Here is a 54891-nt window from a genome sequence, read left to right as displayed (position 1 = left end):
GGAACCCGGTGGTTTTCACCAGTGATCCTGGCGGTGTGGTGGCCCGCATTCGAACCGAGAGGATCGTACCGTACCGGTGAGCCGATCCGTAAATCCGCCGGTGACCACCGGTCCCGACGCGATCTCGCGTACCCCCAACGGGATTCGAACCCGTGCTACCGCCGTGAAAGGGCGGGGTCCTAGGCCGCTAGACGATGGGGGCTCAGGAACGTCGGCCAGTGTACAGCGGCACCGCCCGGGGCTCCTCGTCGGATCCGCCGCCCGCGCGGGGGAGGATGGGCGGGTGGTGGAGATGACGCGGGCCGAGTTCGAGGACGCCGTGCGCGACGGGCTGGACCTCGTGCCCGAGGACCTGGCGGCGCAGATGGACAACGTCGTGGTGCTCGTCGAGGACGACGCGCCCGCCGACGACCCTGAGCTGCTCGGGCTCTACGAGGGGGTCCCGCTCACGGAGCGGGACCACATGTGGGCGGCGGGCGCGCTGCCCGACCGCATCACGATCTTCCGCAACCCGACGCTCGCCATCTGCGAGACGCGCGAGGACGTGGTCGAGGAGGTGGCGGTGACCGTCGTCCACGAGATCGCGCACCACTTCGGCATCGACGACGACCGGCTGCACGAGCTCGGCTGGGGCTGAGCCCGGGCGGTCCGGGGTCGCCGATCGCTAGGATCGGCGGGTGACGACGAGCGCCGCGAGCGACCCCCGGCACGACGGCGCGCACGACCACGAGGCGGTCGCGCGCCTGCTCCACGCGCTCGCCGAGCCGCGCCGCCTCGCGATCGTGCACCTGCTCACGGGCTCGGAGCGCCGGGTCGTCGACCTCACGCGTGAGCTCGGGCTGGCCCAGTCGACCGTCTCGGAGCACCTCACCACGCTGCGCGAGGTCGGGGTCGTCGCGGTGCGGCGGGAGGGCCGGTCGTCCTGGTACCGCCTCGTGCGCCCGGAGGTCGCGCACCTCCTCGCCGACGCGGAGCACGTCGCCCTCGCCCCCTGACCCCTGCTCGTGACGCGTGTCACGGCGCGCTCCGCCTAGAAAACATCGGTTTTCATCGATATCATCGGTATCTACCGATGAATGGAGGGTCGATGGGAGCGGGTCACGACCACGGCGCAGGTGGCCTCGACGCGCCCGACCACCGCAGGCGGCTCGCCGTCGCGTTCGGCATCACCGCGACGATCCTCGCGGCCCAGGCCGTCGGCGCGGTGCTCACGGGGAGCCTGGCGCTCCTGACGGACACGGCGCACATGCTCACCGACGCGGTCGGGCTGGCCGTCGCGCTGGTCGCGGCGTCGCTCGCGCTGCGCCCGGCGACCAAGCACCGCACGTGGGGCTTCCGCCGTGTCGAGGTGCTCGCGGCCCTCGCGCAGGCGGCGCTGCTCCTCGCCGTCGGCGCGTACGCCGCCGTCGAGGGCGTCCGGCGCCTGCTCGAGCCGCCGGAGGTGCCCTCCTCCGAGCTGCTCGTGTTCGGGATCGTCGGTCTCGTGGGGAACCTCGTCGCCATCGCGGTCCTCGCGTCGGGGCGACGCGCGAACCTCAACCTGCGCGCCGCGTTCCTCGAGGTGGTCAACGACGCGCTGGGCTCCGTCGGGGTCATCGTGGCCGCCGTCGTGATCGCCACGACGGGCTACCAGCGGGCTGACGCGATCGCCGGCCTGCTCATCGCCGTCCTCATCGTGCCGCGCGCGTTCCGCCTCCTGCGCGAGGCGACGGCCGTCCTCATGGAGTTCACGCCCGAGGGCCTGGACCTCGACGACGTCCGGCGGCACATCCTCTCGCTCGACCACGTCGAGGACGTCCACGACCTGCACGCCTCCACGGTCGCGACAGGGCTCCCGACGATCTCGGCGCACGTCGTCGTGGACGACGCGTGCTTCCGGGACGGTCACGCGCTGGAGATCGTCGAGCGCGTGCGCACGTGCGTCGCCCACCACTTCCCGGTCTCCGTCGAGCACTCGACCTTCCAGCTCGAGACGGCCGCCCTGCGCGACCGCGAGGCGCACGGCCATGCCTGAGGACGCCGTCGGGCCTCCCAGCGGTGCGCGAGCGGACGCCCTGGGGACGACCCGTCGCCGTGCGGGGCGCGCCCACTAGGGTGGTGCCATGACGATCCTCGTGACCGGCGGAGCCGGGTACATCGGCGCGCACGTGGTGCGCCTCCTGCAGGAGCGCGGCGAGAAGGTGGTGGTGGTCGACGACCTGAGCACGGGCCGCGCGGACCGGGTCGGTGACGCGGTGCTGGTCGAGGTCGACGTCGCGTCGCCCGAGGCCGTGGACGTGCTCACGCGCGCCATGACCGAGCACGACGTGCGCGCGGTCGTCCACTTCGCGGCGCGCAAGCAGGTGGGGGAGTCGGTCGAGAAGCCGGCCTGGTACTACCAGCAGAACGTCGGGGGCTTCACGAACCTCGTCACCGCGATGCAGGCGGCCGGCGTCGACCGTCTCGTCTTCTCGTCGTCCGCGGCGACGTACGGCATGCCGTCGGTGTCCCTGGTCGAGGAGAAGCTGCACGCCGAGCCGATCAACCCCTACGGCGAGACGAAGCTCGTGGGGGAGTGGCTGGGCCGGGCCGCGGGCCGCGCGTGGGGGCTGCGGTTCGTCGCCCTGCGCTACTTCAACGTCGCCGGTGCGGGCTGGCCGGACCTGGGCGACCCCGCCGTGCTCAACCTCGTGCCCATGGTCCTCGACCGCCTCGAGCGCGGCGAGCGGCCCAAGATCTTCGGGGACGACTACCCCACGCCGGACGGTACGTGCATCCGGGACTACATCCACGTCCTCGACCTCGCGCAGGCCCACCTCGCCGCGCTCGAGTACCTGGGTGTGGACGAGCGTCCGTTCGACGTCTTCAACGTCGGCACGGGTGAGGGCTCCTCGGTGCGCGAGGTGATCGACGAGATCGGGCGCGTCAGCGGGCTCGACGTCACGCCGGAGGTCCTGCCGCGTCGCGCGGGCGACCCGCCGCAGCTCGTCGGGAACCCCCGCCGCATCAACGAGCTCTTCGGCTGGCGCGCCACGAACGGCCTGCCGGAGATCATCGCGTCGGCGTGGGAGGCCTGGCAGGCCGGGCCCCGCCGCATCGACACGACGCGCGAGGCCGCCTCCGAGGTGTGAAATCCGGCGTCCCGTGCGACCCTACATCCCTCAGCATGCTGAGGATCGACCGGGGAGGTTCCCCGGCGACGGAAGACGGGACGACGACGTGGGTGACGAGAGCGACCCGGCACGGCTGTACGACCTGACCGCCGCACGCACGAGCCGGGTCGTGCTGGCGGCGTACTCGACCTCGTTCGGGCTGGGCGCGCGCCTGCTCGACGCCGCGACCCGCGACGGGATCGACGCGGTGTACGGGCTCGTGCGGATCGCCGACGAGGTCGTGGACACGCGCCGCGGCGACGGCGCAGCAGACCTCCTCGACGAGCTGGAGGCGGAGACCGCGAGGGCGCTCGACCGCGGCTGGTCGACGAACCTCGTCGTCCACTCGTTCGCCCGCGCCGCGCGCCGCTGCGGGTTCGGGCACGACGAGGTCGACCCGTTCTTCGCCTCGATGCGCACCGACCTCACGGTCCGCGTGCACGACCGCGAGAGCTACGAGCGGTACGTGTACGGCTCGGCCGAGGTCGTCGGCCTCATGTGCCTCGCGGTGTTCCTCAACGCGCGGCGTCGCCCCGGAGAGCCGCTGCACGTCCCGGACCCGGCGCTGGTCCGGGGCGCCCGCGCGCTCGGCGCGGCGTTCCAGAAGATCAACTTCCTGCGCGACCTGCGCACCGACCACGACGAGCTCGGGCGCGCCTACCTGCCCGGCGTCGTCCCCGGCCGACTGCGCCGCCGGGACGTCGAGGCGTTCTGCCGCGAGGTCGAGGGCGACCTCGCCGCCGCCCGCGCCGCGCTCCCCGGGCTCCCGGTGCGCCCGCGCATCGCCGTGGCCGCGACCGTCGCCGTCTACGAGCGGCTCCTGGCGCGGCTCGCCGCGACGCCCCCGGAGGACATCCTGCGTGCGCGCGTGCGCATCCCGGACACGATGAAGGTCGCGCTCGCGGCGCGCGCCGCCGGTGGCCAGCTCCTCGGCCAGGTGGCGTCCGCCCGGTCCCCGCGCCCGCGGAAGGTGCTCGCGTGAGGGCTCCGCGCGTCGTCGTCGTCGGAGGGGGGATCGCCGGGCTCGCCACCGCCGCCCTGCTCGCGCGCGGCGGCGCCCGCGTCACCCTGCTCGAGCGGCACGACGAGGTGGGCGGTCGCGCGGGCACGCTCGAGGTGGACGGCTTCCGCTTCGACACCGGCCCGTCCTGGTACTTCATGCCCGAGGTGTTCGAGCACTTCTTCGGGCTGCTCGGCGCGCGCGTCGAGGACCACCTCGACCTCGTCCCGCTCGACCCGGCGTACCGGGTGTTCTTCGAGCCGGGCGCGGACGGCGCGGCGTCGACGTTCGAGCTGTCCGGCAACGCCGGGGTCAACCGGTCGCGGCTCGACGCGATCGAGCCGGGAGCCGGGGGCCGGATCGCCGCGTACGCCGAGGACGCGAGCGAGGCGTACGGGCTGGCGCTCGACCACTTCCTCTACACGACGTTCGAGCGCCCCGACCGGGCGCTCTCGCCCTCGGTGCTGCGTCGGCTGCCGCGCCTGGCCGGTCTCCTGCGCGAGTCGCTCGCCGACCGCGCCGCGCGCGCCGTGGAGGACCCTCGGCTCCAGCAGCTCCTCGGGTACCACGCCGTGTTCCTCGGGTCGTCGCCCTACCGCGCGCCCGCGCTCTACTCGCTCATGAGCCACCTCGACCTCGTCGACGGCGTCCAGTACCCCCGCGGGGGCATGTACACGCTCATCGAGGCCGTCGAGCGGCTCGCGCGCGACGCGGGCGCCGAGGTGCGCACCGGCGCCGACGTCGCCGGGATCGAGGTCGTGCCCGGCGCCGGTCGCCGCGGGCGGGTCGCCGGCGTGCGCCTCGCGTCGGGCGAGCTCGTCGAGGCGGACGTCGTCGTCTCGGCCGCCGACCGGCACCACACGGAGACGGCGCTCCTCGAGCCGCGCTGGGCCGACCTCCCCGCCGCGGCGTGGGAGGACAAGGGTCCCGGCATCTCCGCGCTGCTCGTCCTCGCGGGCGTCCGCGGCGAGCTGCCCGAGCTCGCGCACCACTCGCTGTTCTTCACGAAGGACTGGCCCGCCAACTTCGACGCGGTGCTCGGCCCGGACCGTCGCAGCGACCCTCGCGGCCTGCGCGTGCCGGAGCCCGCCTCGCTCTACGTGTCGCGCACGAGCGCGACGGACGGGCCGACGTCGGCCGCCCCCGCGGCGCCGCCCGGCCACGAGAACCTGTTCCTCCTCGTGCCGTTCCCCGCCGACCCGACGCTCGGCGGCGACGAGCCGTCGCAGCGCACGCTCGAAGGGCTGGCCGACCGCTACCTCGCCCAGGTGGGGCGCTGGGCGGGGGTCGAGGATCTCCCGGGGCGCGTCGTCACGCGACGCGTGCTCGGGCCGGCGCACTTCGCGACCGAGCTCTCGGCGTGGCGCGGCGGCGCGCTCGGCATGGAGCACACCCTGCGGCAGTCCGCGCTGTGGCGCCCGGGGAACGCGTCCCGCCGTGTCGACGGGCTCTACCACGCCGGAGGTGGCACGATCCCGGGCGTGGGACTGCCGATGTGCCTGATCAGCGCCGAGCTCGTCGCCAAGCGGCTGCTCGGCGAGACGTCCGCGCGCCCGCTGCCCGAGCCGCTGCGCGAGGGCTTCCTCGCCGCGAGCCGCCGGCCCGAACGGCTCCGGCCGGCGGACCGGCCGGTGGCGGTCCGCCGGTGACGGGCCTCGCCTACCTCGGTGCGCTCGCGGTCTCGCTCGGCGGCCTCGCCGTGCTCGACCGCCGGTTCCGGCTCGCGTTCTGGTCCGACCCCCGGCGCGCCGCGCTCACGGTCGGTCTCGGCGTCGTCGGGTTCCTCGCCTGGGACGTCGCGGGCCTCGCGCTCGGGATCTTCGCGCGCGGGGAGAGCCCGTGGATGACCGGGCTGCTGCTCGCGCCCGACCTCCCCGTCGAGGAGGCGGTGTTCCTGACGCTCCTGTGCTACAACGCGCTGCTCGTCTGGCGGGGCGCCGAGCGCGTGCTCGCTGCCCGCCGCGCCGGGGAGGACGACGCGTGACGAACATCGTGCTCAACGTCATCGTCCTCGCGGTGCTCGTCGCGGTGTCGTGGCGCGTGCTGCGCCGGCTGCGACCCGGGCCGCTCGTGTGGACGGCCGTCGTGATGTGCGTGCTCACCCTCGTGTTCGACACGCTGATGATCGCGGCCGACCTGTACGTCTACCACCCGGACAAGATCCTCGGCGTCTACCTGTGGGGGGCGCCGCTCGAGGACTTCGCGTACGCGCTCGCCGCCGCGCTCGGGATGCCGGTGCTGTGGACGATGCTCGGCGCCCGCGGTCGCGACCGCACCGCCGGCCGCGGGTCCGGGCGCGGGCGTGCCACGGAGGACGACCGGTGAAGGACGTCCTCGCCGCGTCGCGGCCCTTCTCCTGGATCAACACCGCGTACCCCTTCGCCGCGGGGTACCTCGTGGCGACCGGCGGGCGCGTCGACCTCGCGCTCGTCGTCGGGACGCTGTACTTCCTCGTGCCGTACAACCTGCTCATGTACGGCGTGAACGACGTCTTCGACTACGCGAGCGACCTGCGGAACCCGCGCAAGGGCGGCATCGAGGGCGCGCTGGCGGACCCGGCGACCGCGCGCGTCACGCACCGGCGCATCCTGCGCGCGTGCGTCGCGACCAACGTGCCGTTCCTCGTCGCGCTCCTGCTCCTCGGCGACCCGCTCGCGGGCGCGGTCCTCGCGCTCGTGGTGTTCGGCGTCGTCGCCTACTCGGCGCCCCGGCTGCGGTTCAAGGAGCGCCCGTTCCTCGACTCGTTCACCTCGGCGATGCACTTCGCCGGGCCGCTGCTGTACGCGCTCGTGCTCGTCGACGCGGACCTGTCCGCGCGCGCCGTCTGGCCCGTGCTCGTCGGCTTCGTGCTCTGGGGCATGGCGTCGCACGCGTTCGGCGCGGTGCAAGACGTGCGCGCGGACCGCGAGGGCGGCATCGCGTCCGTCGCGACGGCGATCGGCGCGCACGCGACCGTGCTCGCCGCGGCGGCGGCGTACGTCGGGGCGGCCGTCGTGCTCGCGGTGCTCCCGTGGCCCGGCGTCCTCGCCGCTCTGCTCCCGCTGCCGTACGCCGTCAACGTGCTGCGGTTCCGCGACGTGCGCGACGACGACTGCGAGCGCGCCAACGCCGGGTGGCGGGCGTTCCTGTGGCTCAACCTCGTCACCGGGTTCCTCGTGACGATGCTGCTCCTCGCGGACGCCCTCACCTGACGCGCCCCGCGTCGCCGGGCACGGACGACGACGGCCCCGGTCCCGCGAGGTCGTCGCGGTGCCGGGGCCGTCGTCGTGGGGGAGCGGCCCGTCAGGAGATGTCGCCGTACTCCCAGTGCCAGGGCTCGTTCTTCGAGCCGCCGGCGCGGGCCCACTCGGGGTTCTCCCACCCGTAGGCCGGCGCGTTGGCGCGCATCCACTCGTACTGCGCGGTGCCGTAGCTCTGGATGCCGCCGCCGAGGTCGAGCGCGAGCGCCCAGCCGTGGTTCGACATGCCGGGCGGCGCCGCGAAGTAGCCGCGGGACGCCTTCACGGCGACCTGGGACGCGTACGAGCGGTACGAGTCCGTGACGGACAGGTTCGCGCCGAACGCCTCGCGGTACTTCTCGTTGAGGGCCTCGATCTGGTGGGCGGCGTCGCAGCGGAGCTGCTCGCCGGGCGCGAACGACAGCTCGCACAGCGCGCTCGCCGGGATCTGGCCGTTGCCGTAGCCCGCGGTGGACGTGGCCCACTGGTCGAGCTGGGCGGCGACCTCCTCGGCCGACGGCGGTCCGGGCACGACCTGGACGGTCACGCCCGAGCCGGCGGCGTCGAGCAGGGTCGTGAGCTCCGCCGTCAGCGCGGCGATCTCCTCCGTGCCGGCGGGAGCCGCCGGGTCCGCGGGTGCCTCGGCGTCTGCGGCCGGGGCACCGGCGTTCGCGTTCCCCGTACCGGTGGTGAGGTCGGGCGCGTCGGTCGCGGTGTCCGCGGCCGCCGCGTCCTCCTCGGGCGACTCGGTCGCCGCGTCGGCGCCGGCCGACGGCGCGGCGGCGTCCGTCCCGGGCGTGGCGTCGTCGGGCGCCGTGGCCAGGCCCGGCGTCGCGGTGCCGAGCTTCGGGACCGCGGCCTCGAGCTCGTCGAGCGGCGTGCGGGCCGAGGACCGGCTCGCACGGTCGTCGGCGCGGCCGTCGAGCGCGGGCACGCTCGCGCCGAGCGTCTCGGCGGCGGTGAGCGTGTCGTCGGTCGCGGGCTCCTCGGTGGCCTCGGCGGTCGCCGTGGCGCCGTCGTCCGGGCTCGCGAGCCCGGACCCCGCGGGGGAGCCGAGGAGCGTGGTGGCATCCTCGGACGGGGACGCCTCGGACACGGCCTCGCTGAGCCGCGTGCGCGCGTCCTCGATCTGGGCGACCTGCTCGGGCGTGAGCGCCGCGGCGCCCTCCCCGGTGAGGAACTGGGCCCGGACGAGCACGTCGCCCGCGGCGTCGACGGTCGCCGGGTCGGCCGTCGCCGGGGCGGCGGACGTCCCGAGGGACACGGGGGCGACCGCGGTGCCGGGGGTCGGCGCGCCGGCGGGCGCCGCCTCGGTCGCGTCGGTCGCCGCGGACGGCACCGCGCCGTTGGCGAAGGCCGCCGCGGCGGTGCTCGCGGTGAGCGCGACGGCCGCGACGGCGGCGCCGGTCCCGAGCGTGCGGCGGCGCCGGGGCGCGGCAGAGCCGGTCCCGTGCGTGCCACGGCGGGCAGCGGAGACGAGTGCGGCGGGGAACGAGGCCCGGCGCGCGGTGTGGCGGCCCATCTAGCGCGCCTCGCCGCGGACGGCGGGGTACGCGCCGGTGGTGCCGGTCGGGGTGGACGTGAGGTGCTGTGCAGTGGTCAAGCGGACGATCCGATCATCGGGTCGTGGTCGCGGGCATCGAGCGCGGCGCGCTCCGGTCCCTGGGCACCTGCGCAGGGGAGCGCGGGGTGACCACGACGGCGTGCGGTCGGGCGGGACGCGAGCGCGCCCTCTCACCACGACGCCGACAGGCACGGTCTCGGGGTGGACCGCGGAGGCCTGTCGGCTGTTCCATCTTCAACTAGACGGACGTCCAGAGGGGTGGGCTCACGAGGGGAAGCCCCGGGAATGGCGTGGGGACCGTGTGCTCAGGACGTGAAGAGGGTACGTGTCACGCGTCCTGCGTCGCGCGTGACCGCCGAGCCGACGAGCGTCCCGAGCGCGATCCCGAACACGGCGACGACCGCGTTCGCGATCTCCTGCGCGGCCTCCGGGCCCCCGTTCACGAGGTCGGAGAGACCCAGGAGGCTCAGGGCACCGGGCACGAGGAGCCAGAACGCGGGCAGCGTCGTGACGGCCGCCGGCGGCCCGTGCCGCGAGCGCTCGACGAGCGCGGCGAGCGGGGCGATGACGAGCGCCCCGAAGAACCCGGCGAGGGGCGCCGCGGCGAGCGACCCCAGGAGCTGGGCCGCGTAGGCGCCCAGCAGCACGAGCAGGACCCAGGGGAGCGACCCGCGCGGGGACGACGCGAAGAGCATCTGCCCCAGCCCGACGGCGAGGATCCCGACCCACGGCGCCCACCACCCGAGGTGGTCGCCCTGCGGTGCCGCGACGAGCGGGCCCCCGACGGCGGCGCCGGCGACGACGCCGAACACGAGGAGCAGGAGCTGCGCGACGCCGTAGACGAGCCGGCTCGCCCCCGCGACGATCTGGTTGCTCGTCAGCTCGATCGCCGCGACGGTGAGCACCGACCCGGGCAGGAACGACACGAGCGGCGGGACGAGCACGCTCAGCGGGTCGTCGCCCAGCCACGGGTGCACCACGTCCACGGCGAGGAGCGTGACGACGAACGCCGCGACGACGGGCAGGGCGGTCGCGAGCGTGGGCCACCGCGTGCCGAGCCAGCGCAGCGCCCCGACGAGCAGCCCGAGCGCGAGGTAGACGGGCAGGAGCGGGCCCGTCGGGTTGAGCACGAGGCCGAACCCGACGGTGAGCAGCCCGTGCCCGACGACGGTGAGCACGGGCCCGAACCGGGGCGGGCGGGCGACGATCGCGCGCAGCTGCGCCCGCGCGTCGGCGAGCGGGACGTCCGACGTGCGCAGGCGGCGCACGAGCGTCATGAGCGCCCCGATCTGGTCGAGGTTGAGACCGCTCGCCTCCGCGGCCGAGAAGTCCGCGACCGCGCCGCTCTCGGTGCTCACCCGGACGAAGACGCCCGTCGGCAGGACGAGGGTGCCGACGGTCGAGGCGCCCGACCGCCGGGCGACCGCCTCGAGGTCGTCCTCGACGTCGGTGACCGAGCGGCCGGAGTCGAGGAGCGCCGTCCCGAGCTCGCGCAGGAGGGGCACGAGGTCGGGCGAGACCTCGGGCGGCTCGGGCTCGGCAGCGAGCGGCGGTTCGTCGCCCAGCGCGCGCAGCACCCGGCGCACGACGCCCGGGGCACGCCGGACGTCGTCGAGCCAGGTCGCGTGCCGACGGCGGGTCAGGGCGGGCCCTCCGTGCTCACGGCGACGAGCGCGAGCAGGGCGTCCGCGTAGGCGTCGGCCGCGTCGGCGGCGCGGTGCTCGGCCGCCTCGCCGAGGACCTCGGTGCGCACGACGTACCCGTCGGCGGTCCGTTCGAGCGCGCGGAACGTGCCGCCGAGCAGCTCGCGGAGCTGGCCCTCCAGCGGGTGCCACAGCGCGTCCTCGAGCGCGACGGAGTCGAGCGCCCACTCCGTCGTGCCGTTGAAGCCGAGCACGACGCCGGTGTCGAACTCGTGCGGCTCGATGGTCATGTCGCTCACGGTGAAGACGTCGCCGTCGGCGCCGGTGGTGAGGAGGCGGAAGCGGTCGCCCGAGGCGGGGGACCACCGCACGCCCGCGTCGCGCAGGGCGAGCGCGAGCTCCCACGAGATCATGCCTGCCACGGTAGGCCCGGCCCGGCCGCCGCGCGCGTCGGCCCGCGTCCCGACCCGCGGGACGATCCGTCCCGCGCCTGCGCGCGTTCACGACCCGGAAACACCCGCCGCGTTCACTCGTCCCATGACCCACGACGTCCCCGGGGACGCGCGGCGGACCGGCGGCGACCCCGCCCGCGCCGTGCCCCCGAACCCGCCCGCCCGACCCCGCTCCGGCCCGGCCCTCGCCGGCGCCGGTCCCGTGACCGTCGCGATCGAGCGCCGCGTCCGGCCCGAGAACGTCCCCGCCGTCACGCGCTGGGTGCAGGACGGGGTCAACCTCGCCAACCGCTACCCGGGCTTCCTCGGCTCCGGCTGGGTGCGCGCGTCGGCCGGGTCGCACGACTGGCACATGCTGTACCGGTTCGCGGACGCCGCGACGCTCGACGCGTGGGAGACCTCGCCCGACCGGGTGGGCTGGCTCGCGCGGGGGCGGGACCTCGTCGAGGAGACGCGGGTCGAGCGCCGCACGGGCATCGAGGGCTGGTTCGACACCCCGACGTCTCCCGCGCCGTCGAGCGCGTCGGTCGTCGCGGCGCCGCCCCGCTGGAAGCAGTCCGTGAGCATCTGGCTCGGGTTCTTCCCGGTGAACCTCGCGTTCACCGTGCTCGTCGGGAGCCTGGTCCCGGCGTGGGACGCGGTGCCGGTCGTCCCGCGCGTGCTCGCCACGACGCTCGTCCTCACGCCCGTGATGACCTACCTCGTGCTGCCGCGCGTGACGCAGGTGCTCGCCCCGTGGCTGGCCCGCCCCCCGCGGTCCCGGGCGCCCCGCGCCCGTCGCGCGGCCCGGAGGTGACGGTCTCGCACCCTGCCTAGCCTGGGGGGATGGACACCGAGCTCGAGAACACGACCGACGTCCTGCTCACCCTCGGTGCGGTCGCGGCGGGCGTGGTCCTGGCGTTCGTGCTGGGGACGGTGATCTCCGCGGTCGTGCGGCGGGCCGGGCGGCGCAGCGAGCTGGCCCGGGACCTGTCGCGACGGCTCCGGCGGCCGGACCGCGCGGTCCTCACCGTCGTCGCCGTCTGGATCGCCGTGCGCGTCACCACCGACGCCGGGACGCCGTGGCGGCCCGCCGTCGAGCACCTGCTGCTCATCGCGCTCATCGTGGTCGGGGCGTGGTGGGTGGGCGCGATCGCGTTCGTGCTCGAGGACTCCGCGCTCCAGCGCTACCGCATGGACACCGCGGACAACCGGCACGCGCGCCGCGTCCGGACGCAGATCACGGTGCTGCGGCGGCTCACCGTCGCGGTGATCGTCGTGTGCGCGGTCGCGGGCATCCTGCTGACGTTCCCCGCAGCGCGCGCGGCGGGGGCGAGCCTCCTCGCGTCGGCCGGGCTCATCTCGATCGTCGCGGGGCTCGCGGCGCAGACGTCGCTCGCCAACGTCTTCGCGGGCATGCAGATCGCGTTCACCGACGCGATTCGCGTCGACGACGTCGTGGTGCTCGAGGGCGAGTGGGGGCGCATCGAGGAGATCACGATGACGTACGTCGTCGTGCACCTGTGGGACGACCGTCGGCTCATCATGCCGTCGACCTACTTCACGACGACGCCGTTCCAGAACTGGACGCGGCGCGCGGCCGACCTGCTGGGCACGGTCGAGCTCGACCTCGACTTCGAGGTGCCGGTCGGCCCGATGCGGGCCGAGCTGCGGCGGCTGCTGGGGCTCACGGACCTGTGGGACGAGCGCGTCGGCATCCTCCAGGTGACCGACGCCGTCGGGGGCCTCGTGCGCGTGCGCGCGCTCGTCAGCGCGTACGACGCCCCGACGCTGTTCGACCTGCGGTGCTTCGTGCGCGAGGGACTCGTCGACTGGTTGCAGCGCGCCGCGCCCCAGGGCCTGCCGCGCACGCGGCTCGAGCGCGCGGTGGACGCCCTGGACCTCGACGGGCCGGACGAGCGCGACGGGCTCGGCGCGCCGGACGGGGCCGACGCGCCCGGTGGCCCCGGCCGCGACGCCACGGACGACGGCGGTCCCGTCGCCCCGGCGCGGCCGCCCCGGCTCCCCGCCGAGCGCGGTGCGCGCCGCGCCGACGCGCCCGTCGTCCTCGGCACGATCCGGCGCGCGGGCCGGGGCGCGGGCGCCGCGCCGAGCGAGGACCCGACGCGGCTCGTCGGGGTCGTGCCGGGCCCGGACGACGGCGCAGGTCGTCCCGGCCGCACCGGGCCGACCGCGGCGGACGGGGGCGTCGACGCCGAGGCGCCGGGCAGCACCCGGCCGCTGCCCGCCGTCGGGCACGACGCCGACCTGCCCGAGGCCGCGGAGTCCGCCTTCTTCAGCGGGACGCCCGAGGGCGAGGAGCGCTCGCGGGCGTTCGCCGGGCCCGGCCAGGACGTCATCGAGGAGCGCGAGCGCACCGCCGAGCACGAGACGGTGCCGGACGAGACCCCCGACCACGACACCGGCGACGGTCGAGCACGTGGTTGACGACCGGATCGGCCGCGACGCGGTCGCGGATCCCGTGCTGGACGGCGAGGGTCGTCAGGCCAGGGGCGGGAGGGTGGGGATGTCGATGCTGGCGTCCGCGTAGGGGGCGACGAGGAGCGTCGCGGTGGCCCAGCCGCGCGTGAGCAGGCCGGTGTCGGAGTCGGGCTCGGAGTGCCGCTCGGTGCCCGAGTACTGGAGCACGAGGTGCCGGTCGCCGTCCTCGTGGATGTTCGCCTGGACGAGGCCGAACGACGCGAGGGGCGCCTGCCGCAGCCCGCGCAGGCGGTCGGGGGCGACGTCGGGCACGTTGACGTTGAGCGTGCGCCGGTCGAGCGGGACGTCGGTGGCGCTCCTGTCCATCCAGGCGAGCACGTGGTCGGTGACGAGCCGCGCGGTGTCCCAGTGCCGCGGCTCGGCGGCGTCGACCGAGACGGCGAGCGACCGGATGCCGTGCGTCATCGCGGACAGCGCCGCGCCGACGGTGCCCGAGTGCAGGATCGCGTTGCCCGTGTTCGCGCCCTTGTTGGCGCCCGAGAGCACGAGGTCGGGCCGCGGGCCGAACCCGCCGTACGCGGCGACGAACGCGATGAGCGCGGGGGCGGCGCGCACGGCGTAGGAGGTGACGTCGTCGGGCAGGCCGGGGGAACTACGCGGCTCGACGGCGAGCCGGCCGTCGCGCTCGGCGCCCAGCAGCGCGGCGCTCGCCCCGGACGACTCCCGGGCGGGTGCCGCGACGACGACCTCGTACCCGGCGTCGAGCGCCGCCCCGGCGAGCACCGCCAGGCCGGGGGAGTCGATCCCGTCGTCGTTGGTCACGAGTGCGCGCACGCGGTCCTCCTGAGGGTTCGGGTTCGGGTCCGGGTTCTGGTGCGGGGCCACGCTCCGCGGGCCCGCGTCAGGTCACGTCCTCGACCGTGACGCTGCGCGCGAAGCGCTCGATCTGGTCGCGGCGGCCCGTCCCGAGGCCCCGCCGCGTGACGTTGAGCGCCCCGGCCGCGGCGCCGAGCCGGACGGCGTCGGGCAGTCCGAGCCCGCGCCCCAGCCCGACGGCGATCCCCGCGGTCATCGAGTCGCCCGCGCCGCGGTGGTCGACGGTCGTGACGCGGGGCGTCGTGACCCGGTACGTGTGCTCGCGCGTGACGAGCAGCGAGGGGTCGTGCGCGCGGGACACGACGAGCGCGCGCGGGCCGGCGTCGACCATGGCGCGCGCGGACCGCAGGAGCGACTCCTCGGACTCGTCGTCGCTGAAGCCGCCCTCGACGAGCTCCTCGTGGCTCATCTTCAGCACGACCCCCGGCGCGTCGGCGACGGCCCGCGCCTGGTCGGCGGAGAGGTCCGCGACGACCTGGCGGTCCGAGGCGTGCAGGTCGTGGGCGAGGCGCCGGAAGAACGACGCGGGGACCCCGACGCCGGTCTCCGAGCCGGTGAGGATCGTGACGGCCGCGTCGAGCGCGCTGACCAGGACGGTGCTGTAGAGGTCGTCGACCTCGTGCCGGTTCAGGGGGTAGGGGTCCATCGTCACGAGCTCGGTGCGCTGGCCGCTGCGCCGGTCGTGGACGAACGCCCCGTTGCCGCCGGTGCCGACCGTGCGCAGCTCGAGGTTCTCGGTGCGGGCGAGGTGCGCCGCGACGCTGCCCGTCTCGCCGCCGAACGGCCCGCAGACCACGACGTGGGCCCCGAGCGAATAGGCCATGCGGGCGAGCCACAGGCCCTGCCCGCCCGGGTGGACGTGCACCTCGGGCGACGTCTCGGTCGGCCCGGCGGGCTCGATCTCGATCGCGAGCAGCGGGGTCAGGGCGAGCACGCACACCGCGGGAGACCGGGGCGCGCCGCCGGGCGCGGCAGGGCTCGTCGCGGTGCCGGGCGGGTGCGCGCCCGGGGGCGTCGGCGGGGTCGTCGCGCTCATCCGTCGAGGCTAGGGCGACGCGGCGAGGTCCACCTCTCGGGCGCCGGCGTGCGCGGCGGGGCCGAGCCGCGCGTCGAGCCAGCCGACGAGGCGGTCGGGTCGGTCGGTCATGATGCCGTCGACGCCCTGGACCAGGAGGTCGTCCCACTCGACCGGCGTGTCCGCGGTCCACACGTGCACGCGCAGGCCCGCGTCGCGCAGCGTCTCCACGAGGCCCGGCTCGTGCGCGAGGAGCGCGACCTCCGGGTGGCACCCCACGACCCCGAGGTCCGCGCACACCGCGACCAGCTCGTCCAGGCTGTCCGGGTGCAGCGCGAGCAGCAGCGCCCGGTCGAGGTGCGGCGCGGCGTCGCGCAGCGCGGCGACCGTGGGCGGCCAGAACGACTGGACGACCACCCGGTCCCCGATCCCGGCGGCGTCCACGACCCCCGTCACGAGCGCCGCGTCGTCCGCCGACCACACGCCCTTGAGCTCGACGAGCAGCTCCAGCCCGGGCCGCTCCGCGACGAACCGCGCCGCCTCCTCGAACGTGGGGACGCGCTGGCCCGCGAAAGCCCGCGCGAACGACGACCCGGCGTCCAGCGCGCGGACCTGCGCCAGCGTCAGTCCGTCCACGCGGCCGGTGCCGTCCGTCGTCTCGTCCACGACGTCGTCGTGCAGCACCACGACGTGCCGGTCGGCCGTGAGGTGCACGTCGAGCTCGATCGCGTCCGCGCCCGCGCGCCACGCCGCCTCGAACGCCGCGAGCGTGTTCTGCGGAGCGACGGACGAGTTGCCCCGGTGCCCGACGACGAGCGGCCGGCCCGCGCGGTCGGCGGCCGGTTCGAGGAGCCGGGCGCGACCCGGTGCGCCGGGCGGCTCCGCCGGCGTCCGGGGTGCGGTGCGGTCGAGCGGCATGGGGCCAGTCTCGCGCGCGGCGCGCCCGGCCGTCCTGCGCAGGACGCCGCGCGCCGGACGTTCCGCCGACGTTCACCCGGTCGTCGTGCGACGGCGGTCAGCGCGCGCGGCCGGTGAGCGCGAGGAGGCGCGTGAGGTCGTCGGCGCCGTCGGCGACGTCGAGGGGACCGCGGAAGAGCGGGCCGGGCTCGAGGAACGTCGAGCGCGCCTCGGCGTAGCGCAGCGCCCACGCGACGAGCGCCGGGTCGACCTCCTCGTCCCCGCCCGTCGCCCGGGCCAGGTCCCACGCGTGCACCACGAGGTCGAACGTCATCTGCGCGCAGTACTCCGCGCCCGACTCGTCGCCGTACGAGAGGTGCACGCGACGGTCGAGGGCGTCCGGCGCGAGGAACGCCTCGCGCGCCTGGACGGACGCGTCGACCCAGCGGTCGACGGGGTCGTCGCCCAGCACGTCCCCGTCGAACACGCCGCCGACGTCCTCGATCCAGCGGCCCGCGAGGAGCTCCGGGGCCCAGAGCTGCTCGGCCGTGACGTGGTTGACGAGGTCGCGCACGGTCCAGTCCGCGTCAGGCGTGGGGAGCGGCCAGCGGTCGTCGCGCAGCGGGCGCACGAGCGCGTCGAACGCGCCGATCGCGTCGCCGTGGGCGGCGAGGACGTCCATGCGGGCCTCCCGGGGCCGGGTGCTGCGGTGCTCCTCCACCGTGGCACGCCCCGCCGCGCACCGCAGGTCGAGCAGCGCGGCCCGCGGCCCCCGGGGACGGTGGGGGCCGCGGGCCGCCGTCTCACACCGACACGACGATCTTCACGTGGTCGTCCTTGTGGTCGATGAGCTCTCGGTACCCCTTCTCCACGACGTCCTCGACGGCGATACGGCTCGTCACGAACGGGGCGAGGTCGACCTTGCCCTCCTGCACGAGCCGGATCACGGCCGGGTGGTCGTCCGCGTACCCGATCGCGCCCTTGATGGTCAGCTCGCGGAGCAGGACCGTCATGACGTCGAGCGTCGGCGGCTCGGAGAACAGCGCCACGATCTGGAGCGTGCCGCCCGCCTTGAGCGCGCGGGTCAGCGTGTCGAGCACGGGCTGCGCGCCCGAGCACTCGATCGCGACGTCCGCGCCGCGGCCGTCCGTGAGCTCGAGGACGCGCGCGGCGACGTCGACCTCGCGCGGGTCGAGGACGTCGTCGGCCACCCCGGTCTCGAGCGCCTTGGCCTTGCGCGCCCCGCTCACCTCCGTGACGATCGCGCGCGCCCCGATCGCGTGCAGCACGGCGCACGTGAGCAGGCCGATCGGACCTGCGCCGCCGACGAGGACCGTGTCGCCCGCCTGCGCCCCGGAGAGGCGGACGCCGTGGTACGCGACGGCCAGCGGCTCGATGAGCGCCGCCTGGTCCAGCGGGACGTCGCCCACCGGGTGCACCCACCGCCGCTCGACCACGACGTGCTCCGCCAGCCCGCCGCCGCGGCCGGAGATGCCGATGAAGCCCATCTTCACGCACGCGTTGTAGAGCCCGTCACGGCACGGCGGGCACTCGCCGCACACCATGAACGGCTCGACGACGACCGCGTCCCCGACCGCGAGGCCCTCGACGCCCTCGCCGAGCTCCTCGACCACGCCGGAGAACTCGTGCCCGAACACGACGGGCAGCGTCTCGCCCGACAGGGGGTGCGGCTGCGTCTCCGACGGCGCCGGCGGGAACGGGCCCTCGAGGTAGAGGTGCAGGTCCGAGCCGCAGATCCCCGTCCACGCGGGCCGGATCTTCACGGTCCCCGGCCGGGTCTCGGGCTCCGGGACGTCCTCGATCCGGAGGTCTTCCTTGCCGTGGTACCGCGCCGCCTTCATCGTGCTCACCTCGTCCGTCGTGCCGCGCGCACCGGTCGGTGCGCGGCGGCCGGTCCCGGACCGGTCCTCGGTGCACCCGCGGCGACCCGTGGTTCCCGACCGCACCTCCACGGTAGGCCCGAGGCCCCGCCCCGGGCCGCGCCGAAGGTCCCGCCGGACGGGGCCGGTCGTCGTCGGCCGCGATACTGGGGCCCGTGACGCCGAACCCGACCCCGGACCCGACCGTGACGCGCGCCGCGCACCGTCCCGCGCAGGGCGGAGCCCGCGCGTGACCGACCGGTGGACGTGGCCCGCGTACGTCGGCCTGCTCGGGGGCGCCCTGCTCTTCGCCGCCTTCCTCGTGCCCGCGCTCGCGTGGCAGTACCGGCGGTACGGCCGCCTGAGCGGCCGACGTCTGCTCGGGGCGGCCGCCGTCGCGGTCTACGGGGTCGCGCTCGTCGCCTACACGCTCCTGCCGCTCCCGAGCGGCGACCTCGCGCGGTGGTGCGCGCAGTACGGCGTCGCGGGCGCCGAGCTCGTGCCGTTCCACTCGCTCGCGGACGTCCGACGGGACACGGCCGGGCTCGGGCTCGGCGCGACCCTGCGCAGCACGGCCGTGCTCCAGGTGGTCTTCAACGTCGTCCTGTTCGTCCCCTGGGGCGTGCTCGTGCGGCGCTACCTCGGCCGCGGGGTGCTCGTCACGACGCTGTCCGGCCTGCTCGTGGCGCTCCTCGTCGAGACCACGCAGTACACCGGGATCTTCGGCATCATCCCGTGCTCGTACCGGGTCGCCGACGTCGACGACGTGCTGACCAACACGCTCGGCGCGCTCCTCGGGGCGCTCGCGGCGCCCCTCCTGCTGCGCTGGATGCCGCGCGCGGGAGAGCTCGAGGCACGCCGCGAGGAGGCCCGGCCGGTGACCGTCTGGCGGCGGTGGCTCGGGATGCTGCTCGACGCGCTGCTCGTCACGGTGCTGGGCGTCGTGCTGCAGGTCGCCTACCGCACGGTGCTCTACGCGCTCGGGCGCCCGCTGCCCGACGGCGCGGACTGGGCCCAGTGGCTGCTCGGCACGCTCGTGCCGTTCGTGGTCGTGTTCGTGGTGCCGACGTTCCTCGGCAGCGGCGCCTCGTGGGGCCAGCGGACGGTGTGGCTCGCCCCGCGCTGGGCCGGGCGGCGCGGCACGACGGCGCAGCGCGTCGCCCGCGCGGCGGCGGGCGGAGCCCTGTGGGGCGCGCTCGGCCTGCTGAGCGACCTGCCGGCGGGCCTGTCTGCGGCGGTGGGGGTGGCCGCCTCGGTCGCGGCGCCGCTCGCGGCCCTGTTCGCGGTGGTGTCGGTCGTCGCGGTCCCGTTCACGCGCGGGCGCCGCGGGCTCTCGGGCGCGGTGAGCGGGGCGGAGCTCGTGGACGCTCGGGAGGTGCCGGTCAGCCCTCGGTGATCAGGCCGACGAGCAGGGCCACGGCGCCCCACACGACGAGGCCGCCGCCGACCGCGATCGCGATGCCGCTCGCACCCGTCGACCCGGCGCGGCGCGCGCCACGGGCGGCCGTCGCGGCCATCGCGAGGCCGGACACGACGAGCACAGCCCCTGCCACGATCCAGAACATCGCCCATACCGTCGCATACGGCGCGCCCTGCTGCATCGTGGACGGCCGTCCAGGTCTGGCGTGTCGCGTCGTGCGAACACGTGCCCGGACCCGCACGACCGCACCGTTCCGCGCCTCGTGAGCGCCCGTGCCCCGGACGCGGGCCCTGCGGGTGCTGCGTCCGGCCGCCCGAGACGTGAGACGGGTGGCGCCCAGGGCTGCGGCTGTCGGCCCGAGAGGTGAGACGGGTTGCGCCCGGGTGCCGGCTGGCCGCACCGTGTGCGGGTGCCCCTCCCCACCGACGGCCCGCCCGTGCGCCGCATCCTCTTCCCCGGCCGCCACCACGTCGTCACGCGCTACCAGGTCGACTACCTCCGGGCGCTGCGCGCCGGTCTCGTGCACGACCTCGACGGTCGGCGCGTGCGCTGCACCCCCGACGTCGAGGTCGTCTGGGTCGTGACGTCCGCCAACCACGCGGGCACGCGCCGCAACCCGCTGCCCGGGCACCGGCGCGAGGCGCTCGTCGAGAACGTCACGACCCGGGAGGGCCTCGCGTCCGTCGTCGTGCCCGTACCCGACGTCGCGCCCGACGACCGCTTCGCCCACCTCGTCGTGACGAGCGTCGCGACCGCGACCGGCGTCGCGCCGGACCCCGCGGACACCGTCGTCGCGTGCTCGACGCCGGCGCTCGTCGACGCCTACCGCGCGCTCGGCTACCGGGTCGCGGGGGTCGAGCTCGACGCCGCCGAGCCGGGCGGCGACCTCCCCGCGCGGCCGTGGGACGTCGTCGAGCAGATCGCCGCGGGGGACGAGCGCTGGCGCGACGTCGCGCACCCCGCCGTGCCGGAGTTCTTCGCGCGCTACCGGTTCGTCGAGGACGTCCGGCGCATCTTCGCCGACCCGGTCGTGTCCGGCGACGGCGACCTCACCTCGACGCGCGACTACCGCACGTACGCCGCCGCGTTCGAGGACGCGTCGGCGCGCAAGTGGGCCCAGGTCGCCCCGCACGTGCGGCCCGGGCGGATCGTCGACATCGGGTGCGCGACGGGCGGCCTCCTGGAGCACGTGGCGCGCGAGCCGCGCCTGCACGAGTCGGACCTGTTCGGCGTCGACGTCGCGCGGCACCTCGTCGCGGAGGCCGAGCACAAGAAGGCGCAGGGCGTGCTCGCGAACCCGCACGTGTGGTTCGTGCAGGCCAACATCCTCGACCGGTCCGTGATGCCCGACGCCTCCGTCGACACGACCCTCACCGTCGCGCTCACGCACGAGGTGTCGTCGTACGGGGACGGCGTGCGCGACGTCGAGACGTTCGCGCGCCGCGTCCACGCGCACACGCGGCCCGGCGGCGTGTGGATCAACTCGGACGTGTGCGGTCCCGCGGAGCCGGACCGGGTCGTCGTGCTCACGCTGCGGACCGACGACGGCGCCCCCGCGACCGGCGACGGCCCCGGCGGCGCACGCACCGACCTCGACGAGCTCGCGCGCGAGGACGTCGCGGCGTGGGTCGGGGCGCTCTCGACCGACGCCCGGCTCGTCCAGTTCGCGTACGACTTCCCCCGCCTCTCCGGGGCAGAGTTCCGGCCCGAGCGCGTGCGCCCCGGGTCGTGGCGGCTCACGCTGCGCGAGGCGATGGAGTTCCTCACGCGCAAGGACTACGTCGACAACTGGCTGTCCGAGAGCCACGAGCGCTTCTGCGACCTGACCGGCCCCCGGTGGGCCGACCTCCTCACCGCCGCCGGGTTCGAGCTCGAGCCGGGGAGCGGGGCGTGGCGCAACGAGTGGGTCGTCGAGCACGCGTTCACGCCCGTCGCCGCCCTGCACGACGCCACGACCGGCGAGCCCGTCGACTGGCCCGACACCCACGTCCTCACCGTCGCCCGCCGCCCCGAGCTCGCCTGACCTGCCCGCACTGCCGAGGTAGAGCCGCAGTCGCGCGGGCTCGCGAGGTAGAGCCCCTGTGGGCCGAGGTAGAGCCCTGGTCGCGCGAGGTAGAGCCCAGGTGGGCCGAGGTAGAGCCCAGGTCGTGACCTCGGCTCTACCTCACCGGACGGGCTCTCCCTCGGGAGGGCGTGGCGGCGTGGTCGTAGGCTCGGAGCGTGCTCCTCGACGCCCGCACGCTGCGCGGCCTCCAGGACGGGACGGTGACGCTGGCGTTCCGCCGCTGGACGACGCCGCGCGTGCGCGTCGGGACGCTCCAGCGCACGCAGGTGGGCGTCGTCGAGGTGACGTCGGTCGAGCGCGTGCCCGTCGGTCCGGACGGCGAGCCCGTCGTGTCCGACGACGAGGCCCGCCTCGCGGGGATGACCTCGCCCGAGCGCGTGCTCGCTCGGGGCGCCGGGCGCGAGGGGGACCTCTACCGCGTGGGCCTGCGGCTCGCCGGCCCGGACCCGCGCGTCGCGCTGCGCGAGGACGCGGACCTCGACGAGGACGCCGTCGAGCAGCTCCGCACCGCGCTGGCGCGGAAGGACCGGGCCGCCGCGGAGCCGTGGACCCGCCGGTACCTCGAGCTGATCGGCACGCACGAGGGTGTCGTCGCGCGCGAGCTCGCGGCCGGGCTCGGGATGGCCCGCGACGACTTCAAGGTGCGCGTGCGCCGGCTCAAGGAGCTCGGCCTCACCGAGAGCCTCGACGTCGGGTACCGCCTCTCGCCGCGCGGGAGGGCCTACCTCGCCGCGACGGCGGACGAGCGGCCCGCCTCGTGAGGTCGAGCTCCCTCGCGGGGCCAGGCCTCTACTCCGCGCGACCAGGCCTCCACTCCGCGCGACCAGGCCTCTACCTCGCGGACCTGGGCTCTACCTCGCGAGACCCCGCCTCTACCTCGCAGAACCGGGCCTCTACCTCGGCGAGGTAGAGGCCCGGTAGTGCCTGTCGGCGAGACGTGCGCGCGGAGGTGCGCCGCGGGCTCTCGGGTGCGCACGCACCGAGGAACCCGGCGTCATGAGGCGTCAGCGCCCGGGGGCTTCGCGTGGCGTCGTGGCCTCCACGGTGTGCGAGCCGTCGCCGATCGCCGGGAGGCCGTCGATGCTCGTGGTGTTCTTCGTGACGCGGTAGGCCTCGAGCTGCTCCGGAGTCTTACGGTCGGCCCAGCGGTCGAGCAGGTCCCGGTCCTCGACGAGGGCCATGCGCGGCACGGAGAACCCGCACGAGTCGGAGACCCGCGTCACGTCGACGACCACGACGCCGCGCTGACCCGCTGTCTCGCGCTTGGGGAAGCGGGCGCGCAGCGCGTCGAACTCCGGGCTGCCGGCCTCGACGTACCGGCCGGTCCCGTGGAAGCGGACGATGTTGGGCGGACCCTCGAACGCGCAGAACATCACGACGATCCGGCCGTTCTCGCGCAGGTGCGCCGGCGTCTCGGCGCCCGAGCCGGTGTAGTCCAGGTAGGCGACGCGGTGCGGCCCGAGCACCGCGAACGTCCCGGCCATGCCCTTGGGCGCGACGTTCACATGACCGTCCGCCGCGAGCGGCGCGGTGCCGACGAAGAACACCGGCTGCGCGAGGACGAACGCCGCCAGCCGGTCGGTGATCTCTGCGTGCACGGTGGCCATGAGGGGAGTCTGGCACCGGTGTGGGCGGGCGTCGGTAGCGTCCGGTGGATGAGCACGAGGACGGCACCGGACCACGACCCCAAGGCGACGCTGCTGCGGTACCTGAGCCGGGAGCGCGACGCGCTGCTCGCCAAGGCGGAGGGGCTGAGCGAGTACGACGTCCGCCGTCCGCTCACGCGCACCGGCACGAACGTCCTGGGCCTGGTGAAGCACGTGGGCAGCGTGCAGCTCGGCTACCTGCACGAGGCGTTCGGCGGCACGCACGACCTGGACATGCCCTGGTTCGCCGACGACGCAGAGGTGAACGCCGACATGTGGGCCACGGCGGACGAGAGCCGGGAGGAGATCCTGGAGCTCTTCCGCCGGTCGTCGGAGCTGTGCGACGCGACCGTGGCGTCGCTCGACCTCGACGCGCCCGGGCACGTCCCGTGGTGGCGCCCGGGGAACCGGGACGTCACGCTCCACCAGGTGCTCGTGCACGTCCTCGCGGAGGTGGCGCACCACGCCGGCCACGCCGACATCGTGCGCGAGCTCGTCGACGGCGCGGCGGGTGACGGGCGGGGCAACCTGCCCGCGCTGGGCGACGACGAGTGGGCCGCCTACCGGGCGCGCGTCGAGTCCGCGGCCGTCGAGGCGTCCCGACGCGCGGGGGAGCGCCCCTGAGCCGCGCGGCGCTCGCGGACGCCGGGCGAGGTCAGGCGCGCTCGAGCAGGACCGCGACCTCGTAGTGCGACGTCTGCGGGAACATGTCGAGCACGCGTGCCTCGCGCGGTCGGAGCGACGGCATGAGGGCCAGGTCGCGCGCGAGCGTCGTCGCGTTGCAGCTCGAGTAGACGACGTGCCCGACGCCGGACCGCTCCAGCCAGGTGCTGAGCGTCTCCCCGATGCCGCGCCGCGGCGGGTTCACGACGACGAGGTCCGGCACGTCCTGCCGTGAGAGGGCGAACGCGGTCGCGTCCTCGGCGAGGAAGGTCGTGCGGTCGAGCCCGGCGTCGCGCGCGGTGAGCCGTGCGCTCGCGACGGCCTCGGCGCTCGTCTCGACGCCGACGACGTCGCGACCGGGCCCCGCGACGTGCAGCGCGAACCCGCCCACGCCGCAGTAGAGGTCCCAGACCGTGGCGGGTGCGGCGTCCTCCACCCAGGCCCGGCCCTGGCGGTAGAGGGCCGCGGCGACGTCGGTGTTGGTCTGGAAGAAGCTCTGCGGGCGCAGGTGGAGGTCGATCCCGTTGACGTGCATCCGCAGCGTCTCGGCCTCGGTGAGGACGATCTCGGTCTCGCCCTCGACGACGGCCTTGTGCTCGGGGTGCAGGTTCACGGACACGACGCGCAGCGACGGGAGAGCGTCGAGCAGGGCAGGCAGGTGCTTGCGGACCCGCGGCACGGACTCGGTGGACCGCAGGACGAACCGCGCCATGAGGTCGCCGTCGGGGGAGAGGGTGACGAGGACGTACTTGAGCTCGCCGCGCCGCGTGCGGACGTCGTAGGGGACGAGCCGCGCGCGCGTGACGAACGCCGCGAACGCGGGGAACGACGCCTGGAGCGCGGGCGGGTAGAGCGGGCAGTCGGTGAGGTCGACGCCGCCGCCCTCCGCGAGGATCCCGAGCACCGGGGCGTCGGTGGTGCCGGTGACGACCATCTTCGCCTTGTTGCGGAAGCCGGACTCGGCGGACTCGACCGTCGGCAGCCAGGCGAGGTCCGGGCCGAGCGGGGCGAGGAGCTCGGCGCAGTGCTCCTGCTTGCCGGTGACCTGCGCGGGGTACGCGAGGTCGAGGAGGGTGCACGACCGGCACCGGCCGGCGTCGTAGTGGTGGCACTGCACTCGTTCGAGTCTACGGGCGACCGGCTCCCTCCCGGGGGGCCGCGCGCGGAGGGAGCGCCGCGGCGTCGATCCATGGTCCCCAGCACGCCGCACCGGACTCGGGGGAGCGCTCCCTGGCGTCGCGGGCCGCTGTCCGTTACGGTCGTGGCAGCGCTTCCACACCTCCTGTGGCAACGCTGTCGCCGGAACGGTCCGGCGACCGGTTTCGACGGAGCAACCGAACAGGAGCAGATCCGGTATGCCTCACGACAGGAAGAACAGCAGCAGACGAGCGTGGGCCGCGCTGTGCGCCGCGGTCCTCGCGGTGAGCGGGGCGCTGGTCGGCGTGGCGGCGCCCGCGAGCGCGGTCCCCGCGACCATCCCGCTGACGATCACCAACGACTCGGGCAGGGGGCCGATCTACCTGTACGTCCTCGGCGAGCGCGACGGCGTCGCCGGCTGGGCGGACGCGGGCGGCACGTTCCACCCGTGGCCCGGCGGGGTCGGGCCCGTGCCCGTCCCGGCGCCCGACGCGTCGATCGCCGGCCCCGGCCCCGGTCAGTCCGTGACGATCCGGCTCCCGAAGCTGTCCGGGCGCGTCTACTACTCGTACGGCCAGAAGATGACGTTCCAGATCGTGCTCGACGGGCGGCTCGTCCAGCCCGCCGTCCAGAACGACTCCGACCCCAACCGGAACATCCTCTTCAACTGGACCGAGTACACGCTCAACGACGGCGGCCTGTGGATCAACAGCACGCAGGTGGACCACTGGTCGGCGCCCTACCAGGTGGGCGTCCAGCGCGCCGACGGGCAGGTCCTCAGCACGGGCATGCTCAAGCCGAACGGCTACGAGGCGTTCTACACGGCCCTCGAGAGCGCGGGGTGGGGCGGGCTCGTGCAGCGCGCGCCCGACGGGAGCCGCCTGCGCGCGCTCAACCCGTCGCACGGGATCGACGTCGGGAAGATCTCGTCGGCCTCGATCGACTCCTACGTCACCGAGGTGTGGAACTCGTACCGCACGCGCGACATGGTCGTCACGCCGTTCTCCCACGAGCCCGGCACGCAGTTCCGCGGCCGGGTCGAGGGCGACTGGTTCCGCTTCAGGAACGGGTCCGGGCAGGAGGTCGCCGCGTTCAAGAAGCCCGACGCGTCGAGCGTGTACGGGTGCCACAAGGACCTACAGGCGCCCAACGACCACGTCGTCGGGCCGATCGCCCGCACCCTGTGCGCCGCGCTCGTCCGCACTACGGCGCTGACGAACCCGAACCAGCCGGACGCCAGCAACGCCGGCTTCTACCAGGACGCCCGCACCAACGTGTACGCGAAGCTCGCGCACCAGCAGATGGCGAACGGCAAGGCGTACGCGTTCGCGTTCGACGACGTCGGCGCGCACGAGTCGCTCGTCCACGACGGCAACCCCCAGGCCGCGTACATCAAGCTCGACCCGTTCACCGGCACGGCGACACCCATCGGGAACGGCGGTAGCACCGAGCAGCCGGGCACCCCCGGCGGTCTGCCCACCGGGACGGGCGCGCTCCGCATCGGGAGCACGCTGTGCCTCGACGTCCCGTGGGCCGACCCGACCGACACCAACCAGGTCCAGCTCGCCACCTGCAGCGGCAACGCGGCGCAGCAGTGGACGCGCGGCACCGACGGGACCGTGAGAGCCCTCGGCAAGTGCCTCGACGTCGCGCGCAGCGGGACGGCCGACGGCACCGCCGTGTGGATCTACACGTGCAACGCCACCGGCGCGCAGAAGTGGACGTACGACTCCGCGACCAAGGCCCTGCGCAACCCGCAGTCCGGCAAGTGCCTCGACGCCCAGGGCGGCGCACCGCTGCGTGACGGCCAGAAGGTCCAGCTCTGGACCTGCAACCAGACCGACGCCCAGCGCTGGACGCTCTGACCACGCCCGTCGCCCGCGCGGCCCCGCGGCCCCGGTGCCCGACGACGCCCGCTCCCGGGACGTCGTCGGGCACCGGCGTGCGGGCCGGGCGACGGCCGCGCCGGGCCCGCCGGGTGTCAGGCCGGCCGGGTCGCCTTGCCGTCGAGCCACAGCGTGTCGGAGTCGTCGCGGTGCGAGCCGTCGGACCCCACGTGCTTCGCCGAGATCTGCGGGCCCTTCGTGATGACGTGGACCATCGCCATGCCGTGCCCGCGGCCCAGGCCGTAGTCGTCCCTGAGCCACTCGAGGATCGGGGTCGCCTTCGTCGTCTCGTCGAACCCGCGCTCGTGGGCGAGGTCGACCAGCTGGCGCGGGGTCAGACCGGTCTTGTCCTCGACCGCGTCGAGATAGGCCTGGAAGGACATGCGAGCTCCTCGTCGTCGGGGCAGGTCGATCGACCCGCCGCGAACGTACCGACGACCGCCCACACCCGGAGTCATCGGTCGGGGCGCACGCTCCCGCGGGGCGGCCGGTGCGCCCGCTCGCCCGAGCGCAGCACGTCCATCACCGCGTTCTCCACCAGCACCGGCACGAAGTCGCGCACGTGCGCGGCCTGGTACCGGCCCAGCTCGGCGAGCACCTGCTCGCGGACGTCGTCCACGGGCACGTCCGGGAAGCGCGTGCTGACCCGCTCCACCACGACGTCGATCTCGCGGTCCTCGTCCTCGATCGCCATGGTCCGACGGTCCGGCCGCACCCGTCCCGCGCGCAACCAACGGCGGATGAACGGGCGGTGTCGGCCCGCGGTCGGGCCGCCGTCGGGCCGCTGACCAGCCCGGTCCCGGTGGCCGGGCCGGCGGGCTCCCGGTGAGCCGGGCGGGACGGGGTGCGGGCCGGGGGTTCGCGTGTCAGGGTGGCCGCTCCGCTCCTTCAAGCCGCTGGAGGTACCCCCGCGTGGACGACCAGACCCTGATCGACGTCCCCCTCGACGACGCCGACCTCATCACGTCGATGCCGCCCGAGGAGTACCAGTTCGTGGAGGAGTGGGTGCTCTCCACGACGGAGGAGCTCTCCGCGCTGCGCGCCGGCCTCGTGGCGACGCTCGAGAGCCAGGGCGTCGCGTCGACCGGTCGGCTCTCGTCCACGCCGGACAAGCTCGTCCTCATCGCCTCGGAGCTCGCGACCAACGCTCTGCGCCACGGCCTGCCCCCGACGATCGTGCGCCTCGCCCGCAGCGGCGACCGGTTCCTCCTCGAGGTCGCCGACCACGACGTGTCCTCCGAGCCCGTCTACGCCGGTCGCCGCATCCCCGGCGCGGGCGGCGTCGGCCTGCACATGGCCCGCCAGCTCTCGCTCGACGTCGGCTGGTACCGGACCGACGACGTCAAGACCGTCTGGGCGACGTTCACGGCCTGAGCGTCTGCTGACCACGGCGCGGGGCGCCGACCGGCGGTCCACCAGGGCGTGGGCATCCACCGGGCCGCGCCGTGAGAGACGCCGCATCATCGCTCCTGGTCCCGCTCGTCGGCGGCGACTGGGGCGACGCCGCACAGGCCGCCGGCGCGCTCGGCCTCGTCGCCGTCCTGTCCCTCGCGACGTTCCTCTGGTCCCTCCCCGAGCTCGGCGCCGGTCGGGGCCCGTGGGCGGCTGTCCTCGACCGCACCGGCCAGGACGTTCGGGCAGACCCGCGCCTCCTCGCTCGCCACCGCGACCCTGTGGTCCGACGTCTCCTGGCCCTCGTCATCGTCCAGTCGCTTGCGGCCGCGCTCACGACCCTGGCCCTCGCGGCCAGCGCGCAGCTCCCCGAGGTGATCCCGCTCGTCGACGTCGAGCCCCTTGTCCCTCAGCGTCCGGGCGACCTCATCGTGAACGTCTCCACCGCGGACACGCGGGCCGGGCTCGACTCGCTCGCGGAGCGGATCGCCGCCGAGCATCGACGATCCGATAGCTGACGCAAGACGCATCGTCGTTGGCGCTGGGGAGTGACTACACCTCAGCGCACGCCTCGCCATAGGACGGGTGCCCGGCGACGACGAACGTCGAGCCGTCGGACTCGAGGACGCTCACGTGCTCGGCGCCGAGCCCCTTGACGGCCTCGCAGACGGCGATCGCGCTCTGCGCTTCCGCGCTGCCCGCGTCACTGCGCGGGTCGGCGATCGTGGTCTCGACCTCGATGCGCCCCGGCTCGGTCTCGGTGGCCTTGGTGACGACGTCGCCGGCGACGGCCTGGGCGTCGGCGGTCCGGTCGACGGGGGCGCTCGCCTCGGCCTCGGTCGAGGTCTCGGTCGCGGGAGCCGCGGTGGCTTCGTCGGGTGCGTCGCCCGAGCACGCGGACAGGGTAAGCGACAGGGCCAGGATCGCGCGGCGGCGAAGGTACGTCTCATGCCGGGGAGCCTATGGCGTTGCTTGGTGCGATCAGGCGTTGCGTCCGGTATTCACCCGATGTCGTATGCGTCAATGTGTGGCCCCCAGTGCTCTGGCCACGGAGCGGGACGCCAGCCATCAGGGCGTGCACCCTCGTAGCCGCCGGTCTTCCATGCGCGCCCGTCGATGTCGACCCAGGACAGTTCCACTAGGGGAGCGGCTTGGATGTTGCGTGCGGTGTTCTCCTTAAGTTCCCGCCACTTCCCGCGCCACGTTGCAGTCTCGCCGGGCGGCAGTATGGAGAAACTCTTGTACTCGTCTTCGGGGATGACGACCCAGAAGAGATCTTGCCGTTCCGCCCCGTTATCAACAACGGTAATTGCGCTGATGCAACTGAGGTTTCTGACCGGTGCGTCGCTGCGATTCGTGACCGATATGGTGGTGATGCCACGGGTCAGTGTGCCCGTCGTCGTGGCCGTGAGGAGGCCTGCGTCACGTCGTGCGTCTCGCTCGGCGAGCCACCTACGTTCTGCAGCTTCTTCTGCTGCTTCCTCAGCGCGCTGCTGGGCAGCCGCCACGGCCTGCTCGTGCCGGAGGCGGTCATCCCGCGCGTTCCCGCGCTGCGCGATCCACAGCGCGATTCCGGCGGCGGCGAGGGCGGCCGCTGCGCCGACCCACTCGCCGACCGTCCCCATGGCGAATGTCCTGCCTCGAACGCCTGCGGTCACGATCGCTCCTACCGCGCCTCCGCCAAGGAGCGAAACAGAGGCCAGCGTGATGGCACCTTGCGTCGTCAAGCGCTTCCTCTTGGGCACGGCGGTACCCCAGCGTGCCAGTCGCTGTCGAATCCCCCCCCCCGGACACACAGGCGCGCCGTTCGCAGGTCGTGATCGATCGGGCAGATGTTCAGGATGAGTGAGGCGACACCGGCCCTATCTTTTGTGTCATGTGGGGAGAACTGTGGTCGGTCCTCGGTCCTCTTGTTGGTGTGGGAGTCGGTGGACTCGTCACCTGGTGGACCCAACGCGGCCTTACAGCGCGTCAGGAGGAGGCCGCGGCGGCGCGGTCGCTCCTCGAACGCAGGCAAGCGGCCTACGAGAAGTTCTTTGCGACCGCGACGACCGCCAGCCTGTATCGCGCGATGTTCCTCGCGAGCACCGCGTCGCTCGAGGAGCTCGGGGGTCGGTCGTGGCCTCGGAGGTCGCGTTGGCTGGCGTGAAGTTCATCGCTCCGCCGGATACCAGCGTCGCTGCGCATCGCCTGAACGAGGCCGCCTATCTTGCCGAGGCTGGTGCCTCGGAAACGGAGAGGGCGGAGAACGCTGCCGAACTCACGGCAGCACTCGACGAGTTTCTCCGGCTTGCCCGCCGCGACGTTGGTGCAGGCGCGCCCGCGACGGGGCCCGCCCCCGTGCATCTCTGGGTCGCCAAGAAGGACGTTGGGGGCGGACCAGCGAGCGAATCTCCCGATCGTTAACCCCGCGTGGACGGGCGCCTAGACAGCGAGCAGGGCGGCGTCCGTGTCCGGTGTCTGGGTGTGCGTCCGTCGGGCCCGGACCGCGGACACCCGGGCGCAGACGCTCGTCCGGCCGAGGCCGAGCTCGTCGGCGATCGCGCGTCCGGACGGGCCCGTCTTCAGCGCGAGTCGGTCGATCTCGTCGAGGCGCTCGGCCACGCGGCCGCGGGCAGCCGTCCGGATCCTCCGGACACCGTCCGGGTATCCGCCGTCGGTCCGGGTGTCCGCCGTCTTGCTGTCCATGGTGTGCAGCAGCTCGGGCGTGCTCTTGACGACGAGCTCGACCGGCGCCAGCTCGCCGACGACGGCGTCCGCGTCCGCCTGTCCGGCGCTCGCGGACGTCGTCTTGGTGTCCGCGTCCGTTGCGGTCACGGCGTCCGGGCGGGCGGCGAAAGCGACGTCCACGACGACGTGCGCGGCGGCCAGCGTCATGAACGGGAATATGCCGGCCAGCGCCGCGCCGACGGCACCCTGCCAGCTCTGCGGGCCCGCGTCCCAGGCGTGCGCGGCGTTGATCGCGGACGAGACCTGGTGAGCACCCACACGAGCGTCCACGCGGGCCGGGCGCTCTGTCCGCGGTGCGCGCGCAGGAGCGCGGCCCGGCCGAGGGCATCCCGGTGCGGGCGTGGATCACGCAGCGCTAGAGCGGCGAGGGGCGCGTCGACGGTGAGGCTGTCGCGTGGGCGGGCCGCCAGGTCCACGTGCGCTACCTGTTAGCGGCTATCGGCACTGTTTGCGCAGGTCAGGCAGCCGAGTGGAGCTCTGACGTTGCCCGTAGCGCCTGCTGCAGAGCCGGTCGGGTCGGGGTTTCCCGAGACAAGGATCACGGTCGGGCGTACTGTCCCAGGCACCAGCAGGGGGCTCCAGGAGTTCGCGCACGCTCCCGATGAGAGAGGAGCGTAGAAATGAACGAATCGATCGCTTTGCGTACACGCAAGGGGTTGATCCCCCTTGCTGTGCTGGCAACAATCCTGGTTGCCCTACTCGTTGGCGCTCGCCCGGCAGCCGCAGCAGCGGCGTGCGCAGCTGCTGAGAACGCCCAGGCCGAGGTTGCCCAGCTTCACGTCGCCAGCGAGCTCCAGGGCATCGATGAGCGGAGCGCTGTCGACACCGATGACGGCGGGGTCATCGTCACGCCGCAGGTCATCACCTGGACGCCCTACGACGGTTTCCACATCACGTCGTCTGCGAACTGTCAGTCCCGTATGGCGTACCTGAAGAAGGTGGCACCGGACTTCAAGTCATGGAAGTGCCAGCGGTTCTACGTGCCGGGCTGCCCGACCGGGTACTACTACTGGATGGTCATGGTGGGGACGAACTACTGAGCGCCATCACCGTGATCGAAGGGCTGCAGCCGGGGTCACGAGTGGTGGCCGCCGGACTCCCCGTTGTGGTCGAGGGCGAGACAGGCCTCGCCCTGGACCCGGAACATGCCCAGACTGCCCCTTACGACTCGCCATGGACGGTAAGGGCCACGTGGCCCGATTCACCCGAGCTCACCCTGCGGCCTGACGAGCTGCTGAAGGTGCACGGGATCTGGGACGGCTCCGGCATCGCAGTTTCGCGCGTCACGGTCACGCGCAAGGAGCGCAAGCCCCGCCAGCAAAGAGCCCCTGCCGGCAGACCGATCGAGCCATCGCGCTACGCCATCCTGCGAAAGGCGCTCGACGCGCTCACGGCCGCGGACCTGCTCGCCGCAGTGCACACCACGTCACGGAGCGACCTCGTCGGCAGCTTGTGTGTGTTCGACGCCCGCACCGCCCAACGCGTGCTGCGCGCGGAGGGCATATCAGTCACCCAGTTCCGGATCGTCCGGTGCCGGTGGAGCCGAACCGAGCTGGAGACGGCACGCGGCCTGTACGCGCACGTCCCCGACGAACTGCTCAGCGCCTTTGGCGAAGCGGTGACAGAGCAGGTGCAGCCGCAGGTCCTCCTCGAGGTGAAACTCGTGACACTAGACCTTGCGCGAGCGGTCTCTGATCTTCCAACGGGCCTTGTCAAGGTGACCCCGTACATCCGACCTGATGCCTGAGGGCACGGGCGTGGCACCGACGCATGAACCCGACGAGGACCATTTAGCCGGGGAATACGTCTCGCGCGAGGGGCGCGAGGGCTGCGCGTGGCTGTGAGCCGACGCCGTCGAGCGGCGCTGCCCCGCGCGGGCAGACAGACGCGGGTCCGCCCGCGCGGGAGGTGTCCTACACGGCGAGCAGCACAGCGTCCGTGTCCGGCGTCCGGGTGTCCGTCCGCCCGGCCTGGACCGCGGACACCCGAGCGCAGACGCTCGTCCGGCCGAGGCCGAGCGCGTCCGCGATCGCGCGCCCGGACAGGTCCGTCGTCTGGGCGAGGCGGTCAATCTCGTCGAGGCGCTCGGCCACGCGTCTGCGCGCGGCAGTCCGGATCGACCGGACACCGTCCAGGTGTCCGCCGTCCGCCGCGGTGTCCGTCGCCTCGGTGTCCACGGCGCGCAGCGCAGGTGCGCGCTCGACGACGACCGCAACCGGCGCGAGCGCGCCGACCGCAGCGGGCGTCTCCGGCGCTCGCCGCGACCGTCGTGGTGTCCGCGTCCCTCGTCGTGGTGTCCGCGTCGGTCGCGGCCTCGGTGTCCGTGTCCGTCGCGGGGGCGGTGTCCGTGAGCGGCCGAGGGCGACGCCGGCGACGACGTGGGCGGCGGCGAGCGTCATGAACGGGAACCCGGCGGCGAGGGCGGCGCCGACGATGCCCTGCCAGCCCTTGGGCCCGGCGTCCCAGGCGTGCGCGGCGTTGATCGCGGACGACACGGTGGTCAGGGCCCGCACGAGCGTCCAGGGCAGACGTGCGCTCTGGCCCCGGTGGGTGCGGACGAACGCGGCGATGACGTACCCGAGCATGGCGACCTCGAGCGCGACGGGCACGAGCCAGGCGAGGCGGACGGGGATCGCGGCCCAGGGCGCGGCCGCGGACAGGCCGGTGAACGAGAGCGTGAACGAGGCCGCGGCGACGGCGACGAGCACGACGAGCAGACCGGCGAGCACGAGGCGGTTGTCGGGGTTGATCCGGGCGGCCGTCGTCGGGCGGGGCGTGGCTGTGGTGGTCATGGCGGTGGTCCTCTCGTGCGTGTGGTCAGCGGGCGGTGCGCGCCAGGCGGCGGCGCGAGCGGCGGCGAGCGTCTCGGGCGACGGTGGTGCGGCCGCGTGGGCGGCGTCGTCCCTGGCGACGAGATCGCGGGTCGTGGTGGCGGGGCGGTCGGCTGCCCGGGGCGCGGGCGGGGGCGTGGGGCCGGACTGCGCGAGCGCGGTGCGGCGGTAGCGGAGCAGGCCCGCGCTGCGGGCCCCGGTGAAGTTCTGGGCGGCGAGTTCGCGGGCGACGTCGTCGGGCGTCCACCCGGCGGCGCGCAGCTCGCGGGCGTGACGGCGGACCGCCGTGGCCGTCAGGCCGCGGGCGAGGGGGTGGGAGCGGATCTCCTCCACCACCCCGTTCAGCAGGGCGTCCCGCTCGCCTACGACTTCCTCGACGACGGCGAGCGACCTGGTGGGGGATGGGGCAGGGGATAGGACAGGGGATCCGGCACGCCTCGCGACACCCTTTCGTCGCGAGGCGACACGAGTTCGTCGCGAGACGACACCTGTCGCGGCGCTCACGGCTCGTGCTCCTGGTGCTCGACGACGTCGACGTCGTCAACCCGGTCGTCGTCGTGCTCGAGCTCGACGACGTCGGCGCCGGGCGTCGTGAGCGCGTAGCGGGTCGTGGAGCCGCGCACGCCGGTCGAAGTGAGGGCGAGCCACCCGGCGTCGCGCAGACGCCGCAGTGCGGCCGTCGTGGCGGTTCTGCCCAGGCTCGTGCGTGCCTGCAGGCGCTCGGCCGCGACCCACACCCGCAGCGGCCCGGTGGACGCGTGGTCGGCGTAGGCGAGGGCGACGAGCTTGTTCGTCGCGGAGAGGGTCGACGTCCACACCGCGTCGCGCCACGCGTTCACGTGGCGGCGCGCGGACGTCGTCGGGTCGGGCGCCACCGGCGCTACGGGAAGGGTGCTGATAGCGTGAGCGAGAGCCATCTCGGAGGGTCCGTTCCTCTGGTTGTGGTCAGGCCCCGCTCGGTGTTCCAGCACCGGTCGGGGCCGTTCTGTTGTGGGCCTACGGGGTCGCGGGCGATTTCGAGTTGGTGGACCGCGCGCGCGGCGCGTCGACGCCGTCGGGGTCGCCGAAGCGGCCCGCGGCGGCGGATGCCGCGCGAGGCGCCATGTGGTGGGGAGCGGGGCGCTTGCGGCGCAGAGCTGCAACGCATCTGCAACGCAAGGGCCAGAGCAGGGGAGGAGTGCCTGGCGTTCTTGCAGGTCAGAGAGTGGGCCCCGTGGGGTTCGAACCCACAACCTACGGATTAAAGGGTAGTGTGGCCCCGTCCTGCGGTGTCCGTTTCCACGTATCGCAACACCACGGGTGAATCTCGGGGTGTCTCATCGAGGATGCTTGACAGTGAGCATGTAAGAGGGGGATAAAAGGGGGACAGGCAAACGGCACCCGCCCAGCCACCGACGCAGGGAGCAGTCATGGACGTCTCGCCCTCCTCATCAGCCCTCCGCACCAACCCGGCCGGCGACCTCGGGGTCCTCGTGTTCGGTAGCGCCCCGATCACCGAGCGCTACCCCGACGGGTCGCCCGTCCTGCCCATCCCGGCAGGTGCCACGCCCGACGACCTCACGCACGCCCAGGCCGACGGCTGGAACCTCCTCGGCATCGTCTCCGCAGGGTCGCCCGCCGGCCTGGTCGACATGTACGTCCTGAGCCGCTGACGCGGCTTACCCCGAAGCCACCGAGACCAACGACGCAAGGAAGGGGAGCAGCCGTGGACCACGCGCACCAGCACCCGTCATCATCACCACCACGCTGATGCGGGCCCGCGTCGCCCGCTTCCTCGTGCTGGCAAGCCCTTCGGCAGAGTCAGCACCAACGCCACCCCGCTCCCACGGCCACAGGCCGCAGGGGCGGGGTGGCGCATCCCTAGCCCCGAGCAACTACGCTCCGAGACCTGCCGTGCCGTCGGACGCCGCCCGCAGAGCGCAGGAGAGGCCCCGCACCGACAAACGGTGCGGGGCCTCAATGGTCGCGGATCGCCGTAATCGCGGGTGAACTGCTCAGCGCGGTGTGGTGTCTCCCCCGCGGCAAGCTCTAGCGTGTTGAATGCGCGCAAGGGAGGGTGTGATGAGCGCCGAGTTTGCCTCCACGGACTGGACCGAGCGCTGGGCTGCGATCCAAGACCGCCAGCGCCGGGAAGCGCACTGGGCCTTCTGGTCTGGATTCTTCCTGGTAGTCGCTCTTGGAATCGTGCTCGGCTGGGCGTCTGGGCCGATCGGATCGACCTTGCTCGCGCTGACGCTGGTGTGCGGCGGTGTCGCACCCCTCGCGGGATTCATTAACCGCGTCAGGGTGGAGCGACGCCACGAGCGCGAGACGGCACTACTGAGTGACTTGGCCCGCGTTGACGGCATCGCGCGTCGAGCGGTAGCAGGCGTACGCCTGATCCAAGAGGGCGGAACAGCGACTGGCGACGGCCCCTAGGTGCGCAGAGCCTCCTGTGTACGCCTCTAGTGCGCGTGCTGGCGGCGGTCCTCCCACCGGTCTAGGGGTGCACCCAGGGCGTGCACTAGAAGGGCGTACGGGATGCCTGCGAGGGGCCCGGTGACGGCCGCGACGAGCGCGGACCAGCACAGTGCCCACACCACCTGGCCGACGTTCGCCAGACCGACGAGCTGCGTCGACAGCTGCCACACCAGAACCGTGACGAAGCCCGCGAGGCCACCCCACCAGCCCAGCACGCCGGTTGCGACGGCGATCCGCAGCGACACCGGCCCGGATACGCGCCGTCGCCTCATCGTCCAAGGCGTCAACCTCAACCGTGCCCATGCCCACCACCGTCCCACCGCCGATGGGCGGTTGGAAGGGTGAAACCCTGCCGCTCATCATCGACCGAAGGGAGGGGGTGGCGGTCTGATTCCGCACTCGCTTTGACCGGGGGCATCTTAAATCCGCGACTCCACTAAGGGGTGGTACTGTCTGCGCTCACAATGAATTGCGATTCGGTCTTCACGGGCCGCACGATAGACGGGTTTGCACTGCTGCGGTAGTAGAGTTTGATCGGAAATCCAATCTTCTTGGCACGCATGGAGGCGCGCCTGACGGTGTTCACCGAGGGTCGCGACGCGAACACTACTCGAAGTTCACCATTCTGGTCGCTGATAGTGAAAGGATTTTCTTCTCCCAGGGCATCCTCCAGGGCTGCGAAGAGCACCTCAAACTCCGATGGCACTTGACGCGACGGGCTTGGGCGGACGCGTTCGAGCGAACGTACTGCCTCAAGAATCTCTTCGAGCAGTTCGCGCTCGGGACGTTCCGGAACCTTATCGGACGATTCTGGTACGGCCTCTCGGAATGACGATTCGAGGGTTGGCCAAAGGCTCTCGAACAGCCGGTTCAGCGCTTCATCTGGAATTGGCTTATCGAGTTGGCTGTTGATCGACTGCACCATCTCAAAGACTCCCTCACGAGTCGTGTTCGCCATGTGAAATTGTGAGAGAGGTGGCTCGATGTCGGCGGGACGAAGGCGGTGCAGGAGGGGCACGACGCGGCTCTTCCCTACCTTCTTGGAGATGGCGCCGGCTTCGAACAGTAGCCATCGAGAGTCGAGGTTGTCCGGTGTCATGCAGAGAATGCCAAACTGGGAATCCTCAAGCCATTCGGTTACCCGAGAACTCCATCGAATCCCAGGGTCGTTGTCAACTGCTGACATGTAGATGTCGGCTGATTGGATCAACATCTCAAGCCAACTCTTCAGGCCCTCGGCGAGGGCACGGCTCTCGCGCCCCGACCAACTTATGAAGATCTTCATGGCCAGAGTGTAACCAGGCGCACAAGTGCCCTGAACGCGGCCTAGCGCCCACACCCCCTAACTTCACCCCCTACACGGACCCCCTACACCCCCACATGCTCAACCCCACACGCCCATCGTGTGATGAGTGAGAATTCGATCCTGCTCCTCAGCCCACCAATCCTGCCTACACGGCTCCTCACGAGACGCCCCAGACAGCACCTGAGACGCCACCGCCTCACGCCCAGCCAGCACCCCAGCCTTCCGCCGAGCATCCGGCACATCCGGCAACACCGTGTGATGCACCACCCACGGGAACGGCGAACCCAGCCTCCGAATCCGCCCCTCCCGCTGCACCTCACGCGCAGGATTCCAAGAAGAATCCAACGACACCAACACGCCACACGTCTGCAAATTCAGCCCACGCTCCAACACCGACGACCCCACCAGCACCCGCGGCCCCGCCGGATCACGAAACGCAGCCACCGCAGTCGCGCGCCCCACACGATCCACACCACCATCCACCCGAACAAACGACACACCCACCGAACGCAGGCGCTCACACACCACATTCAGCACATCCTGAAACTCCGAAAACACGATCACCTTCGGTGTTTGGTGATAGTCAGCAGTCGTAACGAGGCGTATGAACTCATTTGCGGTCGCGGAGCTGCCGGCGGCGTACCTGGCGGCCTTGGCTCGCTTCTGGTGGCCGAAGAGTCCGGGCATGTTGGCGTAGCGGTCGTGCTGCTTTTGCTGGGGCGGTGTCAGTGAGACGAATGTGGTCTTGCGATAAAGGGTAGGGAGCGCGAGGCCGATGTCTTGGGCGGTGCGGCGAAGGGTGACACCGCTGAGGTATTCGCGGAGGCGGGTCTCGGCGCCGGGGAGGAACCCGACGGCGCGGGGCGGCAGCGGGTCACCGAGGATGTTGGTGCCGGCGGGTGCCCATTCGACGAACTCGCGGTCGAAGGTCTCCTGGTCCCAGAGGTTGGGTGTGCCGACGGCTGCGAGGGCGGCCCATGTCTCCGGGGGAACGGTCTCGACGGGTGTGGCGGTGAGGCCGATGCACCGTGTGGCGCGGGCGGAGAGGGTGCGGACCGCTTCCCAGTTCGTCTTGCCGCCCTTGACGGCCATGATTTCGTCCAGCACGAGGATGTGTGGTCGCCAGTGCGACACGAGGTTGGTGTCGAGGCGGGTGCGCAGGGTGTCGTACGAGATGACGATGGCGTGGAGGTCGTGGGCGAGCGTCGCCCACTCCTGGGTGGCCTTCTTGGACGGGTTGGTGGACCACGCCTTGTGCGTGGACGCGTCGATGGTGAGGTGGGGCAGGAGGCGCCGCAGCTCGTCGAGGGTCTGGTTGATGAGTGCGGCGTCGGTGACCCACACGACGGGCGGGCCGTCGGGGCGGCCCGGGGCCGAGAACGCGTCGTGGCGGGATGCGCGCTCAATGACGAGCGCTGCTTGGATGGTTTTCCCGAGGCCGACCTCGTCGGCCAGGATCGCGCGGGGGTGGGTGTCGAGGAAGTCGGCACCCGCGACCTGGTGCGGGTGGGGGTCGACGCCGAAGGTCTCGTTGGTCATGGGTTCCCTAGGGGTGTGGGCACGCGCGTGCCGCGTGCCGCCGACCATGTGGTGGCGTCGCGTGAGCGCGACACCGTAGGCCGTGACGGTTGGTCGTGGGAGAGCGGCGGCTCCGCCGGCCGCTCTGAATCCCGTGACGGGATGGGTCGAGGTAGCGGCTTCGCCGCTTTACCCGGGACGGTGAGGGGTGGCCCAAGGCACCCGTCACCTCGTGGTCCGTGACCGGTCCCGGTGGATGACCCCCAATTTTGGGGGTCTAACTAGTAGTTGTTACATGTAGTGAATCTCTTTGGGGAGATTCACCATGGAGAGATTAGAGGGCAGATTCTGGGGGTGATCATCTACCCCGATTTTGGGGGTGATCCCCGTCAGGGCGTGGTGAGGACGTACACGAGCTTGCGGGGATCGAGTGCCCGTAGACCTTCCACATCTGGGTAGTCGCGGCGGTCGACGACCACGAGGAACCCCCAGTCGCGAAGCTTGCGAAGTGATGCCTCGGCAGACTTGCCCCGGCCTCCTGTGGCGAGTCCCATGCGTTCGTCGATCGTCTTGGCAGAGGGCCAGATTGGGCGTCCGGGGTTGGACGAGTCGGCGTAGGTGACGAGGACGGCGGCGGTCCCGAGCAGCGTGGGCGACTTGTTGGGCACCCGGTGGTCACGGAGCTTCGTGAGCCAGACGAGCGGCTGAACCGCTCGCTGGTCGGCTTCCTGTCGGGGCGTCTTCTTCGGGGTGGTCAACCGATCACCACCTCGGCCGACAGGTCGTCCGCGGCGAGGGCGCGGTTGGCCATCTGCTCAAATCCGACGTCCTCCGCGGCGAGAGCCTGGACCCATTCGGCCCAAATCTCAGCCAGCCCGGACTCCTCCGCCTTCTTCGAGTCGAGAGACGTGATGCCCAGTTCCGCCATGCGGGTGCGCATCATCTTCCGGCTCTCCAGGTAGGTCGACAGCTGTTGCATATCGGACCGTGCTGCGAGGGACTGGTTGTCCCGGATCGCGGTCCCCATCGTCGACAGGAACCGGACCGCGCTGTCGCCCGTGAAGCCGGACTCGTACGCCGCAGCCCACGCGGGGTTCTCCTGCTTCATCTGCGACAGGAACTCGTCGCGGATGAGCCGGAAGTCCTCCGCGCCCTTGGAGCGGATCGTGGTGCCCGCTTCGTCGAGAGCGAGGTTGAGCATGGTGTGGAACTTGTTCCAGTCGTTCCAGCCCTTCGACACCTGAACCTCGTTGTACGCGTCCCCCGGGTCCTTGATCGTGCGCCACGTCTTCGACGTGCCAACCCCGATCGTCTGGCGCTTCTGCTGCTGGTACGCCCCCTGGGAGAACTCGCCCCCAAGGTTCGCCGCACCAGCGAACGCCCACCCGTACTCCGGTGTCTGCGCCACCTGGTTCCGGTACTTCTTCACCTCGTCCATCGCGGCATCCGACGCGCGCACCCCCGTCTCGTTCAGAGACAGCGAGATGGTCATGTCGAAGTAGTCTGGGTAGTCCTCGCGGAACTTGTCCTCCGCGTCCTTCCCGTACTCCTCGATGTACCGGTTCCACTCCTGCCGGTACCACTCCAGACGCCCCTGAGGGGACGTCGAGAACGGCGCCTGAGAGCCGAACGCCTTCATGATGTAGAAGTTCCGGGCACGCTTGGCGACGAGGGCCATGGTCTCGGCCTTCGTCTTGGGCTCGCTCTCGCCCGTGGTCTGGGCTTGCATCTCTTCGGCCAGGAGCTGGGCGTAGGTCTGGGCGAACCGGTCTTCGCTCATGGACTGGTCGATGGCGGTGCGCGCGTTGCGTACCCACTGGGGCAGCGCCTGGTCCGTCGCGCTGTCCGCCGTTGGCCCGTAGGGGAGCAGCCACTTCCCGATGGGGTGCTCCGCCCAGGCTGAGGGCAGCACCTTGACCAGCGCCTCGTTCGCGGGGATCGACATGAGCGGCCCCGGGCCGGGCAGCCAGAACGGCTCGCCCTGGAAGATGACGTTCATAGACCCCTTGGACACGCGCACGTGGTCGTCCACGCCAGCCCAGTCCGCGAGAGCCTTCGGGATCGGGATGTGGATGTACCCCTTCGTGGGGTCCGACTCGTGGCCGATGACCTCACCCAGGGAACCGTCCTCCAGGACCCGCACCACGTCGCCGTTCGGCAGGATGCGGTTACCGTCCTCGTCCGTCACCTCGAACATCTTGTTCGGCGCCTGGTACACCTTCAGCATCAGAGGCGCAGCCTCCCAGTGCTCACCGAAGATGCGCGCCCACTTCGCCATCGTGTCTTCCCACGCCGAGTAGAACGGCATCAGGAAGCGCATGTGGTATCCCAGGTTCGACTGCCGCGACGTGTCGAACATGACCTTCGCCACGTCCCGCCGCGCCAACAGGTCCGCACGGTTGCGCAGCTGGTGAACCTCGGCGCGGGTGAGGGTGGCGGACTCGCGGCCGGTCTGCGAGATGAGGTGTTCGAGGCGTCGGGAGAAGGCGTCTCGGTAGAAGGGGTGACGCCCCATGACGGTCTCGGGAATCTCGGCGGCGTACTTGAAGTAGGTGCTGCGAGCCTTGTTGTACCCGTTGACGAGGGGGTTGCCCTGGTCGATGGCTTCCTTCAGGTTGTGGGGCACGACGGGTCGCGGCGTCCCTTCCGGGAACGCGACGTCGATGTCCTCAGCGCGGAGGTTGCCGGCCATGGCCTGGTTGCGAATCTCCTGCGTGGGCAGGAGGGCGTCTACGTGCTCGCGCTGGGCGTTGAGGAGGTCGAGCTCACTGAGCCACTTCGCTTCTCCCTTCTGGTTGGTCGCGAACGCAGCCCAGTACTCCCGGCCCTCGGGGGTCTCGCGCATCCAGGCCAGGAGGGTCTGGTCGTCGGCGCCACCGGCGAGGGACTTCAGCACGTGGTCGTTCCGTACGTGCCGGTTGACGGCGTCGAGGTAAGCGTCGGCCCAGCCGGGGTTCTTGGCGTCGACGAGCGCGTAGCGGCCGGAGGTGCGGAGGCTGCGGAGCGTCAGGGTCCGCTGGGTCTCCATGAGTCCGAGGATGGAGGCACGGGCGTCGGTGAGGTCGTGGACGCGGGTGTACGCCTCACGCCCGCCCATGTACGGATCGGTGATGGACGGGGCGGTGAACTCGCCCGTCTTGGCGTCGAGGCCCGCGGAAGAACCCTGGAACGCCTTCAGGTCCGTCTTCCCGCGGCGCACCGCGCCCTCGATGTCGGGCCGCTCCGCCTTGAAGTCGTCCAGCGACTTGTCAACGATGGCCTGCTGACGGGCTCGCTCCGCGGTCGCCGCCTTCAAGCGCTTCCCCGACAGGGACGGGATCGTCTCGTCCAACTCCTCCAGGCGGGCGTGCGCCAGCATCTTCTGCTGGTACAGCTCGACGGCGGCCTTGTCGACGCGCTCCAGGTTCCGCAGCGAGTTGCCCATGCCGCGCATCGCGGTCAGGCCGTGGCGCATCACGCCGATGTGCGCCAGGGCGCGGGCCTGTGTGTCGACCTGGACGCGGACGGGGTAGCCGAGGGGGCGCAGCAGCGCGACGAACTTCCAGAGGTCGTTGAAGGAGGCCAGCCCGGCCTCAGCCCACTGGTACGCGCCCGTCGCGGTCTTGCGGATCATGCCGGGCGTGAGCCTGGTTCCGAGGGCGTTGTCGACGGCCTTCCAGTCGACGATGGACACGACGTCCTGGAACTGGGACGTCGCGATGGATCGAGCGAGTTCGTCGGTGAGGGCGTAGATGCCGTCGTCGGAGGCGATGGTGGTTGCGCGCTCGGCGTCCAGCGCCTGCTTAGCGCTGAGACCAAGTCGCGCCATCTCCTCGTTGCGTCGTCCGACGATGTCGCGCACGGCCCAGCGGATTTCGGGTGCGCTCACGCCGTTGCGCCCGGCGTGCCGCGACACCAGGTAGTCCTCCGCGAACTTGTTGAAGTCGCGAACCACCTCGTGCCGCTGCGTGCGAGACAGGCCCGGGTCGAGCGACGAACGCGCCGACACGAACCGGTCACGAAACTCCGCCAACCGGCCCAGCGCCTCGTCGTTCTTGTCCTTGCGGAGCATCCGCTCCACCCGGCCAGTCGCCGCCTCGAAGCCCTCGTAAGCGTCATCCGCGGACAACTTCAGCGTCTGCGGGATGTGGCGGCCCGCGACCAGGTGCACCGGGTGCAGCGCCGGCGAACCCGACAGCGTCTTCACCACGCCCGCCGCCCTGCGGTCCGCGCGGAACGCCGCCACCATGCCCGGCGTCTCCTGCACCGCGGCAGCCTGCCCGCGACGCACCGTCGCAGACACGCCATCAACCCCGAGGCCACCGGTACCCGAGTCGATCACGCGCTGGATCGCGCCCAGCTCGTCACGAATCTGCTGCTGCTGAGCCTCCACCTGCCGCTGCACCAGGGTGTCCTTGTCCAGCAGGGCAAGGGAATCCTTGTGCGAGATGGCAGGGTTCGCCAGAATCTCGGCCGCCGCCGTGTCGGCGTTCGGCCCCACCATGCGCTCCAGCTCCAGGGACAGCATGTCGGACCGCTCACGCAGCGCCGTCAGCGCCTTGCGGTCGCCCGCACCCGCGTAGATCACCTGATCCATCAGGGACTTGGCGTCCGCCTCGTCCACGCCCACCTCGCGGGCGCGGCGCATCATGAACGCCACCGCGCCAGCGTCCGTCGTCTGGGCGATCAGCGGGTCCTTCGCCACCGCGGCCACACCGCCAGGCTGGTTCAGCACGTCGTAGTACCGGTCCGTGGTCCGCTCAACAGCGGACTGGAAGCGGTTCGCCTTGAACGACCCCGCCTCGACGGTCTCGGTCGCGGCACGGTTCAGGCGGGACGCGTTCGCGGCAGCCGCCACGTCCACAGCATCCACCGCACGGGCAGCCTGGAACGCCTTCGAACCGCCCGCGGTAGCCAGGACCAGCGGGTCCGCGTAGATGTTGAACGCCGCATCCGCGACACCCGTCACCCACTTCTGGCCACCAGACCCGAAGTACTCCGCACGGGCACCCACCAGCTCGGGGTCATCCAGCAGCGGCAGCGTCGTGCGACCCGTCTTCGGGTCGAACGAACCCGCATCCTTGCCCTCAGGCTGGAACGCGGCACGCCCCTGCTCCCACACAGCCTGCGACACCGACGACTGGTTCTGGACCTCCTGCGTCCAGTAGTTGTCCCGGAACTCCGGGTCAGTGAACGCGAACCCAGGCAGCACAGACCCCAGGGTCTGCAACGCGTTGACCGGGCCACCCTGCGTCATCTGGTCGTTGCCGTACCGGAACGCCGCACCGTAGTAGTCACCGGTCCAGCGCACCGGGGCGCCCATCGCCTCCAGCAGCCAGTTCCCCGCACCATCCGACCGCAGCTGCGGGTTTGCCTTGACCTTCGCCTGCTCCTGCTTGAACGACGCCTGCGAGCCAGCACCCTCGAACGACTGCCGGAGCGTCGGCTGCTGCACACCGAAGTAGGAAGACGGCTGTGCGAGTCGGCCGGCTGCTCGGGCCTGGTCCTGGTCGCGGGTGACCTTCGCGATACCGACGGATGCGCCGAGGGGCGCGCCGGCCTCGAAGGCGGCGCCGATTCGGGTCATGAGGTCGTGCTTCTTGGGCTGCAAGGTTGGTCCTCCGGGTCGACGGGGAGTGTGCGGGCACGCCAAAGGCCCGCGTATTGCTGTCTGTGCGGCGATCCTGTGCGCGTCTCAGCGCTTCCGGGTGCCTGTGGTGCCCCGAGTGCTGGGGCGCGCATTGAAACGGCGCCTACGCGTTCGCGAGTGCCCGCCAGCCGTTCATGCGTTCGCGAGGAAAGGTCGCGACCAGCGGCCGGCAGGCCGCGCAGGGCTCGTGTTCAAGGGCCAGGAACCCGAGCTGGTGGCCGTAGGCGGCCTGGCTGGCGCAGCGGTGACAGAGTCCGCGCGCGAGGTAGACGTTCTTGAGCCGCTCCCAGTTGCGGGCCTGGCCGAGCGTTTCGGGCTTGGACTTCTTGGAAGGCCGTGCCTGCGGCCGGTGGGCCGTCTTCATACGGTCCCGCTGGTGTTGACAGCGTGCTTGTCCTCGTAGGCCTCGACGTCGGAGAGGCGGTAGCGGACGTTGAAGCCGATCTTGCGGTATACGGGTCCGCGTCGTTGCGAACGGAGTGTGGCTAGCCAGCCAGGGTTGACCTGCCAGCGGGCGGCCAACTCCTTCTCGGTCAGAAGATTGGAGGGGATGGGGTCATTGTTGATCGTCTGTGGTGAGCGCTGCATATTAAGCCATCTAAGCCGCCCCCTACGACACGACCCCCCTTTTCGGGGGTGCTTCGAGTGCATTTCGAGTGCGCCCGTATACAGCGTTGCGAAGCGACCTGCGCGTTTGTGGGCCCACAACTGCAAGGTCACAGTTCAGTAACGGACGCGCGCCGCCGGGACAGTTCGCCTCAATCCGGACGTGGACGGGCCCTCGCGCCAGCGGGGCGCTGGACCAGGATTCGAACGTGTGTTCGACTAGATGCATGAGTGGGTTGGTCGAGTTCCTGCAAGAACAGTTCGTGTCGGAGGAGTGGTTGGCGCGGGACGAGCGCGGTCGCATCACGCCACCGCCCAGGCCCAAGGGAGGGTTCTACCCGGCGCCCCTGCCGAGCCCGTTCCAGTACGTGTTCAACCCCGCCCGCGTGGAAGCCGACTGCACCATGAGGCGCACCCTCCTGCGCCTGGTCGAGTCCGACGAGCTGTCTCGTGAGGCGGTGCTCAGAGCGCTCGGAGAGGTGTACCGGTCGCACCCGGACTTCGACCCGTCGTGGCTGAAGGCGGCCGGGCATCCCGGCCCTGGACTTCACCCCTGAAGCGCTTCCGCGCGCACTCCCGTGACTGGCCCGGGGCCAGTAGTCTCCCGGCCATGGGGGATGCCGCGCTGCCGCAGCCAGTACCTGGCGTGCGAGTTGGGACGACCGCCGACGTCGGCGCGCTGGTTCGACTGTCTGGTCATGCGCTGTGGAAGCTCCTGCGCTCGCCAGGGCTCTTGAGCATCACGTTCGTGATGATCGGGTTCGCGATCACGTTCATGCTCGGGGTGCTCGGGCTCTCCGCCGGCTGGGTGACGCTCCTCCTGTTCTTGCCCGTGCTCGTCGTGATCCTCGTCGTCGCGGCGGTCGTGTTCGTGGTCGTGCTGCTCGTGTACTCGCTCCACGTCCTCAGTGACAAGCGGTCACGGGTGTACCTGAGCGAAGACGGCACCGCGACGGTGCGTGTCCGGCTTCGACACGGTGCCTGGCACGTCCAGGACCACATGGCCGCGCCGGTCGGGCAGGGCCACGGGAGGCGGATACGGGAGGCGCTGGTGGGGCCGCTGCTGGCCCAGGCGGACGCGACCGGGACGCGGGTTACGTTCGATGCGGTGCCCGCGACAGCGAACCAGTACGACGTGGTGCTCCTAGGGTTCGTCGCTGGCGGCCGGTCCTGGCAAGGGCGTCGCTATACACGTGAGCCGGTGAGGCAGCGTGTCTAGCTCGCACTGGACGCCGCAGCAGCTCGCGGATGAGGCAGGCGTCAGCGCCTCCATCGTGCGCCGCTGGCTGCGGGGGGTGGTTGATCGTGCTGGCGAGTCGGGTCCGTGGCTGATCGACGACGACCTCGCTACACAGGCTCGTGCGCACTTCGCTGCGACCGCAGCGGCGCGAGAGGCGCGCCCAACGGGGTGCTCGGTCGACGGGTGCGACCGCACCGACATCAAGGGCAGAGGGCTCTGCCCACTGCACTACAACCGGTGGTACCGGCATGGGTCCACAGAGAAGCGCGACGGGGCTGAGCACCAGCGCGCCAAGACGCATTGCCCGTACGGGCACGAGTACAGGGAAGACAACACGATCGTTTACCTATCTGACGGCCGGCGGCGTTGCCTGAAATGCAGGCGTGGTCGGGGCCGGGGATAGCATTCGAGCCATGGACGTCGGAAGTGCCGCTGATTGGACCGCAGCCTTGCTCACGGGCGGCGGTCTCCTAGCCGCGGCGTACCAGATCAGACACGCCCGTCTAGATGCAGAAGCAGCGCGGGCACGGCAGCGCGCCGACGACGCAGCTCGCCGTGAGCACCAGGCCCGAGCAGTCGGGATCACGGCGTACTGGCGACCCGCCGACGAGGTGCTACAGCCGGTAACCTCGGTCTACAAGGTCAGTGTCGAGATACTCAATGGCGGTGAGTATCCGATTAGCGACGCGGTCCTCCACATCGACCAAGACGAGTCCTCGCGTGAAGTGGTCTACGGGACCATCCTTCCTGGCAAGCGGGAAGAACAAGTCTATGAGGTGACTCGGCACAACATGCCGTTCAGCGATGTTACGGGAGGTGTCACCCTTCTATTCACCGACACCTTCGGTCAGCACTGGGCTCGTACTCCTTACTCGTTGGAACAAAGAGAGTTCGCCGCCCATATTTGCTAGTGATCGATCTGTGGAAAGGGCTCCGGAGTCCATGGCAAATACATCGCCGTCCGAGGATGAGCGACTGCTGGCAATGCTCTGTCGAGAGCCACGGGAAGCCCCCTGGCTCGAATTCAAGGTGAACAACAGCAACCCCGACGAGATTGGCGAGTATGTATCGGCTCTCGCCAATGGGGCCGCGCTGGAAGGGCGCGCCAAGGGATACCTGGTTTGGGGGGTTTCGGACGTAGCCCACCAACTTGTCGGCACGGAGTTCGATCCTCGGATCGCCAAAAAGGGCAACGAGGACCTGGAGCCCTGGCTCACTCGTTTGCTAACGCCCCAGGTTTCCCTTCGTTTCCGGCAGGTCGCCGGAGTCGGTGTGTCGGTCTGGATTCTGGAGATTGGCGCAGCCCGGAGCTCCCCGGTGGCTTTCTCGGGAACCGAGTGGATTCGGGTCTCGTCCTACAAGAAGCGTCTATCGAAGCACCCTGAACTAGAAAGGAAGTTGTGGCGTACCTTTGAGAGGGAGACTTTTGAGACCGGTGTTGCAGAGTCGCGCGCAACGGCCCAGGAGGTCCTTCAGCTCCTTGACTACAGTTCGTACTTCTCGCTGCTAGGGACAGCGCTCCCCACTACTCAGCGCGGCATACTTGATCATCTTGCCGCAGATAAGCTGGTAGTGCCATCGGATGTCGGGTGGAGTGTGACCAACTTGGGGGCGGCCCTATTTGCTCGGAACCTGCGTGATTTCCCCACGCTTTCGCGAAAGCGAGTGCGAGTCATTCAGTACCGAGGTGACAATCGTGTGGATACGATTCACGAGCAGGAAGGCGAGCGTGGGTACGCGAGCGCGTTCGAGGGGCTGGTCGAGTACATTAAATCAACTTTGCCCAGAGCGGAGGCAATCGAAGGGGCTTTAAGAGTAGACCAGTCCGTGTATCCAGCGATCGCAATTCGCGAGCTTGTGGCCAACATGCTGATACACCAGGACTTTTCGTTCAGCGGTGCGGGACCAATGGTTGAGGTGTTCCGCAGCCGGATCGAGATAACCAACCCGGGTGCACCCATCGTTGACTATCGACGGTTTCTCGATCTTCCTCCGCACTCGCGCAACGAAGCGCTGGCCGCGATGATGAGGCGGGTTCGGATAGCCGAGGAGCGGGGATCGGGCTGGGACAAGGTGGCGTTCGCGGTCGAGTACCACCAGCTCCCGGCGCCCCGAGTCGAGGTGACCGACCAAACGCGCGCCGTGTTGCTAGCGCCCCGGGCCCTAACCCGGATGGATCGGGAAGATCGGAGCCGGGCTGTCTACCTGCACTCATGTCTGAAGCAGGTCTCGGACGAGTACACGACGAACGCGACGGTTCGCGAGCGGTTCGGCATCCCAGACGGTAGCTCCGCCCAGGCGTCAAAGTTGCTCAACGAAGCTCTAGAGGATGGGCTCATCACGGTGTTCGATCCGGACGCTGGCTACCGCGCCAGGCGGTATGTCCCGTTCTGGGCTGCCGATGAGTCGATTGCTTAGTGCTTGCTTCACTCGGGGCGCCGTGGGTCGCGGCTCCTGTCTCCTAAGTGTGCCCTGACCTGCGGAAACGTGCCGGCCAGCCCTCCAAGGTTGCTTCCCCGTTCTCTCATCCTGGAGGAGGGGTACCCTGGTCTGGTCCCCCGGAATCGATCGGATCGGTGAGGTGCGATGGCACGACCGCGGATGAAGCTCGGGGAGTGGGGCAACGTCGCCACCACGCCCCAGCTCCTGGCCGACGACGGCAAGTACCGTGCCGCACCCGCCGGGACGCGGAAGGCGGACCGTTGGCGCGCCCGCGCCAAGGTGCGCGACATGGACGGCATCGTCCGCGACGTCGAGCGCTACGGCAGCACGAAGGTTGAAGCGCGCCGCCTGCTCGAAGAGGCGCTTCGGGAGCGTGTCACCCCGGTGACGAAGGGCGCCATCACCCCGGCCACGACGTTCTCGGAGCTGGCCGCGGAGTGGGAGGAAGAGCTGCAGGGCGACGAGTCACGGTCACCGAACACGAAGGCCGTGTACTCCTCGATCTTGCGCCGGTACATCACGGGCAGCCCCAGCGACCCGAAGTCTCGGGGCCCGCTCGCGGGCTGGACCGTGCGCGAGCTGAACGTTGCCGCGATCAACCGGGCGCTCCAGGACATCAACAAGGAGGGCGGGCCGGCGGTCGCCAAGACTGCCCGCACCGTCCTGTCCGGCATCCTCGGGCTTGCCGTCCGCAACGGAGCCATCCCCGCCAACCCGGTTCGTGAAGTCGACCGGATCAAGCGGAAGGGCGCCCCGAAGCGGAAGGGAACCGCCCGGGACACCACGCGCGCGTTCACGGAGGAGGAGCGTGCGGCGGTGCTGACGTTCATGGACACCGACGAGCACGCGTTGGCCCACGACCTCGGCGACCTGATGGCGTTCCTGGCGGGCACGGGTGCGCGCCTGGGCGAGGCGTGCGCCCTGAGGTGGTCCCGGGTCTCCCTCGACACTGGGCGGGCCACAGCGCGCATCGACGCCACCCTGGTGCGCGTCCCGGGGGAGGGTGTCTCCATCCAGGAGGGCACGAAGACGAAGCGTCACGTGTCCGACTCCAGCCCCCGCGTCGTGCAGCTGCCTGAGTGGTTGGCGGATCGGCTACGTGTACGCCGCGACACGATGAAGCACGCCGGCCCGGATGACGTGGTGTTTCCGTCCCCGGGCGGGAAGCTCCGCGACCCGTCGAACACAACGAAGACGATCCGTCGCATGCTCGACCGAGCAGGGTTCGAGTGGGCGACGTCGCATACGTTCCGCCGCACGGCGGCCACGCTCATGGACCAGCGGGGCCTGACGGCGCGAGAGATTGCCGGCCAGCTCGGCCATGCGTCCCCGTCGATCACTACGGACGTGTACATGGACCGTCGTCCCTCGACGACTCGGGCTGCCGAGGTCTTGTAGGGGCACCGTGGCCGACATCTAGGCGCGAAAGACGCTTGATGGGCGGAGGCCCTACGATCGCCGGTCATGGACGCAACAGACCCGACGCTCTGGGATGCGGTTTGGGGTTGGGTCGTGGGCGCCTGGAACTGGTTGCTCGTCCCGGGTGGTCTCATCACGCTGATCCTCCTCGCCGCTCTGACGGCGGTGTGGAAGCGCTTGAGAGGGTGGTTCCGCGCCTGGCGTCAACGGCGCTATGCGCGCTTGCGAGCCAAGTGGTCCACTCCATGCGACCGCCCTCACCTAGACGACCTGGGGGAGGGAGGAGTCACCGAAGTGCCGACGCCCGCACCTGCCCGGGTGCAGGAGTTCGTCTTGCCTGCAAAGTTCGAGGTGCGAGGCGAGCACCCGCGAACTGGTGACCCGGTGGTGGCCTGCTTCCTGGTGAACCTCGGGCCTGGCATCGCGAAGCACGTCATCGGAGCGACGGACCCCTTCGGGAACTGTCGAGTCCGCGGGCAGGCGTACGCCGACGAACTCGCTCCCGGCGGACGACTGCCGATCACGGTCGCGTGCAACTTCGAAGACACCGTTCACGATCAAACGATCCGTGTGTCATGGACTGATGAGGCGGGAGTGCGGCACGAGGACGACGATGCCGAGGTTGCCCCGTCGGGCCGGGACGCCATGATCATTGAGTAGGCGAAAGTGCAGTAGCGCTTTCAGAATCCGTAATCGGGGGGTTGCCGGGGGATCAACGCTCCGGTTTAGCTAGGGAGCGCGATCGGAGCGTTGGAATCCCAATGATTCTGGTGGGCCCCGTGGGGTTCGAACCCACAACCTACGGATTAAAAGTCCGCAGCTCTGCCGATTGAGCTAGAGGCCCTGGACGCCGGTGGCGTCCACGCACAGGCTACCCGCGCCCCGACGTCGGCAGTCCCGACCGAGTTCGGCAGCCCCGACTCAGATCGGCACGTGCGACCGCCGAACGCGGCAGAAAGTGCCGACCCCGACAGCGGGTGCCGATCTCAGACCCCGACCCCCGCGGGCGCGCACCCTATGCGGCGCTCCGCGACGTGTCACCCGCGGTCTTGCTCCGTGAGAAATTCGGTGAGAACCGGGCGTTTCGCTTGCGACGGTCGCGGGTTCTTGTTTCGGTGGAGAAGACCGAGGAGCCCGCGGGAGGGTGCACCGACGGCAGGTCACGCCGGCCAGGCGTGGGCCGCACGGACGTGTCCCGCAGGTTCCGCCCGGCGACGAGAGGAGCTCTCGTGCTTACCCTGACCGACAACGCCCGTACCGCTGTCCACGACCTGCAGACCCAGGCCGGCGTCCCCGAGGGAGGCGGTCTGCGGATCGCCGAGTCCGCGGACCAGGCGGGCAGCTTCGAGCTCGCGCTCGTCCCCGCCCCGCAGCCCGACGACACGGTCGTGGAGAACGGCGAGGCGAAGGTGTTCGTGGAGTCCGCCACGGCCCCGACCCTCGCGAACCTCACGCTCGACACGGACCCGAACGCGCAGGGACCGGCGTTCGTCCTGACGCCGCAGGGCTGACGGGACGTTCCCGGCGCTCGCGCCGGACCATCTCGACGACGCGTCCTCCTCCTCCAGGCGCGTCCTCGGTCCCACGACGGGCCGCTCGCTCCGGCGGGCGGCCCGTCGTCGTGTCTCGACCGGTCCGCGAGGTCCGCTCGACCGGGGTGCGGCAGGGTCGCGAGGGTCAGGCGGCGGGCCCGACGATCCACGACCCGCCGAGCACGGCGGCGCCGACCGTCACGACGAGGAACACCACGACCCAGAACAGGCCGGGCAGGCGGGTAAGGCGCGCGAGGATGTCGGCGTCGGAGGTGCTCGCCCGGCCGCGCGACCGCTCGGACTGCAGCTCCAGCACCGGCCGCACGGCGCCCAGCAGCAGGAACCACGTCACGGCGTAGGCGACGGCGCTCTGCACGGGCGGCGTCGCCCACCAGGACACCCCGACGAGCGCGGCGCCGGTGACGAGCACGGACCAGAGCCCGAACCAGTTGCGGATCTGCAGCAGCATGAGGGCGAGCAGCACGACGAGCAGCCACAGCAGCCCGACGGCATACCCCTGGCGGAGCAGCGCGGCCGCCCCCAGGCCGATGAGGCCGGGGCCGACGTACCCCATGAACGCGGTGAGGACCATGCCGAACCCGCGCGGGCGCCCGGACGACACGGTGAGCCCCGACGTGTCGGAGTGCAGGCGGATGCCCGCGAGCCGACGGCCCGTGAGCAGGGCCGCGATCGCGTGCGACGCCTCGTGCGCGATGGTCACGACGTGCCGGGCCACGCGCCACACGGGCGTGACGAGCACGACGACGAGCGCGAGGAGGCCCATCGCGACGACCACGGCGGCCGCCGGGGGAGGGACGGGCGTCGTCGCGGCCTCCCACACCTGCCCCACGACGTCCCCCACGGACGCGGCGACGTCACCGCCCGCGGTGGAGGCGTCGTCGGGCGCTCCCGCGACCCCGCCGCGGGGGAGGGCGGGCAGGACGGTGAGGGCGTTCGCCAGGGCGTGCACGCGCGACATTCCACCACAGGGCCCTGTGCCCGAGAGTGCCGAGACGCACCTCACCCGGCCGCCCGTCGCCGGGCATGAGACACTGGACGTTCGAGGGCAGCGCGATCCCGCGCGCCCGGCGTCGTGGAGATCCCCCCGGATTGCGTGCGGCGGACCCCGACCTTGAGCCCCGAGAGGCCCATCACCTGTGACTTCCCTTTGCCGACTTCGGCCTGCCCACCCCTGTCGTGCGCGAGCTCTCGCGCCAGGGCATCGACTCCCCGTTCCCCATCCAGACCGCCACGCTGCCCGACTCGCTGAAGGGCCGTGACGTCCTCGGCCGCGGCCGCACCGGCTCCGGCAAGACGCTCGCGTTCTCGCTGCCCACCGTCGCCCGCCTGTCGTGGGCGAAGTCGTCGCGCCACCCCCGCAGGCCCCGCGCGCTCGTGCTGTGCCCGACGCGCGAGCTCGCCAACCAGATCAACGCCACGATGGAGCCGGTCGCCAAGGCGCTCGGGCTCGTGACGACGACGATCTTCGGCGGCGTCGCGCAGTCGCGCCAGGTGGCCGCGCTCGACAAGGGCGCCGACATCGTCATCGCGTGCCCGGGCCGCCTGGAGGACCTCCTCAACCAGCGCCTGCTCACGCTCGACGGCATCGAGATCACCGTGCTCGACGAGGCCGACCACATGGCCGACCTCGGGTTCCTGCCGGGCGTGAAGCGCATCATGGACAAGACGCCGAAGCAGGGGCAGCGCATGCTGTTCTCCGCGACGCTGGACAACGGCGTGGACCAGCTGGTGAAGCGCTACCTCAGCAACCCGGTGCGCCACTCGGTGGACGACGCCGCGGCCGCGCCCCCGCAGATGACGCACCACATCCTCGCGGTGCGCGACGCGGACGCGAAGAAGCAGATCGTGCACGAGCTCGCCTCGGGCACGGGCCGCCGCGTGCTGTTCATGCGCACCAAGCACCAGGCGAAGAAGCTCGCGAAGCAGCTCACCGCGGCAGGCGTCCCCGCCGTCGACCTGCACGGCAACCTCGGCCAGGGCGCGCGCGAGCGCAACCTCGAGGCGTTCTCGTCGGGCGCGGTCAAGGTGCTGGTCGCCACGGACATCGCGGCGCGCGGCATCCACGTCGACGACGTGGAGCTCGTCGTGCACGTCGACCCGCCGGCGGAGCACAAGGCGTACCTGCACCGCTCGGGCCGCACCGCCCGCGCCGGGTCGGAGGGCGTCGTCGTCACCGTCATGCTCCCGGAGCAGCGCGGCGACGTGCGCGACCTCACGCGCAAGGCGAAGATCACGGCCCAGCCGCAGCCGGTCGCCCCGGGCGACGCGACGATCAAGGGGCTCGTCGGCGAGGTCGCGGAGTACGTGCGCCCGTCCGACATCACGCCGCCGCAGACGCAGGCGAAGCGCGGCACGGGCTCGTCCAACGGCGGGTCGCGCGCGTCGCGCCGTGGCCGTGGCGGCCAGGGCGGCGCACGCCCGGCCGCGCAGCCTGCGGGCCAGGGCACGACGGCGGCGCGCGGCCAGGGCGGTCAGCGCCCGGCGCAGCGCCCGACGGGTGCGGGTCGCCCCGAGGGCGGCCGGGACGGCCGCGGCACCGCGGGCACCGGGAACGGCGCAGCAGGCCAGGGCGGTGGCCGTCGTCGCGGTGGCCGTGGCCGCGCGCAGCGCCCCGCCGGGGGGTCGAGCACCGTCTACTCGACCTCCAGCCCGCGCTGACGCCCCCACGCTGAGTGCAGGAATAAGTCGCGGTCGAACCGGTTCGGCCGCGACTTATTCCTGCACTCAGCGGGTGAGGCGGGGCGGGAACACGGGAGCGGTCGGCGTGGTTGGGACCGTCGGAGGTGGATCATGACCAGCCAGACCCACGAGAACCAGCCCTACGAGGTCGTGAAGACCGACGACGAGTGGC

Annotated in this window: 55 protein-coding genes and 2 tRNA genes (1 of these 57 running past the window's edge); 30 read left to right on the top strand and 27 right to left on the bottom strand. The window is 71.9% G+C overall.

What is annotated here, in order from left to right:
* Positions 1–129: 129 nt before the first annotated feature.
* A tRNA-Glu gene (locus BXA05_RS01700) sits at positions 130–202 on the bottom strand.
* Positions 203–292: 90 nt separating this feature from the next.
* Between BXA05_RS01700 and BXA05_RS01695 the strand changes: the two genes are divergently transcribed.
* From BXA05_RS01695 to BXA05_RS01655, 9 genes are all read left to right on the top strand, one after another.
* Entirely contained in the window at positions 293–637 is a 345-nt protein-coding gene (locus BXA05_RS01695) for a metallopeptidase family protein (RefSeq protein ID WP_076404059.1), read from the top strand.
* Between the two features lie 40 nt (positions 638–677).
* On the top strand, positions 678–995 hold the full coding sequence (locus BXA05_RS01690; RefSeq protein WP_021481595.1) for an ArsR/SmtB family transcription factor: 318 nt from the start codon (positions 678–680) through the stop codon (positions 993–995).
* A gap of 92 nt (positions 996–1087) precedes the next feature.
* Complete coding sequence (locus BXA05_RS01685) at positions 1088–2014, top strand: cation diffusion facilitator family transporter (RefSeq protein ID WP_074805531.1); 927 nt, start codon at positions 1088–1090, stop codon at positions 2012–2014.
* Positions 2015–2102: 88 nt separating this feature from the next.
* Positions 2103–3110, top strand: a complete 1008-nt coding sequence (galE, locus tag BXA05_RS01680) for a UDP-glucose 4-epimerase GalE (protein WP_076403532.1) — start codon at positions 2103–2105, stop codon at positions 3108–3110.
* Between the two features lie 88 nt (positions 3111–3198).
* The gene (locus BXA05_RS01675) at positions 3199–4113 is read left to right on the top strand and encodes a phytoene/squalene synthase family protein (protein WP_076403530.1); all 915 of its coding nucleotides are present in this window, start codon (positions 3199–3201) and stop codon (positions 4111–4113) included.
* The gene (gene crtI, locus BXA05_RS01670; RefSeq protein ID WP_076403528.1) at positions 4110–5780 is read left to right on the top strand and encodes a phytoene desaturase family protein; all 1671 of its coding nucleotides are present in this window, start codon (positions 4110–4112) and stop codon (positions 5778–5780) included. Before BXA05_RS01675 ends, crtI begins: the two co-directional genes overlap by 4 nt.
* Positions 5777–6115 (top strand): lycopene cyclase domain-containing protein, encoded by a 339-nt coding sequence (locus tag BXA05_RS01665; protein WP_031317163.1) that lies wholly within the window; start codon positions 5777–5779, stop codon positions 6113–6115. Before crtI ends, BXA05_RS01665 begins: the two co-directional genes overlap by 4 nt.
* Positions 6112–6456 carry a lycopene cyclase domain-containing protein gene (locus BXA05_RS01660; protein ID WP_076403526.1) on the top strand — a complete coding sequence of 115 codons (345 nt, stop codon included), beginning with the start codon at positions 6112–6114 and terminating at the stop codon, positions 6454–6456. The genes BXA05_RS01665 and BXA05_RS01660 overlap by 4 nt, the downstream gene beginning before the upstream one ends.
* Positions 6453–7322 carry a prenyltransferase gene (locus BXA05_RS01655; protein WP_043655443.1) on the top strand — a complete coding sequence of 290 codons (870 nt, stop codon included), beginning with the start codon at positions 6453–6455 and terminating at the stop codon, positions 7320–7322. The genes BXA05_RS01660 and BXA05_RS01655 overlap by 4 nt, the downstream gene beginning before the upstream one ends.
* A gap of 91 nt (positions 7323–7413) precedes the next feature.
* Here the strand turns inward: BXA05_RS01655 and BXA05_RS01650 are convergent, their stop codons facing one another.
* From BXA05_RS01650 to BXA05_RS01640, 3 genes are all read right to left on the bottom strand, one after another.
* Positions 7414–8871, bottom strand: a complete 1458-nt coding sequence (locus BXA05_RS01650) for a M15 family metallopeptidase (protein WP_076403524.1) — start codon at positions 8869–8871, stop codon at positions 7414–7416.
* Between the two features lie 347 nt (positions 8872–9218).
* Positions 9219–10490 (bottom strand): threonine/serine exporter family protein, encoded by a 1272-nt coding sequence (locus tag BXA05_RS01645; RefSeq protein ID WP_061268307.1) that lies wholly within the window; start codon positions 10488–10490, stop codon positions 9219–9221.
* A gap of 62 nt (positions 10491–10552) precedes the next feature.
* Complete coding sequence (locus tag BXA05_RS01640) at positions 10553–10969, bottom strand: hypothetical protein (protein ID WP_061268306.1); 417 nt, start codon at positions 10967–10969, stop codon at positions 10553–10555.
* A 124-nt stretch (positions 10970–11093) separates the two neighbouring features.
* Here BXA05_RS01640 and BXA05_RS01635 point away from each other — a divergent pair, with 124 nt between their 5' ends.
* Entirely contained in the window at positions 11094–11804 is a 711-nt protein-coding gene (locus tag BXA05_RS01635) for an antibiotic biosynthesis monooxygenase (protein ID WP_083711246.1), read from the top strand.
* 29 nt (positions 11805–11833) lie between these two features.
* Complete coding sequence (locus tag BXA05_RS19205) at positions 11834–13435, top strand: mechanosensitive ion channel family protein (RefSeq protein ID WP_083711244.1); 1602 nt, start codon at positions 11834–11836, stop codon at positions 13433–13435.
* A gap of 54 nt (positions 13436–13489) precedes the next feature.
* Here the strand turns inward: BXA05_RS19205 and surE are convergent, their stop codons facing one another.
* From surE to BXA05_RS01605, 5 genes are all read right to left on the bottom strand, one after another.
* On the bottom strand, positions 13490–14263 hold the full coding sequence (gene surE / locus BXA05_RS01625; RefSeq protein WP_076404056.1) for a 5'/3'-nucleotidase SurE: 774 nt from the start codon (positions 14261–14263) through the stop codon (positions 13490–13492).
* A 67-nt stretch (positions 14264–14330) separates the two neighbouring features.
* Positions 14331–15341: a 1-phosphofructokinase family hexose kinase gene (locus tag BXA05_RS01620; RefSeq protein WP_083711243.1), complete on the bottom strand. Its 1011-nt coding sequence runs from the start codon at positions 15339–15341 to the stop codon at positions 14331–14333.
* A 9-nt stretch (positions 15342–15350) separates the two neighbouring features.
* On the bottom strand, positions 15351–16238 hold the full coding sequence (locus BXA05_RS01615; RefSeq protein ID WP_083711242.1) for a glycerophosphodiester phosphodiesterase: 888 nt from the start codon (positions 16236–16238) through the stop codon (positions 15351–15353).
* Between the two features lie 97 nt (positions 16239–16335).
* Positions 16336–16899 (bottom strand): TIGR03086 family metal-binding protein, encoded by a 564-nt coding sequence (locus tag BXA05_RS01610; RefSeq protein WP_076403523.1) that lies wholly within the window; start codon positions 16897–16899, stop codon positions 16336–16338.
* A gap of 121 nt (positions 16900–17020) precedes the next feature.
* Positions 17021–18079 (bottom strand): 2,3-butanediol dehydrogenase, encoded by a 1059-nt coding sequence (locus tag BXA05_RS01605; RefSeq protein WP_021483082.1) that lies wholly within the window; start codon positions 18077–18079, stop codon positions 17021–17023.
* Positions 18080–18347: 268 nt separating this feature from the next.
* On the opposite strand from BXA05_RS01605, the gene BXA05_RS19505 reads away from it, so the two are divergent.
* Positions 18348–19493: a VanZ family protein gene (locus BXA05_RS19505; protein ID WP_170963117.1), complete on the top strand. Its 1146-nt coding sequence runs from the start codon at positions 18348–18350 to the stop codon at positions 19491–19493.
* On the opposite strand, the gene BXA05_RS01595 is transcribed toward BXA05_RS19505, so the two are convergent.
* Positions 19480–19662, bottom strand: coding sequence for a hypothetical protein (locus BXA05_RS01595; protein WP_076403521.1), 183 nt, complete (start codon positions 19660–19662; stop codon positions 19480–19482). The genes BXA05_RS19505 and BXA05_RS01595 overlap by 14 nt on opposite strands.
* A gap of 264 nt (positions 19663–19926) precedes the next feature.
* Here BXA05_RS01595 and BXA05_RS01590 point away from each other — a divergent pair, with 264 nt between their 5' ends.
* Together BXA05_RS01590 and BXA05_RS01585 are read left to right on the top strand one after the other, a co-directional pair.
* Positions 19927–21540 carry a class I SAM-dependent methyltransferase gene (locus BXA05_RS01590; RefSeq protein WP_076403518.1) on the top strand — a complete coding sequence of 538 codons (1614 nt, stop codon included), beginning with the start codon at positions 19927–19929 and terminating at the stop codon, positions 21538–21540.
* A 197-nt stretch (positions 21541–21737) separates the two neighbouring features.
* Positions 21738–22343 (top strand): hypothetical protein, encoded by a 606-nt coding sequence (locus BXA05_RS01585; RefSeq protein WP_061269350.1) that lies wholly within the window; start codon positions 21738–21740, stop codon positions 22341–22343.
* 243 nt (positions 22344–22586) lie between these two features.
* Here BXA05_RS01585 and BXA05_RS01580 read toward each other — a convergent pair whose 3' ends face one another.
* A complete protein-coding gene (locus BXA05_RS01580; RefSeq protein WP_076403516.1) occupies positions 22587–23189 on the bottom strand; it encodes a pyridoxamine 5'-phosphate oxidase family protein in 603 nt (200 codons plus the stop codon).
* 48 nt (positions 23190–23237) lie between these two features.
* On the opposite strand from BXA05_RS01580, the gene BXA05_RS01575 reads away from it, so the two are divergent.
* On the top strand, positions 23238–23852 hold the full coding sequence (locus BXA05_RS01575; protein WP_076403515.1) for a DinB family protein: 615 nt from the start codon (positions 23238–23240) through the stop codon (positions 23850–23852).
* 31 nt (positions 23853–23883) lie between these two features.
* Here BXA05_RS01575 and rlmC read toward each other — a convergent pair whose 3' ends face one another.
* On the bottom strand, positions 23884–25008 hold the full coding sequence (rlmC, locus tag BXA05_RS01570; RefSeq protein WP_076403513.1) for a 23S rRNA (uracil(747)-C(5))-methyltransferase RlmC: 1125 nt from the start codon (positions 25006–25008) through the stop codon (positions 23884–23886).
* A gap of 238 nt (positions 25009–25246) precedes the next feature.
* On the opposite strand from rlmC, the gene BXA05_RS01565 reads away from it, so the two are divergent.
* A complete protein-coding gene (locus BXA05_RS01565) occupies positions 25247–26893 on the top strand; it encodes a glucan endo-1,3-beta-glucosidase (protein ID WP_083711238.1) in 1647 nt (548 codons plus the stop codon).
* A gap of 116 nt (positions 26894–27009) precedes the next feature.
* On the opposite strand, the gene BXA05_RS01560 is transcribed toward BXA05_RS01565, so the two are convergent.
* Together BXA05_RS01560 and BXA05_RS01555 are read right to left on the bottom strand one after the other, a co-directional pair.
* Positions 27010–27297: a DUF4287 domain-containing protein gene (locus BXA05_RS01560; RefSeq protein ID WP_076403510.1), complete on the bottom strand. Its 288-nt coding sequence runs from the start codon at positions 27295–27297 to the stop codon at positions 27010–27012.
* A 71-nt stretch (positions 27298–27368) separates the two neighbouring features.
* Entirely contained in the window at positions 27369–27608 is a 240-nt protein-coding gene (locus BXA05_RS01555) for a three-helix bundle dimerization domain-containing protein (protein WP_043655044.1), read from the bottom strand.
* 218 nt (positions 27609–27826) lie between these two features.
* Between BXA05_RS01555 and BXA05_RS01550 the strand changes: the two genes are divergently transcribed.
* Positions 27827–28288: an ATP-binding protein gene (locus BXA05_RS01550; RefSeq protein ID WP_206153853.1), complete on the top strand. Its 462-nt coding sequence runs from the start codon at positions 27827–27829 to the stop codon at positions 28286–28288.
* A 71-nt stretch (positions 28289–28359) separates the two neighbouring features.
* Complete coding sequence (locus tag BXA05_RS01545; RefSeq protein ID WP_076403509.1) at positions 28360–28824, top strand: hypothetical protein; 465 nt, start codon at positions 28360–28362, stop codon at positions 28822–28824.
* Positions 28825–29307: 483 nt separating this feature from the next.
* Here BXA05_RS01545 and BXA05_RS19500 read toward each other — a convergent pair whose 3' ends face one another.
* A complete protein-coding gene (locus tag BXA05_RS19500) occupies positions 29308–29964 on the bottom strand; it encodes a hypothetical protein (protein WP_143311001.1) in 657 nt (218 codons plus the stop codon).
* Between the two features lie 766 nt (positions 29965–30730).
* Entirely contained in the window at positions 30731–31294 is a 564-nt protein-coding gene (locus BXA05_RS01535; protein WP_076403505.1) for a hypothetical protein, read from the bottom strand.
* A 362-nt stretch (positions 31295–31656) separates the two neighbouring features.
* Between BXA05_RS01535 and BXA05_RS01530 the strand changes: the two genes are divergently transcribed.
* Positions 31657–32076 carry a hypothetical protein gene (locus BXA05_RS01530; protein ID WP_076403504.1) on the top strand — a complete coding sequence of 140 codons (420 nt, stop codon included), beginning with the start codon at positions 31657–31659 and terminating at the stop codon, positions 32074–32076.
* A gap of 11 nt (positions 32077–32087) precedes the next feature.
* Entirely contained in the window at positions 32088–32783 is a 696-nt protein-coding gene (locus BXA05_RS01525; protein ID WP_143311000.1) for a hypothetical protein, read from the top strand.
* A gap of 166 nt (positions 32784–32949) precedes the next feature.
* On the opposite strand, the gene BXA05_RS01520 is transcribed toward BXA05_RS01525, so the two are convergent.
* Positions 32950–34203 carry a DUF2637 domain-containing protein gene (locus BXA05_RS01520; protein WP_076403501.1) on the bottom strand — a complete coding sequence of 418 codons (1254 nt, stop codon included), beginning with the start codon at positions 34201–34203 and terminating at the stop codon, positions 32950–32952.
* Between the two features lie 164 nt (positions 34204–34367).
* Positions 34368–34742: a hypothetical protein gene (locus BXA05_RS01515; protein WP_076403499.1), complete on the bottom strand. Its 375-nt coding sequence runs from the start codon at positions 34740–34742 to the stop codon at positions 34368–34370.
* A gap of 534 nt (positions 34743–35276) precedes the next feature.
* Here BXA05_RS01515 and BXA05_RS01510 point away from each other — a divergent pair.
* Positions 35277–35519 carry a hypothetical protein gene (locus BXA05_RS01510; protein WP_076403498.1) on the top strand — a complete coding sequence of 81 codons (243 nt, stop codon included), beginning with the start codon at positions 35277–35279 and terminating at the stop codon, positions 35517–35519.
* 792 nt (positions 35520–36311) lie between these two features.
* Here the strand turns inward: BXA05_RS01510 and BXA05_RS01500 are convergent.
* The 7 genes from BXA05_RS01500 to BXA05_RS19495 form a co-directional block, all read right to left on the bottom strand.
* Positions 36312–36599 (bottom strand): hypothetical protein, encoded by a 288-nt coding sequence (locus BXA05_RS01500; protein ID WP_143310999.1) that lies wholly within the window; start codon positions 36597–36599, stop codon positions 36312–36314.
* Positions 36600–36763: 164 nt separating this feature from the next.
* Positions 36764–37612 (bottom strand): toll/interleukin-1 receptor domain-containing protein, encoded by an 849-nt coding sequence (locus BXA05_RS01495; protein ID WP_076403493.1) that lies wholly within the window; start codon positions 37610–37612, stop codon positions 36764–36766.
* Between the two features lie 99 nt (positions 37613–37711).
* The gene (locus BXA05_RS01490) at positions 37712–39172 is read right to left on the bottom strand and encodes a DEAD/DEAH box helicase (protein ID WP_076403491.1); all 1461 of its coding nucleotides are present in this window, start codon (positions 39170–39172) and stop codon (positions 37712–37714) included.
* Between the two features lie 368 nt (positions 39173–39540).
* Positions 39541–39909 (bottom strand): hypothetical protein, encoded by a 369-nt coding sequence (locus tag BXA05_RS01485; protein WP_076403490.1) that lies wholly within the window; start codon positions 39907–39909, stop codon positions 39541–39543.
* Positions 39906–44741 (bottom strand): hypothetical protein, encoded by a 4836-nt coding sequence (locus BXA05_RS20630; RefSeq protein WP_143310998.1) that lies wholly within the window; start codon positions 44739–44741, stop codon positions 39906–39908. Before BXA05_RS20630 ends, BXA05_RS01485 begins: the two co-directional genes overlap by 4 nt.
* Positions 44742–44883: 142 nt before the next feature.
* A complete protein-coding gene (locus tag BXA05_RS01475) occupies positions 44884–45144 on the bottom strand; it encodes a hypothetical protein (RefSeq protein WP_076403487.1) in 261 nt (86 codons plus the stop codon).
* Positions 45141–45368 (bottom strand): helix-turn-helix transcriptional regulator, encoded by a 228-nt coding sequence (locus BXA05_RS19495; protein ID WP_143310997.1) that lies wholly within the window; start codon positions 45366–45368, stop codon positions 45141–45143. Before BXA05_RS19495 ends, BXA05_RS01475 begins: the two co-directional genes overlap by 4 nt.
* Before the next feature lie 245 nt (positions 45369–45613).
* Between BXA05_RS19495 and BXA05_RS01470 the strand changes: the two genes are divergently transcribed.
* The 6 genes from BXA05_RS01470 (at position 45614) to BXA05_RS19485 (ending at position 51147) form a co-directional block, all read left to right on the top strand.
* On the top strand, positions 45614–45943 hold the full coding sequence (locus BXA05_RS01470) for a DUF6221 family protein (RefSeq protein ID WP_076403485.1): 330 nt from the start codon (positions 45614–45616) through the stop codon (positions 45941–45943).
* A 53-nt stretch (positions 45944–45996) separates the two neighbouring features.
* Positions 45997–46605, top strand: coding sequence for a hypothetical protein (locus BXA05_RS01465; RefSeq protein ID WP_143310996.1), 609 nt, complete (start codon positions 45997–45999; stop codon positions 46603–46605).
* Positions 46606–47039: 434 nt separating this feature from the next.
* The gene (locus BXA05_RS19490) at positions 47040–47537 is read left to right on the top strand and encodes a hypothetical protein (RefSeq protein ID WP_143310995.1); all 498 of its coding nucleotides are present in this window, start codon (positions 47040–47042) and stop codon (positions 47535–47537) included.
* A complete protein-coding gene (locus tag BXA05_RS01455) occupies positions 47431–49044 on the top strand; it encodes an ATP-binding protein (protein ID WP_342065086.1) in 1614 nt (537 codons plus the stop codon). Before BXA05_RS19490 ends, BXA05_RS01455 begins: the two co-directional genes overlap by 107 nt.
* Before the next feature lie 183 nt (positions 49045–49227).
* Complete coding sequence (locus BXA05_RS01450; protein ID WP_170963116.1) at positions 49228–50466, top strand: site-specific integrase; 1239 nt, start codon at positions 49228–49230, stop codon at positions 50464–50466.
* Between the two features lie 66 nt (positions 50467–50532).
* Positions 50533–51147, top strand: a complete 615-nt coding sequence (locus BXA05_RS19485; RefSeq protein WP_143310994.1) for a hypothetical protein — start codon at positions 50533–50535, stop codon at positions 51145–51147.
* 108 nt (positions 51148–51255) lie between these two features.
* On the opposite strand, the gene BXA05_RS01440 is transcribed toward BXA05_RS19485, so the two are convergent.
* A tRNA-Lys gene (locus tag BXA05_RS01440) sits at positions 51256–51331 on the bottom strand.
* A gap of 385 nt (positions 51332–51716) precedes the next feature.
* Here BXA05_RS01440 and BXA05_RS01435 point away from each other — a divergent pair.
* A complete protein-coding gene (locus tag BXA05_RS01435) occupies positions 51717–51998 on the top strand; it encodes a HesB/IscA family protein (RefSeq protein ID WP_021479822.1) in 282 nt (93 codons plus the stop codon).
* 166 nt (positions 51999–52164) lie between these two features.
* Here BXA05_RS01435 and BXA05_RS01430 read toward each other — a convergent pair whose 3' ends face one another.
* On the bottom strand, positions 52165–52881 hold the full coding sequence (locus tag BXA05_RS01430; protein WP_076404053.1) for a M50 family metallopeptidase: 717 nt from the start codon (positions 52879–52881) through the stop codon (positions 52165–52167).
* 335 nt (positions 52882–53216) lie between these two features.
* Between BXA05_RS01430 and BXA05_RS01425 the strand changes: the two genes are divergently transcribed.
* A complete protein-coding gene (locus BXA05_RS01425) occupies positions 53217–54698 on the top strand; it encodes a DEAD/DEAH box helicase (protein ID WP_076403468.1) in 1482 nt (493 codons plus the stop codon).
* A 132-nt stretch (positions 54699–54830) separates the two neighbouring features.
* Positions 54831–54891, top strand: partial view of a peptide-methionine (R)-S-oxide reductase MsrB gene (gene msrB / locus BXA05_RS01420; protein ID WP_034652513.1) — the 5' end (the start) only. The gene runs 368 nt beyond the window's last position; the window shows 61 of its 429 coding nt (coding positions 1–61); the start codon lies at positions 54831–54833; the stop codon falls past the right edge of the window.

This window comes from Cellulosimicrobium funkei, from assembly GCF_900155925.1.
Taxonomy (GTDB): domain Bacteria; phylum Actinomycetota; class Actinomycetes; order Actinomycetales; family Cellulomonadaceae; genus Cellulosimicrobium; species Cellulosimicrobium funkei.
Note: the sequence above shows the minus strand (reverse complement) of the source record. Positions and strands in the feature narration are given on the sequence as shown.

Excerpts from the sequence above, each read along its gene's own strand:
- BXA05_RS01695 (WP_076404059.1), top strand. The coding sequence starts at position 293 with ATGACGCGGGCCGAGTTCGAGGACGCCGTGCGCGACGGGCTGGACCTC.
- BXA05_RS01685 (WP_074805531.1), top strand. The coding sequence starts at position 1,088 with ATGGGAGCGGGTCACGACCACGGCGCAGGTGGCCTCGACGCGCCCGAC.
- galE (WP_076403532.1), top strand. The coding sequence starts at position 2,103 with ATGACGATCCTCGTGACCGGCGGAGCCGGGTACATCGGCGCGCACGTG.
- BXA05_RS01650 (WP_076403524.1), bottom strand. The coding sequence starts at position 8,871 with ATGGGCCGCCACACCGCGCGCCGGGCCTCGTTCCCCGCCGCACTCGTC.
- BXA05_RS01640 (WP_061268306.1), bottom strand. The coding sequence starts at position 10,969 with ATGATCTCGTGGGAGCTCGCGCTCGCCCTGCGCGACGCGGGCGTGCGG.
- BXA05_RS01635 (WP_083711246.1), top strand. The coding sequence starts at position 11,094 with ATGACCCACGACGTCCCCGGGGACGCGCGGCGGACCGGCGGCGACCCC.
- BXA05_RS19205 (WP_083711244.1), top strand. The coding sequence starts at position 11,834 with ATGGACACCGAGCTCGAGAACACGACCGACGTCCTGCTCACCCTCGGT.
- BXA05_RS01620 (WP_083711243.1), bottom strand. The coding sequence starts at position 15,341 with ATGAGCGCGACGACCCCGCCGACGCCCCCGGGCGCGCACCCGCCCGGC.
- BXA05_RS01615 (WP_083711242.1), bottom strand. The coding sequence starts at position 16,238 with ATGCCGCTCGACCGCACCGCACCCCGGACGCCGGCGGAGCCGCCCGGC.
- BXA05_RS01610 (WP_076403523.1), bottom strand. The coding sequence starts at position 16,899 with ATGGACGTCCTCGCCGCCCACGGCGACGCGATCGGCGCGTTCGACGCG.
- BXA05_RS01605 (WP_021483082.1), bottom strand. The coding sequence starts at position 18,079 with ATGAAGGCGGCGCGGTACCACGGCAAGGAAGACCTCCGGATCGAGGAC.
- BXA05_RS01595 (WP_076403521.1), bottom strand. The coding sequence starts at position 19,662 with ATGTTCTGGATCGTGGCAGGGGCTGTGCTCGTCGTGTCCGGCCTCGCG.
- BXA05_RS01580 (WP_076403516.1), bottom strand. The coding sequence starts at position 23,189 with ATGGCCACCGTGCACGCAGAGATCACCGACCGGCTGGCGGCGTTCGTC.
- BXA05_RS01575 (WP_076403515.1), top strand. The coding sequence starts at position 23,238 with ATGAGCACGAGGACGGCACCGGACCACGACCCCAAGGCGACGCTGCTG.
- BXA05_RS01565 (WP_083711238.1), top strand. The coding sequence starts at position 25,247 with ATGCCTCACGACAGGAAGAACAGCAGCAGACGAGCGTGGGCCGCGCTG.
- BXA05_RS01560 (WP_076403510.1), bottom strand. The coding sequence starts at position 27,297 with ATGTCCTTCCAGGCCTATCTCGACGCGGTCGAGGACAAGACCGGTCTG.
- BXA05_RS01555 (WP_043655044.1), bottom strand. The coding sequence starts at position 27,608 with ATGGCGATCGAGGACGAGGACCGCGAGATCGACGTCGTGGTGGAGCGG.
- BXA05_RS01530 (WP_076403504.1), top strand. The coding sequence starts at position 31,657 with ATGAACGAATCGATCGCTTTGCGTACACGCAAGGGGTTGATCCCCCTT.
- BXA05_RS01510 (WP_076403498.1), top strand. The coding sequence starts at position 35,277 with ATGGACGTCTCGCCCTCCTCATCAGCCCTCCGCACCAACCCGGCCGGC.
- BXA05_RS01500 (WP_143310999.1), bottom strand. The coding sequence starts at position 36,599 with ATGAGGCGACGGCGCGTATCCGGGCCGGTGTCGCTGCGGATCGCCGTC.
- BXA05_RS01495 (WP_076403493.1), bottom strand. The coding sequence starts at position 37,612 with ATGAAGATCTTCATAAGTTGGTCGGGGCGCGAGAGCCGTGCCCTCGCC.
- BXA05_RS01490 (WP_076403491.1), bottom strand. The coding sequence starts at position 39,172 with ATGACCAACGAGACCTTCGGCGTCGACCCCCACCCGCACCAGGTCGCG.
- BXA05_RS01475 (WP_076403487.1), bottom strand. The coding sequence starts at position 45,144 with ATGAAGACGGCCCACCGGCCGCAGGCACGGCCTTCCAAGAAGTCCAAG.
- BXA05_RS19495 (WP_143310997.1), bottom strand. The coding sequence starts at position 45,368 with ATGCAGCGCTCACCACAGACGATCAACAATGACCCCATCCCCTCCAAT.
- BXA05_RS01470 (WP_076403485.1), top strand. The coding sequence starts at position 45,614 with ATGAGTGGGTTGGTCGAGTTCCTGCAAGAACAGTTCGTGTCGGAGGAG.
- BXA05_RS01465 (WP_143310996.1), top strand. The coding sequence starts at position 45,997 with ATGGGGGATGCCGCGCTGCCGCAGCCAGTACCTGGCGTGCGAGTTGGG.
- BXA05_RS19490 (WP_143310995.1), top strand. The coding sequence starts at position 47,040 with ATGGACGTCGGAAGTGCCGCTGATTGGACCGCAGCCTTGCTCACGGGC.
- BXA05_RS01455 (WP_342065086.1), top strand. The coding sequence starts at position 47,431 with ATGTTACGGGAGGTGTCACCCTTCTATTCACCGACACCTTCGGTCAGC.
- BXA05_RS01450 (WP_170963116.1), top strand. The coding sequence starts at position 49,228 with ATGAAGCTCGGGGAGTGGGGCAACGTCGCCACCACGCCCCAGCTCCTG.
- BXA05_RS19485 (WP_143310994.1), top strand. The coding sequence starts at position 50,533 with ATGGACGCAACAGACCCGACGCTCTGGGATGCGGTTTGGGGTTGGGTC.